At 35.6% G+C, this 57,671-nt stretch carries 39 protein-coding genes and 1 pseudogene (2 of these 40 cut by a window edge); 37 read left to right on the top strand and 3 right to left on the bottom strand.

The genetic code is table 11. The annotated features are described in order from the left end of the window. The 5 genes from AC59HZ_RS11895 to AC59HZ_RS11875 all read left to right on the top strand — a co-directional run. Nucleotides 1-1,285 carry the 3' portion of a response regulator gene (locus AC59HZ_RS11895; RefSeq protein WP_496546000.1) on the top strand. Its footprint begins 374 nt before the window's first position, so 1,285 of the gene's 1,659 nt are visible here — the last part of the coding sequence; its start codon lies beyond the left edge, outside the window; it ends in the stop codon at nt 1,283-1,285. Nucleotides 1,286-1,289: 4 nt separating this feature from the next. Further along, nucleotides 1,290-2,648, top strand: coding sequence for an alpha-1,3-galactosidase-related protein (locus tag AC59HZ_RS11890; protein ID WP_496545999.1), 1,359 nt, complete (start codon nt 1,290-1,292; stop codon nt 2,646-2,648). A 154-nt stretch (nt 2,649-2,802) separates the two neighbouring features. Beyond that, a complete protein-coding gene (locus tag AC59HZ_RS11885) occupies nt 2,803-3,579 on the top strand; it encodes a TIM barrel protein (RefSeq protein WP_496545998.1) in 777 nt (258 codons plus the stop codon). Between the two features lie 106 nt (nt 3,580-3,685). Continuing rightward, nucleotides 3,686-4,066 carry a Gfo/Idh/MocA family protein gene (locus AC59HZ_RS11880; RefSeq protein WP_496545997.1) on the top strand — a complete coding sequence of 127 codons (381 nt, stop codon included), beginning with the start codon at nt 3,686-3,688 and terminating at the stop codon, nt 4,064-4,066. A gap of 2,100 nt (nt 4,067-6,166) precedes the next feature. Then, nucleotides 6,167-11,017 (top strand): S8 family serine peptidase, encoded by a 4,851-nt coding sequence (locus AC59HZ_RS11875; protein WP_496545996.1) that lies wholly within the window; start codon nt 6,167-6,169, stop codon nt 11,015-11,017. Nucleotides 11,018-11,405: 388 nt separating this feature from the next. Here AC59HZ_RS11875 and AC59HZ_RS11870 read toward each other — a convergent pair whose 3' ends face one another. Further along, the gene (locus AC59HZ_RS11870) at nt 11,406-12,302 is read right to left on the bottom strand and encodes a LysR family transcriptional regulator (RefSeq protein WP_496545995.1); all 897 of its coding nucleotides are present in this window, start codon (nt 12,300-12,302) and stop codon (nt 11,406-11,408) included. 684 nt (nt 12,303-12,986) lie between these two features. Here AC59HZ_RS11870 and AC59HZ_RS11865 point away from each other — a divergent pair. The 14 genes and pseudogenes from AC59HZ_RS11865 to AC59HZ_RS11800 all read left to right on the top strand — a co-directional run bounded on the left by AC59HZ_RS11865 (nt 12,987) and on the right by AC59HZ_RS11800 (nt 33,868). Continuing rightward, nucleotides 12,987-13,559: a TetR/AcrR family transcriptional regulator gene (locus AC59HZ_RS11865; protein ID WP_496545994.1), complete on the top strand. Its 573-nt coding sequence runs from the start codon at nt 12,987-12,989 to the stop codon at nt 13,557-13,559. 71 nt (nt 13,560-13,630) lie between these two features. After that, a complete protein-coding gene (locus AC59HZ_RS11860) occupies nt 13,631-16,060 on the top strand; it encodes a YhgE/Pip family protein (RefSeq protein WP_496545993.1) in 2,430 nt (809 codons plus the stop codon). A 331-nt stretch (nt 16,061-16,391) separates the two neighbouring features. Continuing rightward, nucleotides 16,392-21,572 (top strand): endo-alpha-N-acetylgalactosaminidase family protein, encoded by a 5,181-nt coding sequence (locus tag AC59HZ_RS11855; RefSeq protein WP_496545992.1) that lies wholly within the window; start codon nt 16,392-16,394, stop codon nt 21,570-21,572. Nucleotides 21,573-21,612: 40 nt separating this feature from the next. Further along, on the top strand, nt 21,613-21,765 hold the full coding sequence (locus AC59HZ_RS11850) for a hypothetical protein (protein WP_496545991.1): 153 nt from the start codon (nt 21,613-21,615) through the stop codon (nt 21,763-21,765). 28 nt (nt 21,766-21,793) lie between these two features. Continuing rightward, a complete protein-coding gene (locus AC59HZ_RS11845; RefSeq protein WP_496545990.1) occupies nt 21,794-23,569 on the top strand; it encodes a cache domain-containing sensor histidine kinase in 1,776 nt (591 codons plus the stop codon). A 2-nt stretch (nt 23,570-23,571) separates the two neighbouring features. Further along, nucleotides 23,572-25,188 carry a response regulator gene (locus AC59HZ_RS11840; RefSeq protein ID WP_496545989.1) on the top strand — a complete coding sequence of 539 codons (1,617 nt, stop codon included), beginning with the start codon at nt 23,572-23,574 and terminating at the stop codon, nt 25,186-25,188. A gap of 14 nt (nt 25,189-25,202) precedes the next feature. Next, nucleotides 25,203-25,802, top strand: coding sequence for a YesL family protein (locus tag AC59HZ_RS11835; RefSeq protein ID WP_496545988.1), 600 nt, complete (start codon nt 25,203-25,205; stop codon nt 25,800-25,802). A 250-nt stretch (nt 25,803-26,052) separates the two neighbouring features. Then, entirely contained in the window at nt 26,053-27,336 is a 1,284-nt protein-coding gene (locus AC59HZ_RS11830; protein ID WP_496545987.1) for an ABC transporter substrate-binding protein, read from the top strand. A gap of 79 nt (nt 27,337-27,415) precedes the next feature. Further along, a complete protein-coding gene (locus AC59HZ_RS11825) occupies nt 27,416-28,294 on the top strand; it encodes a carbohydrate ABC transporter permease (RefSeq protein WP_496545986.1) in 879 nt (292 codons plus the stop codon). A 4-nt stretch (nt 28,295-28,298) separates the two neighbouring features. After that, nucleotides 28,299-29,177 carry a carbohydrate ABC transporter permease gene (locus AC59HZ_RS11820; protein WP_496545985.1) on the top strand — a complete coding sequence of 293 codons (879 nt, stop codon included), beginning with the start codon at nt 28,299-28,301 and terminating at the stop codon, nt 29,175-29,177. A gap of 48 nt (nt 29,178-29,225) precedes the next feature. Then, complete coding sequence (gene gnpA, locus AC59HZ_RS11815; protein WP_496545984.1) at nt 29,226-31,400, top strand: 1,3-beta-galactosyl-N-acetylhexosamine phosphorylase; 2,175 nt, start codon at nt 29,226-29,228, stop codon at nt 31,398-31,400. Between the two features lie 14 nt (nt 31,401-31,414). Beyond that, a complete protein-coding gene (locus AC59HZ_RS11810; RefSeq protein WP_496545983.1) occupies nt 31,415-33,460 on the top strand; it encodes a beta-galactosidase in 2,046 nt (681 codons plus the stop codon). Nucleotides 33,461-33,475: 15 nt separating this feature from the next. Continuing rightward, nucleotides 33,476-33,673: pseudogene (locus tag AC59HZ_RS11805) on the top strand (fructose-bisphosphatase class II); the annotation flags it as partial. Nucleotides 33,674-33,724: 51 nt separating this feature from the next. Continuing rightward, on the top strand, nt 33,725-33,868 hold the full coding sequence (locus AC59HZ_RS11800; RefSeq protein ID WP_496545982.1) for a sporulation histidine kinase inhibitor Sda: 144 nt from the start codon (nt 33,725-33,727) through the stop codon (nt 33,866-33,868). A gap of 215 nt (nt 33,869-34,083) precedes the next feature. On the opposite strand, the gene AC59HZ_RS11795 is transcribed toward AC59HZ_RS11800, so the two are convergent. Then, nucleotides 34,084-34,779, bottom strand: coding sequence for a response regulator transcription factor (locus tag AC59HZ_RS11795; protein ID WP_496545981.1), 696 nt, complete (start codon nt 34,777-34,779; stop codon nt 34,084-34,086). 198 nt (nt 34,780-34,977) lie between these two features. Here AC59HZ_RS11795 and AC59HZ_RS11790 point away from each other — a divergent pair, with 198 nt between their 5' ends. From AC59HZ_RS11790 to pdxR, 8 genes are all read left to right on the top strand, one after another. After that, nucleotides 34,978-36,621, top strand: coding sequence for a flavin-containing monooxygenase (locus tag AC59HZ_RS11790; protein WP_496545980.1), 1,644 nt, complete (start codon nt 34,978-34,980; stop codon nt 36,619-36,621). Further along, a complete protein-coding gene (locus AC59HZ_RS11785) occupies nt 36,622-37,356 on the top strand; it encodes an SDR family NAD(P)-dependent oxidoreductase (RefSeq protein WP_496545979.1) in 735 nt (244 codons plus the stop codon). A 105-nt stretch (nt 37,357-37,461) separates the two neighbouring features. Further along, the gene (locus AC59HZ_RS11780; protein ID WP_496545978.1) at nt 37,462-38,424 is read left to right on the top strand and encodes an alpha/beta hydrolase; all 963 of its coding nucleotides are present in this window, start codon (nt 37,462-37,464) and stop codon (nt 38,422-38,424) included. A 296-nt stretch (nt 38,425-38,720) separates the two neighbouring features. Then, nucleotides 38,721-39,536 (top strand): hypothetical protein, encoded by an 816-nt coding sequence (locus AC59HZ_RS11775; protein ID WP_496545977.1) that lies wholly within the window; start codon nt 38,721-38,723, stop codon nt 39,534-39,536. A gap of 12 nt (nt 39,537-39,548) precedes the next feature. After that, nucleotides 39,549-39,869 carry a replicative helicase loader/inhibitor gene (locus AC59HZ_RS11770; protein WP_496545976.1) on the top strand — a complete coding sequence of 107 codons (321 nt, stop codon included), beginning with the start codon at nt 39,549-39,551 and terminating at the stop codon, nt 39,867-39,869. Then, nucleotides 39,808-41,172: a replicative DNA helicase gene (gene dnaB, locus AC59HZ_RS11765; RefSeq protein ID WP_496545975.1), complete on the top strand. Its 1,365-nt coding sequence runs from the start codon at nt 39,808-39,810 to the stop codon at nt 41,170-41,172. The genes AC59HZ_RS11770 and dnaB overlap by 62 nt, the downstream gene beginning before the upstream one ends. A gap of 259 nt (nt 41,173-41,431) precedes the next feature. After that, nucleotides 41,432-41,911, top strand: coding sequence for a hypothetical protein (locus AC59HZ_RS11760; RefSeq protein WP_496545974.1), 480 nt, complete (start codon nt 41,432-41,434; stop codon nt 41,909-41,911). Between the two features lie 645 nt (nt 41,912-42,556). After that, a complete protein-coding gene (gene pdxR / locus AC59HZ_RS11755) occupies nt 42,557-43,987 on the top strand; it encodes a MocR-like pyridoxine biosynthesis transcription factor PdxR (protein WP_496545973.1) in 1,431 nt (476 codons plus the stop codon). Between the two features lie 151 nt (nt 43,988-44,138). On the opposite strand, the gene AC59HZ_RS11750 is transcribed toward pdxR, so the two are convergent. Next, nucleotides 44,139-45,332, bottom strand: a complete 1,194-nt coding sequence (locus AC59HZ_RS11750) for a benzoate/H(+) symporter BenE family transporter (RefSeq protein WP_496546051.1) — start codon at nt 45,330-45,332, stop codon at nt 44,139-44,141. A 391-nt stretch (nt 45,333-45,723) separates the two neighbouring features. On the opposite strand from AC59HZ_RS11750, the gene AC59HZ_RS11745 reads away from it, so the two are divergent. From AC59HZ_RS11745 to AC59HZ_RS11700, 10 genes are all read left to right on the top strand, one after another. Continuing rightward, nucleotides 45,724-46,563 (top strand): aminotransferase class I/II-fold pyridoxal phosphate-dependent enzyme, encoded by an 840-nt coding sequence (locus AC59HZ_RS11745; protein WP_496545972.1) that lies wholly within the window; start codon nt 45,724-45,726, stop codon nt 46,561-46,563. A gap of 547 nt (nt 46,564-47,110) precedes the next feature. Continuing rightward, nucleotides 47,111-47,260: a teichoic acid D-Ala incorporation-associated protein DltX gene (gene dltX, locus AC59HZ_RS11740; RefSeq protein WP_496545971.1), complete on the top strand. Its 150-nt coding sequence runs from the start codon at nt 47,111-47,113 to the stop codon at nt 47,258-47,260. Nucleotides 47,261-47,495: 235 nt separating this feature from the next. Next, the gene (dltC, locus tag AC59HZ_RS11735) at nt 47,496-47,732 is read left to right on the top strand and encodes a D-alanine--poly(phosphoribitol) ligase subunit 2 (RefSeq protein WP_496545970.1); all 237 of its coding nucleotides are present in this window, start codon (nt 47,496-47,498) and stop codon (nt 47,730-47,732) included. Continuing rightward, nucleotides 47,729-48,961: a D-alanyl-lipoteichoic acid biosynthesis protein DltD gene (dltD, locus tag AC59HZ_RS11730; RefSeq protein ID WP_496545969.1), complete on the top strand. Its 1,233-nt coding sequence runs from the start codon at nt 47,729-47,731 to the stop codon at nt 48,959-48,961. Before dltC ends, dltD begins: the two co-directional genes overlap by 4 nt. A gap of 474 nt (nt 48,962-49,435) precedes the next feature. Next, on the top strand, nt 49,436-49,981 hold the full coding sequence (locus tag AC59HZ_RS11725; protein WP_496545968.1) for a DUF1003 domain-containing protein: 546 nt from the start codon (nt 49,436-49,438) through the stop codon (nt 49,979-49,981). A gap of 856 nt (nt 49,982-50,837) precedes the next feature. Beyond that, on the top strand, nt 50,838-51,419 hold the full coding sequence (locus AC59HZ_RS11720) for a helix-turn-helix domain-containing protein (protein WP_496545967.1): 582 nt from the start codon (nt 50,838-50,840) through the stop codon (nt 51,417-51,419). 39 nt (nt 51,420-51,458) lie between these two features. Then, on the top strand, nt 51,459-52,580 hold the full coding sequence (gene eutH / locus AC59HZ_RS11715) for an ethanolamine utilization protein EutH (protein WP_496545966.1): 1,122 nt from the start codon (nt 51,459-51,461) through the stop codon (nt 52,578-52,580). Further along, a complete protein-coding gene (locus AC59HZ_RS11710) occupies nt 52,564-54,339 on the top strand; it encodes an aminopeptidase P family protein (protein ID WP_496546050.1) in 1,776 nt (591 codons plus the stop codon). Before eutH ends, AC59HZ_RS11710 begins: the two co-directional genes overlap by 17 nt. A 574-nt stretch (nt 54,340-54,913) precedes the next feature. Beyond that, nucleotides 54,914-56,359, top strand: a complete 1,446-nt coding sequence (locus AC59HZ_RS11705) for a DEAD/DEAH box helicase (protein ID WP_496545965.1) — start codon at nt 54,914-54,916, stop codon at nt 56,357-56,359. A gap of 642 nt (nt 56,360-57,001) precedes the next feature. Further along, on the top strand, nt 57,002-57,671 hold the beginning of the coding sequence (locus AC59HZ_RS11700; RefSeq protein ID WP_496545964.1) for a M14 family metallopeptidase. The gene runs 2,786 nt beyond the window's last position; 670 of the gene's 3,456 nt are visible here — the first part of the coding sequence; its start codon is at nt 57,002-57,004; the stop codon falls past the right edge of the window.

Genomic DNA, 57,671 nt, shown 5'->3' with positions numbered 1-57,671 from the left:
TGAATTTTCTTCCAAGATGTTAGTTGAAAAGGCTAAGCTTCAAATGCAAAGGGCTATTCCATCCCTTCAGAAAGAATGTATACACTCAATATTACATGGCAAGGTCGACGGCAAAATTGTCTCTGAACAATATTTTGCTGAAATTCAACTTCCACTGAAAGCTGAATATCCCGTGTTTCTTTTGGTAGCACGTATTGATAGTTGGCGGAATGCCTCCATGAAACATGAACGGGAGTTGCTAGTCTATGAGCTTCAAAATATTATGGCAGAATCTTTGGGAGATAGGGCTGCCTTTTATACATTGAAATATAAGCAATCACAATTAATTTGGTTTATTCAGCCTTATGAAAATACTGATGAAAATTGGGAACATACATTTTACTTTATTAAAGGTACTTTGGAAACTGTGCAGAACACATGCGCTGAAATTCTGCATCTTTCTGTATCGTTTGTATTGGGCAAGGAGCCATCAGAATGGTTGAAAATTGCGGACAAGTTTGATCAGTTGCTTTCCTTATTAGCTCAAGAGGTTGGTTTGCAAAGTCAAGCACTTTTAGTGGAAGGAGACCAGCAAGCTTCGGATGTGATAACCGAAAATCAATATAAGTCTATTGGATTCTCTTTTGAAAGGAAGTTTAAGCTTTTAAATTTTCATCTGGAAAATGGGGAGGAAGAACAATATTTTTTTATTCTTTCCGAATTATTTGGGTACTTTGATCATGAAGAAATCAATTACTTTCTAAAGATAGAAATCTATCACGCCATATCATCCATTTTGATGTCATATATGAATAGATATGATTTCATGCAAAGCATCGCCGACCATGTTTCAATTGAAAAGCTATATAGTACAAATGAAATCCTTTCCTGGGTTGATCTCACGGATTATTTTCATAGACTTTCGCGTCAAATATTCATCTGTCAAAACATGAAAAGGGACGAAAATACAAATGTCATCATTCATAAAATCAATGAATATATTCATGCCAATCTTGCCAATGATATCTCGCTGTCGGTGCTCGCTGAACAAGTCTATTTAAATCCTTCATATTTATCACGTTTATATAAAAGTATAGAAGGAATTGGCATCTCTGAATATATAGCTAATTTCCGGAATCATACATCTAAGAAATTATTAACAGAAACAAATATGATGGTTCAGGAAATTGCCAAATCAGTTGGATATACATCCGGGCTGACATTTAACCGGTTTTTTAAAAGATATAATGGATTGACCCCACAGGAATACCGAAATAGTAGATTGGTATTAAATAAGGAGGATTAGAATAATGATTGTAAGTGTAGAACAGTTTGGCGTGAAACCTGAACCAGGGCATGATAATACATTTGCCCTAAGGAAAGCACTTGATTATTGCAAAGGGCTGGACGTGGCAACACTAGTTTTTCCTGAAGGCTGCTATCATTTCTGGCCTGATCAGGCAGTGGAAAAAACATTATTTATTTCTAACCATGATCAGGAGGGGATTCGAAGAATAGTTTTTCAATTATCAGAAATGAGTGAATTTACCATAGATGGACAGGGATCCGAATTTATTTTTCATGGTCCAATGATTCCCTTTTTTATCGATCATTGTAAGAACACTAGAATTCAGAACGTGATTATTGATTGGGATGAACCGATGTTTGGCCAAGGAGTGGTCACGAGTGTAGGTGATGACTCATTTGATGTCAAAATACATGGGGAAACTCCCTTCAAGGTAGAGGACAATAACTTATGGTTTGCCTTTGGTGGAAAACAGGAACGGGTGTGGGGAATAAACGAATTTGATCCCCGGACAAAGGCACCCGCCTATCAAAGCGGGGACAAGTTAAGCTGGGGTTTTTATAACCATATACATGTAAAGAGTACGGAATCGGGCAGTGTTATGTTTTATGGGGAAAAGATACAAAAACCTAAAGTCGGGAATGTCGTCATCATGCGATTTGGAAGAAGGGAAAATCCCGCGTTCTTTCTGAAGGATGGAGAAAATATTCATCTGAACTCCGTAGACGTTTATCATGCGCCTGGTATGGGATTGATTGCCCAAAAATGTACGAATATTTCTCTTGATCATTTCAATGTGCAGCTAAAGCCGGGCGGCGAGCGTTTCGTAACGGCCACAGCGGATGCTACTCACTTTGTATATTGCCGTGGCAAAATATCAATGAATCATTGCTTATTTGAGAATCAATTAGATGACCCATGCAATGTACATGGCATTTATGCAAGAATCGCAGAAAAGAAGAATAAGCATCAGCTTCTGGTTGAACTTGTACATGGAATGGCCAAAGGCATTGAAATAGCATCACCCGGGGATATACTAGGATTTGTTAGCCGAGAATCATTATTGACTTATGCAACTGTAAAGGCAGCAGAGGTAGAGATGATTAATAAGGATTATCTCCTATTTACGTTCGAACAGCCGCTTCCTGAGATGGTGCAGATTAATGATGTGATCGAAAATTTATCATGGAGTTCGGATTTGATAGTTACTAATAGTGTGGTACGGGCAAATCGTGCACGCGGATTCTTAATCACGACAGCTGGAAATGTGTTATTGGAACATAACCAAATCAGCGCCCCTGGTTCAGGTATAAAAATATCCGGAGATGCCAACTATTGGTTTGAGTCAGGAGCAGTTTTGTAGAAGATGAAGTCTTCATTAACGCAGTTCTTACAGGAGATTCTTCAAAGATTTTATCTGATTATCGAGATGCGCTGATTACTCATAATGTAACGTTAGCAGCAAATAAGTCTGCGGAAATTGGAAAACCAATTTATTTGAAGGAGTTGTCACATACATGAAATACTCTCTTTGCATAGGAGCTTACAAAGGAAAAGATGTTATTTATCATCTTGAAAAAATAAAAGAACATGGATTTAACGGTCTAGAGTATTATGGCTGGTGGGATTTAAATATTAAAGAGGTTGCTAAGGAACAAGAACGAATTGGGGTAGGAATTATTGCTACTTGCACAAAATTCTTTAATTTAGTAGATGAAACGAGACGCGCAGAATATATAGATGGCCTGAAGCAAACAATCCAGGCTTGTAATATACTAGGAACAAAGTCGATTATTACTCAAACAGGAAATGTAATCGATGGTATTCCTCGTAAAACACAACAACAAGCGATGGTTGAAACCTTAAAGCAGTGCGCACCTCTTTGTGAAAAAGCTGAAATTATCTTAGAAGTTGAACCACTAAATGGTTTAGTTGACCATAAAGGACACTTTCTTCAATATTCGGATGAGGCAGTTTCCGTCATAGATCAAGTAAATAGTCCAAATGTAAAGCTGGTATTTGACGTTTATCATCAACAAATCTCAGAAGGCAATGTCATCCGAAATGCAAAAAACTATATTGATAGAATTAGTCATTATCATATCGCTGATAATCCTGGTAGAAATCAGCCAGGTACAGGTGAGTTGAACTATATCAACATCTTAAACGCCATAATAGAAACAGGTTTTGATGGATATGTAGGTCTAGAATGTGGGTATACAATTGATACAGACGAAGCATTAGTGGAGTTTAAACAAACTATTTTAAGAAATGTGGAGACATTGACAGTATAGATGTTTCGATTGACAGCTAAAACCTATACACATAAATTGTTTTTTACAACCAAGTCCTTACCATATGCGAAAAAAAATTCTAATTTGAATAAGGAGTTATTCACCTATGATAAATGTCGCCTTGTTAAGTAAATGGCATGTACATGCGGATGATTATGCTCATCAAGCGAAGCAAAATGAAAACATAACGATTAAAGTAGTTTGGGATGAAATTGCTGAACGCGGAAATGAGTGGGCCCAAAAGCTTAGAGTCCCTTTTGAAAAAGATTTAGTAAAGGTGTTAGAAGATCCCGAAATAGATGCTGTAATTATAGATGCACCTACAAATCTTCATAAGGAAATTATTATACTTGCTGCAAAACATAAAAAACATATTTTCACAGAAAAAGTGTTAGCGTTTACACTATCTGACAAGGGTTTGAACCAGTGTCACTTGGTGGCAATACAATCATTTTCCATCAATTACATTAGTGTAAATCATATATAGAAAAAAATTTGAGGTCATTATGACCTAGGTGACCTCAAAAAAAATAAATAAAACACATGTGTCCTATTATTAAATATGTATCCTTACTCGCAGTCTGACTGTGCAAATTAAATGCGCCTGACCACATAATATTTTTCCTTGAAACTTCCCCCAAAACCTCCCCCAACAAATTGGGGGATAATACATTATTCTACAAAGCAGACAAAAATAAAAAACCCTAGAAGTTGAGTAATATCAACGTTTCTAGGGTTTTCATACCTGCAGTTTACAACTCGTATTAATTAACAAGAGTAATACTCAATGGTTTTAAAAACGGTTTGCTCGTTATTCATGTCAATACTATTAAGCATAGGTAGGATCGTTTCTTACCTAATTATTTTGGCAGCTGATTATCTTGTTGCTTTTTAGATTATTATCAGGTCATAAAGGTCCTTGATGACCTACATGACCTAAAAGAGGTTGATAATATAGCGCCTATTTTTATAAATCAAAAATAAATATGGTTTGGTGCATTGGTGCCATGCCTGGTGCCCAAATTTTTAAAATTACAAATCACAAGAAAACACAGGGAAGCAAGAAAGCTTGATTTATCAATACTTGAAGGTACTTCAAGACACTAGAAAAACAGGTGCCAGCAAACTTCAAAACTGCTTGAGACCTGCGTGCCAGGTCTGGTGGGTTCGATTCCCACGCAGTCCCGCCAACTATCCAATAATGACGCAGTTTTCACGGTGATTGGTACCGTGATGTTGTCGCTGATTGATATCATTCACTTACACAGTTTTCGGCCAGTTTCACGAAAGACTATGAAAGACTGTCAATTAAGACTATGTTAATAGTCACTCGAAACTGTATAGGTTATTTCGTTCGTCCTCTTACGCTAATTTTAAGACGATGTCGATCCGTTTAGCTTGCAGCGTATACTCGGCCATTCGCATATGAATATGGTCCGTCGTTACGTGTAAATGACAAACTTAGATGTACAAAATCAACATAGTACTCATTCTCCGTTGAATTAAGTATTTAAATAACGATGACATTAGCGTCAGCCTAACGAGGGCTGGCGTTTTTTTATATTTAAATAGAACGTATATTCGTTTATTGTTAAGGTATTTAGAACGAAGGAGTGAAAAGTATGTCTATACTTGATTGAGGCTTTAAGAAGTGGCAGGTGGCATATTTCATGAAAGAACAAGTAAAGATGCATCGAGACTTAAGGCGAGAGATCACAAATCAGCCAAGTGCTTCTTGAAAAAAGCCTTGGCTTTTTAGTATGTTTTCCATCGATTGTTTAGTTTTAGTATAAGATGCGATTTCTCTAGAGAATAAATACGCTTTACTCTTTTTTATTATATCTGTAGACCATAACCAGATTTTTTGGACTGGTGCATATTTGTATAGTGCTGAATATCAATAAAATAATGTTATGGTAACCATAACATTTTGTAATTTTACAAAAAATTCATAAAAATTTAATATTTTAATATAAGTTGCAGCAGCCAAGAACACGAATTAAAGGAACTTATATTAATTTTTGATTGGGGTGCAAGAACTTCAAAGCACTTGCAATGAACCTCTAAATCTTAGACATACTGATTCTATTACTATAAAAAAGAGTCATGATCAGTATGGGAAATGCTTTGAGTTATTTGTAGGGGGGACATTTTTTTTATTGGCAAAAAATAAAGAGAAGGGGAGAGGCGATTGAAGAAACGTCAAAAATTGAAAAAGTTCACAGCGATAGGGTTGGCATCATTATTAACCATTTTAGGTTCAGCGACTTTTGCAGGTGCTGCAAGTGTATAAACTGTAAAAGTAGAATCGGTAAAACCTGATGAACTGATTAGATGAGACCGCTCAGATCAAGAGACTGCGGTAGTACCGACAGAACTAAAAGAACACGACAAAGTTCGTGTTATCGTTGAGGAGCAGGAGATTTAGCAATCTCCTATTCTATTGAAAAAGGTGTAAAATATAAAGATTTACCAAAAGCAAAAAAAGTAGAGTTGCAGACAGAAATTGGAAAAAACGGATTCAATTATCTCAAAGGAGGGAAAAGGATTAGTTAGGTAAATTCAATCTAAATATGGAGGTATAAACATGATAAAAATCTACAAAAAATGGCTTGCATTGTCGATAGCTTTCATACTTACCATAAGTTCATTTGCTGCACCAGCTGGAAATTATGTTAAGGCTTATGCAAAGGACAATATTGAGACAAGCTATAACCGGGAAGCTAAAGAATTAGAGAATAAAATAAGTCCAGAACTTAAAAAAGAATTTGCCAACAAGTCTCAAACTACCTTTCTTGTTAAATTTAAGGATCAGGTAGATACAGTAAAGGTTGCTAATGAAGCTAAGGCTAAGAATAAGCAACTATCAAATGTAAAAAAAGAGTTAGTAGCTCGTTCATCAATCGTTTCTGAATTAAGAATTAAAGCAGATTCATCACAGAGAAATTTGAAGAAGTATTTAGAAATAGAAAAAAGAAACGGAAATGTAAAGGATATTAAATCATTTTACATAGTAAATGGTATGGCAATTACAGCAACAGAGGAAGTAATGAATAACATAGCGGCTATGCCTGAGGTTGAAAGTATCAAACCTAATGGCATTACAAAGTTAATTGAGCCCGAAAAAACTACTGAAGTTAAAGTTCAAGAGACTAATAATGTAGAATGGGGCCTTGAAAAAATTGGAGCTCCTGATGTTTGGGGTTTGGGAATAGATGGAACAGGAATAGTTGTTGGTAGCATAGATACAGGAGTCCAGTGGGATCACCCTGCATTAAAGACAAAATATAGAGGATATGACCCAGCTAATCCAGCTAATCCAAATAATGAATACAATTGGTTTGATGCAACTGCAAATAACGGTTCAGCACCATACGATGATCTTGGTCATGGAACTCATACAGTTGGTACTATGGTTGGTTCAGAACCAAATGGTACAAATAAAATAGGTGTTGCGCCAGGAGCAAAGTGGATAGCTGTTAAGGCATTTACAGCAGATGGTGGAACAGATGAAGATTTAATAGAAGCAGGTGAATGGATGCTTGCTCCTAAAGATAAAAATGGAGTACCACATCCAGAAATGGCTCCTGATGTAATTAATAACTCATGGGGAGGAAATCCTGGAATAGATGATTGGTATAAAACTATTGTAACAAATTGGCGAGCAGCAAATATATTCCCGGAATTTTCAGCAGGAAATACAACCCCTTACAATCCTGGTGGGCCTGGATCAGTTGCTAATCCTGCAAACTATCAAGAATCCTTTGCAACAGGGGCAACTGACATAAACAACAACTTAGCCAATTTCTCATTAAGGGGACCATCACCATATGGTGGAATACTTAAGCCTGACATTTCAGCACCTGGAGTTAATATAAGATCATCAGTTCCAGGCGGTAAATATGAGGGGGGATGGAATGGAACCTCGATGGCAGGTCCACATACATCAGGACTTGTAGCATTATTACTTCAAGCCAATTCATCTTTAACAGTTAGTGAGATTGAAAGAATAATAAAGGAAACAGCAACTCCTTGTACTAACTCTCAATATCCTGAAACCCCTAACAATGGATATGGATATGGTGTAATTAATGCATTTAAGGCTGTAACATCAGTTATGACAGGACTTTCTGATATTAAAGGCCAAGTATCAGAAGATGCCGAGGATACAGTTCCGCCAACTTTTAATCATATACCTGTTAAAGAGGCATTCGAAGTGGATCAAAAATTAACAATAGATGTACAAGATAATATAAGCGTTGATTCAGTTGAGCTTCAATATAAAAATAATCCAGCAGATGAGTGGACAACAGTTCCAGCTGAAAGGAAGAGTGGGGACTACAAGTCAGGAAGCTATGAAGCTGTAATTCCAGCTGATAAAGTAGTATCAGGATCAAATATAACTTACAGATGGAGAATAGTAGACTATGGAAAAAATGAGGTTATAAGTGATATCTATACAATAATTGTTAAAGATGCACTTACAATAGGATACTTTAATGATTTTGAAACAGATATAACAGGATGGCAAATGGTCGGGACTGATCAATGGCAGTGGGGAAAACCAACGACAGGACCTATGGCAGCAGCCTCGGGAGAAAAGGTTTTAGCTACTAATCTTGAAGGAACGTATTCAGAAAATCAAGTAATGGGATTGGTATCGCCTAATATTGTCCTGCCGCAAGGACCTGCTTATTTACAGTTTAAAAATTGGTATGATCTAGAAGAAAAGATTGGCAAGGGAAAAGTTTTGGTTTCAACTGACGGCTATGATTTTTATAGTGTAGCTGAATATACAGGCACTAAGACAGGCGGATATTCAAATGAAGAAATAGATTTAAGCGAATATGCAGGAAAGAAAATAAATATAGCATTTCTATTTTATTCTAATAACTCCAATAATCATCAGGGATGGTTTATAGATGATTTTAGATTAACAGATAAATCTGCAGCAATAGGTAATACATCAGTTTTAAGCAATGGCCCTAAAGAACATATTAGCTTAACAGATCTACCTGCAGCATTAGGTGACACATCAGTTTTAAGCAACAGCCCAAAACAACAAATAATAAATCCTAATGCAAATATAGAAACAATTCCATTATCAGCAACAGTGTCTATTGTTGAAAATGGTCGTTCAACAAAAACAAATCCGCATGACGGGTCATATAGTTTTAAGGTTAAAGAAGGAGAGTATACATTAAGAGCTGAAAAGTATGGATACTATCCAAAGGATGAGAAGGTTCAAGTAGCAGCTAACCAAGTTCTTGAAAATACAAACTTTACAATGGTTCCAATACCTAAGGGAACATTAACAGGTAAAATCACTAATGCCCAAACAGGAAAGCCTGTGAAAAACGCTAAAGTTTACGTAATTGAGGATGCAGCAGTAGCACCAGTTACAACTGATGCAGAGGGTAATTACTCATTAACTGCATATGAAGGAAAATATACAGTACAGGTTATAGCAGAGAACTACTTTGATGAGAGATTTACTGTAGATATTACGGGTAAGAAAAATGTTACACATGATCTTCAGCAAAAACCGTTTATAAATTTTTCAGGAGAGATAGGCTATGATGATGGAACACCAGAATATTCAGTGGCTCAATGGGAAGCAGGAGGTGGCTATGCAGTAAGAATGTCACTTCCGGAGGGACAGTCTAAAGGAATAGTAACTTCTGGATTATTTATGCTTGATGCAACATTTGGAAATACATTTAAGGTGGCAGTTTATGATGCAAGTGGAAAGGATGGCTCCCCTGGAAAAATGATAGCAGGGCCGTTTAATGCAACTACTTCTAAGGAGAAAAAAGGGAAATGGACAGTCGTTGATTTATCCGCGCAGCAAATCGTTGTAACAGGCGATTTTTATATGGTTTTAATACAGGATAAGATGGCTCCTATAAGCCCAGCAATTGAATTGGATAAAAATTCAATAGCAGCACAAAGATCATGGCAGCTTATAAATGGTCAATTCACTTTAGCGAGTAAAGATTATGGAAACATGATGATTAGAGCAACAGTTAAGCTTGAAGCACTAGCTCCAGTTATAACATCACCAGTAGACAACCCATATGTAAATAATGAAAAAGTAACAATAAAAGGTATGGCGGCTCCAGGAATGGACGTTCATATATTTAGCAAAGATGAAGATATAGCAAATGGAAAGACAAATGATGATGGAAGCTTCTCAATTGACGCTGTACTTCAAGAGGGAGTTAATATTCTAAAGGCAAAAACTATAACAGAACTCGGATCTACTCCTTATTCGAAGGAAATAAAGGTTATAGTAGACAAAGCAGCACCAGTTTTAGAAATTACAAGGCCACAAAATAACGCAAATATAAATGATCAGGTTATAACTGTAACAGGAACAGCTAAAGATGATTATTTAGAATATGTTGATGTTAACGGAACAAAGGCAGACATAGATTCAAATGGAAATTGGACAGCAAAGCTTATGTCCAAGGAAGGGAAAAATGTAATAAATGTTGTTGCTAGAGACAAGGCAGGAAATGAAACAGTTAAGAGCGTAACTGTAAATGTAAAATATTCAATAACAGGTATTACTAATTTGAAACCAGATCAAGATTTAAAATTAAATTCTGGTGATGCAGTTAAGGTTGAGTTTGATTCAGAATCAGAATTAATGAAAGCAGTATTTAGAATTATTTCACCTATAGGTAATGTAAATGAGCCTAAGGGTATACAAACAACAACTGGTTCTGCCATTGAAATGCCAATGATAGAGGAACTAGATGCAGCTGGAAAAGGTACAGGTCATTATGTTGGACAATGGATTGTTCCAAAGGAAAAGGACATTGTATTAAACGGCGGACAGATAGAGGTTATAGTTGAGGATAATAATGGAAATGAAATGACCATGTTGTCTGAAGGAAGATTGTATGTTAATTCAAAAGTAGTAATACCAGGACCACCAAAGAAATCAGGCTGGGTTAAGGAAAATGGTAAATGGGTTTATTACGACACTACGATCTTCCAGAAGAAGGTTGGCTGGTATAAGGTCGGTTCGACCTGGTATTTTGCTGATAGAACGGGTGCGATGCAAACCGGTTGGGTAAAGGACGGGACGAATTGGTATTTCATGAACAGCAGTGGTGCGATGGTGACTGGCTGGTTGAAGGTTGGCACGGTGTGGTACTTCTTTAATGGCAACGGCGTGATGGCCACTGGCTGGATGAAAGCTGGTTCGGTGTGGTACTTCTTCGCTGATAATGGAGCCATGAAGACGGCCTGGTTGAAGAGCGGAATGAATTGGTATTATTTTAAGAGCAGCGGTGTGATGCAGGTCGGATGGTTGAAAATCGGCAATGTCTGGTACTACTTCAACAATAACGGCGTCATGGCGACAGGCACCTTAACCATCGGCCGCATATCCTACCTCTTTGATAAGAACGGGGTTTGGATTAGGTGATGCCAAGAGGCATTGGGTATAGTGCAGAAATAGCATAATAAATGACCTCGGTGAGGTTAGAACAATGGAAAGTTGAGTAAAAAAATGACAAAAGGCATCCGAAGAGGTTAGTTCGGAATGCCTTTGTCAACAACCTGATATAAACCCATTCGGGTTTATTTGGTATGCGTACTTTTAGACATCTGTAAAAGGTTATGAAAAATTACTTGGAAAACCTTAACTTTTATATAAAAATGAATCTTAAGTTGATAGATGTGTGTAGTTACCCCATATAGAAAAAGCCATCTTTTATATTATCCCTCTTCAAATATTGTGTAATACCCACTTATGAAAAGTGAGCTTTTTACACTGTCTACTTAGGATGGATAAAATCATGAATATTAGCTTCTTAATTCCTTTTTAAATCGGATAAAAGGTTACTCGTAAATTGTTCTATAATATTAGATACCTCCGCATCTTTTCTGGTTAATCTCCAGAGGTAATTGGAAAGAGTAGTGTTTTCATTGATTGAAATCGTTATGACTTTATTTCTTATATGAGAAGGCATTGAGTGAACAATATAATTTGTTGCGATGGTTATTGCATTCCCATGAACAACCATTTGTAATAAAGCATCCAGATTATTAGTTATTAAAGCAATTCTATTCGTTAGATCATCTAAAAATAGTTTTTCAGCAATTATTTTTGCATAAGGGTCATTGTATAAAACAATCGTTTCATTTTTTATGTCGTCACTCGAAATAGTATTGTTAAACTGTAATGCAGAGCTTTTAGGTACCACCAGTACTGCTTCATCTCGCATTACTGGTTCCCAGTTTAAGGTCTCATCATGATTATTCGTACCAAATGATACAAATCCCATATCGGCATGTCCGTTCTTAACATGATCAAGAACCACAGCCGTATCTCCTTCCACCATTTGAACATTTATATAGGGATAAATCTTTCGGAATTCCAAAGTAGTGTTTATTACTTGTTGAACCATACCTGGGATTGTGGCAATGATTATATTGCCATGTTTTATATTTTTCGATATAGAAATATCATATTTCATTTTATCGACAGTTTTTAGAATGGAAACAGCATGTTGAATGACTTTTTTTCCTTCAGTTGTTGGAACGACACCTTTCCTTGAACGAGAAAAGAGTGATACCTCCAATTCGGTCTCTAACTGACTAATCGATATACTTATGGCAGGAACTGTCATGCCGTTCTTTTTTGCAGCATCTGTAAAAGAGCCTAGCTCACCTACATCAATGAGGTATTGAAGTTGTATTATATTCATTTTCCTTCACCTTAAATAATATTTAATCTTATTTTTTTTTGTTAAATTTATTTTAACAAAATTTTATATTAGTATACATACGTACCTTGATTAAAACTGAAAATAAAGATTTTAATAAAAATAATATTAAGCGATTAAGTATTTACTATTTAGGCAGATACTTAGTCGCTTTTTACGTTCTTGAAAGAAAAAAGCCATGACAAATACAAGTTTATCAATAGTTAAATAAAATTTAATAATAATTAAATTTTATTAAATTTATTTTATATAATATCTTTGTTACTATATATATATAACCTCATTAAATTCCAAATATATGGTTTAATAACTAATGGGGCTGCTTTAATAGTAAAAAGAATTATTGAGTGTCAAAAAGAATTAAACTTGCAAAGGAGAGGGAATTATGTCATCTAGAGTAGCTATTATCACCGGTGGAGCAAGTGGTATAGGATGACAAACAGCTTTAATGTTTGCTAAAAAAGGAGGTAACTAATATATTTTGCTCTTAAGTAGATTTCGTTTTTTAGGGTTTTATTCAAGATATGGCCACCAGCAACTCGCTTAAGGTTGGTTTGATAGAGTCTTTGTATCTAGTTTTTTTTATGGAAAGAAATAGAAAGGTATGATACGGGTGGGCTCAAAGGTAGGAAAGCTATGTTTGACCACTATAAAGAGGTGTTCAACGTGTTGATCGATCGAAGGCAAAAAATTATTGATGCTGCGACACATTCTTTTTCAATCTTTGGTTACAAGGCAACAACAATGGATCATGTAGCAAAACTGGCCAATGTAGGTAAAGGTACTATTTATAATTTTTTTGAAAGTAAAGAAGAATTGCTTGATGAGATTATAAAATCCTTGATTATAGAAATAAAGGAGGAGGCGGAAAAAGCATTTAATCCGGAATTATCTTTCATCAATAATCTTCATAATTCCCTTTATCGTATTCTTGAATTTCGACTAAAGCACCAATTGACAATTAAACTAATTCAAGAAGAAAAAGAAATCGGAACGAAAGCTGTTCTAGAAAGTATGGAAAAACTTGAACAGGAAGTTGTTCAATATATTACTCAAAAGATAAGAATGGCGATTAATGATGGAAAAGTCAATGATTGTGATCCAGAGTTAACGGCGTTTATCATACTAAAATTGTACATTTCACTTATTTTTGATTGGGAAAAACACCATAATCCGTTGCAAAAAGAAGAAATTTTAAGAGTTTTTGAGATGAATATTTTCCATGGATTATCTAATTAGGATATTCCTATTTTTAAGTATCAAAATGACTGAATGGCGTTTATGGTCATTTATTCAAAGGGGCGTATTTTGTGAAGAACTTTCTACTAAAAGCAGAATTAAGGGAGATATTTACAAATAAAAAAATATTAATCCCGATTATTGCTGTGTTGTTTGTACCTGTTATGTATGCCGGAGTGTTCTTATGGGCATTCTGGAATCCTTATGGTAAATTGGATAAATTGCCGGTAGCTGTTGTCAACTCCGATGCAGGGGCAAATTTTGACGGGGATCATTTGAAGATTGGTAATGATCTAGTGAAAGAACTTAAAGATGGTAAGAATTTCAAATTTCATTTTGTTGGAAAAAAAGAAGGTTATCAGGGGCTTAAAGATGAAAAATATTATATGCTGATTGAGATTCCAAAGGATTTTTCAAAAAATGCAACAACGCTTCTTGATCACAACCCGAAAAAATTGAAGTTGATTTATGTACCGAATGAGGGTTACAACTTCCTGTCTTCGCAAATTGGTAAAGCAGCTACGGGAGAAATTAAAACGGCGGTTTCCCAAAAAGTAACAGAGACATATGCTGAAACGATGTTCTCAAAAGTGAAGTTGCTTGCTAACGGAATTGAAAAAGCAAGTGATGGTGCTGGGAAGCTAAAGGATGGTACTGTTAAGCTAAACAATGGAGCAAAGGATTTAAAAAACGGACTGACCACACTTGCTGAAAAATCAATTGAGTTTGACAATGGCATGGAGAAAGCCGATTCCGGTGCGAAAAAACTCGCTGCAGGCTCTGATCAATTAAACAATGGGTTGGCAACTCTTGCTCAAAAATCAATTATATTTAATAATGGCATGCAAACAGCCAATTCCGGAGCCAGTCAGATTGCCAGCGGTTCGAAAAATTTAACCAACGGCCTTGGACAGTTACAGACCGGTCATAATCAGTTAGAGGCAGCATCGGGCCAATTAGCTGAGGGAAGTAAACAATTAGCGGATAATTTGAAAAAGTCTGATGAGGGAATTCAAACGATGAACAGCCAAATGCCTAAGTTGGTGAAAGGGACGGCTGACCTACAAACAGGTGCTGAAAATCTGTCAAAGGGCATAGATCAATGGCAGCAAGGATCGGATGCAGCAGTGACGGGTGCAGAACAAGTTAATCAAGGAATTGTGGCTTTGAAACAACAATTGGAAACGTTGATGCAGTCGCCTGCTTTCGCAGCATTCCCAGCCGACCAAAAAGCTGCTTTGGCTAAAGGATTACAGGATTTGGAAACAGGAAGTGCTAATTTAGCATCTGGTACAAAAAGTTTAAATGAATCTGCCGGACAGCTTTCAAGCGGTGCTTCGACCATTGCCGAAAAGTTAGGCGAAGTTAATCAAGGTCAAGTTGCTTTGAAGGAAGGAATTGCCAATCTTGCAAACGGTAGTCCTCAGCTTGTAGCTGGTGCTGATAAACTTGCTGCTGGAGAAGGAGACTATACTGCAGGAATGCAGTTATTTGGGCAGAAGCTTGCAGAAGCAAAAACCGGAGGGGATCAATTAACGGCTGGAAGCAGCAATTTAGCAAGTGGTATGACCCAGTTAGCCAACGGTTCTAGTGCAATTGTTTCTGGAGCTGGGCAATTGTCCAACGGGTCTCAGAATCTAGAAAAGGGCGCTTCAGGCTTATCAAACGGAACGAAACAGTTAGCATCAGGAGCTCAAGCCATGACATCAGGAGCAGGACAGTTAGCTGATGGTTCGAAACAATTAGCAAATGGAACGAATGATCTTTCAAACGGTTCAAAGCAACTAGCCGGAAAATTGGCAGATGGCTCAAAAGATGCATCAAAGGTGCATGCAGATAAGAAAACCTATAATATGATGGCCGATCCTGTCAAGCTATCTAATGAAAAAATTAACAAAGTTCCAAACTATGGAACAGGTTTTGCGCCATATTTCATTTCTTTAGGATTGTTTGTCGGTGCATTATTAATCTCGATTGTCTTTCCATTGCGTCAACCAGCCGTTTCACCTGCCAGTGGATTTAGCTGGTTTGCTGGGAAACTAATCATCATATCGATGATTGGAATCATCCAATCTTTGGTTGTGGATTTTATTGTGCTTAATGGATTAGGATTGCACGTTCAAAGTACGCCAAGATTTATCTTGTTTACAATCCTGACAAGTTTGACTTTTATTACACTCATTCAGTTTCTGGTTACTGCATTAGGGGATCCGGGGCGTTTTGTGGCAATCATACTGTTGATTTTGCAATTAACAACAAGTGCCGGGACATTCCCGCTTGAATTAACTCCAACATTCCTGCAGCATTTCAATGCATTTTTGCCAATGACCTATTCGGTTCGCGGATTTAAAGATGTTATTTCCAATGTGGATATTGGAATGATGTGGAAAAATGCAGAAGTCCTTGTTCTCTTTATAGCGATGTTCATGCTATGTTCTCTTACGTACTTTACTATGCGGTTTCGCCATGATTATAAAAGAGTGGAAAGTCAAGGAGTATGATTAGGGAAGACTGGAGAAGATAACCTTATTTAAAGCAAAAAAGATGTGGGTACCTAAAGCTTAAGCTTAGGGCCCTTTTTTGTGTAAAACTGGTAAATGCTCTTCCGAGGTAAACACCACTGGTAATATCCTCTTTTTCCGTTGTCGTTCCTTTTTCTTACTATCAAAAAACAAAGATAAGTCAAAATTCAGTTAAAATATATCATTAAGTATTAACTTAGTTTGAAATAATATTAAATTAGCTGGAAATTTGCAACATAACACATATTTTGAGTATTTAGGGAGGTGCAAGGGGTTGCCTGAAATTATTAATAAGAGAGGGGGAAAGTGTATGAAGAAAAGGAGAAATTTAAAAGTTTATAAAAAAACTATTAGTTTATTTTTATCATTACTCTTGGTTACACAAGTATTTGCTTTTAATCTTCCTTTTTTGTCTACAGCATATGCTGCCAATGCCGAGCAGCTCAATCAGTATGATTGGGAAAATCCATATGTACAAAATTTCGATGATGGAAGTATTGGAGGTTGGCAAGCTGTTGTTGGTACTGCTTCAACACTAGCGGTAGAAAATAATCAAATGAAAATGATAAGAGGAATGAATAATAATCTTATAGCTGTAGATCAAAACTCACCTCAGCTCGCAGATGGTGACTATGAATTCCAATTTACGTTAAAGAATGGTGATTCTAGAGTAGGTGCTATATTTAGATATACGTCACCAAGCTCATGGGCATTTGCAGGATACAACAACAATGATGGAACATGGCTCATTGAAAGTCCTAATGGTTGGAAGGATGGTATACCAGGTCCAAAGCTTTCTCCGGACAAGCAGTACACAATGAAAGTTAGATTTATTGGCAATAAAATTACTTTATGGCTTGATGGGAAGCAGGTCTTTGATGAAAGTGTATCTCTGACAGGTTTCCCTACAGGAGCAGGAAAAATAGGAGTTAGAACATGGTATGATAACAAGACGCTTCTATTTGATAATTTTAAATATTCCACTCCAGCTCCAGCAGAGCAGCCAGGAGTAAGGCTAATCACTGATACGGATGTTATTTCATCTAATGCTATGAATGTAACAATAGATAAGCAATTTCCTAATGTGGTAAAGTATGAAAAAAATTCTGCTGTAATGTATGGAACTAATTCAAGCATGGATGTAGTAAAGATTAATGGTAAGGAATATAAGCCGCAAGTACAATATACTAAGAATAATAACTCAGCGGAATATACACTTGTGTTTAACGAGATAAATGTAACTATGAAAGCTAAGCTTCAGGTTAAAGATAATATACTGAGTATGGATATTACAGATATAAAAGAAAATGGAGATACAAAGGTAAATTCTATAGAAATTCCAAACCACAACTTATTATCTGTAAGAAGTACCCAGAATGGAGCAGCTTTTGCTGGTTCACGTATGTATACTAATGCTTTAACTGGCAGCGGCGATGTTTTTGTACCAGTGACAGGAACTCCTGCTATTGATGCAACAGCTAAAAATTATATATACGGCATACTAAACAATAGTGAGCTTTCTGGAGCAATTTGGACAAATGCATTACCAGATTATTCATCTGATAATGATAATGAACGAGTTGTGAAGCAAACAGTAAAACAGGATGGATACTATCAGACTGGACTTTGGAGCAGCTCATGGCTTTATCGTGCAGAAGGTATGAATACCACGGAAGCACCACCAAGTGTTAAAGTAGTTATAACTGGAGATGCTAACGGAGATAACACTGTTGATTGGCAGGATGGAGCAGTTGCATTTAGAAGCATTATGAATAATCCTGTTGGTTCAGACCGTGTTCCTGATTTGGTTGTAATGCGTATTCCATTTAATTTTGCAAGTCAGGCAACCAATCCTTTTCTGAAGACACTGGATAACACTAAGAAGGTTAACCTAGCTACAGATGGTTTAGGCCAGTGGGTAGAGCTTAAGGGATATCAAGGAGAAGGGCATGATCAGGCTCATTTGGATTATGGTGGGCACATTGGTGTACGTCAAGGTGGAGCTGTGGACATGAATACTTTAGTGAATGAAGGTCATAAATACAATGGCTACTTTGGAGTTCATATATCTGCCACTGGCTCAAATCCTGAAGCTAATGCATTTTCAGCAGTTATAGATCCTAATAATCCTTTAAAGCCCGGCTGGGATTGGCTTGATGAGTCCTATGACTTTGATAAGGCTACTATGCGTGTAGAAGCAACTACTGATGCTAGATTAAATCGTTTAAAGGTATTAAAGGCGGAAGTTCCTAACTTGGATTTTATTTATGCGGATGCATTTTATGAACAAGGCTTCAATGCTAGAAGATATTCACAGGAAGTAAACTCACTGGGTTGGTCTGTTGCCACTGAGTTTCCAAATGTACTGGAATATGATTCTACTTGGAACCATTGGGCTGTAGACTACGACTACGGTGGAAAAGGCACGAAGGGTTACAACAGTCAGATTGCAAGATTCATAAGAAACCAACAAAAGGATACTTGGATTGCAAGAGATCCACTTTTAGGTGGCACAGAGATGTGTGATTTTGAGGGATGGCAAGGAAGAGTAGATTTCAACAGTGCTATTAAAACCACCTTTGAAATCAATTTACCTACAAAGTATATGCAAAATTTCCCAATAATTAAATCGACAAATGATACTATTAATTTTAAGAATAACGTAACAGTATCAAACGCAAAAGGGGAAAGAGTTATTACAAAGGACAGTAAGTCAATACTTGAGGGAGATATTCCATATGATAGATACGGTAAAGCTTCTAGTGGAAATCTTAAATATTTGCTTCCTTGGAGTCCAACGACTGAAGACAAGCTGTACCACTGGAACAAAGATGGAGGAAGTAGCACGTGGGAACTTCCTAATAGTTGGGCAGGACTAAAGACAGTTAAATTATATAAGTTAACAGATCAGGGAAGACAAGCTATCGGTGATTTAGCAGTAACAAATAATCAAATTACAATTACAGCAGAGGCTAATACACCCTATGTAGTGGACAAGGGAGAAGTAGCTCCAACTCCAGTAACCAACCTTAATTTTGGTGAAGGCGGGTTAGTCAAAGACCCAGGTTTTGAAAGTGGAACATTAAATAATTGGACAGTAACTGGAACCGGAGTTTCTGTAGTGAGAAACAGTAATGGAGATTATGAATTGAAGACAAAAGATAGTACTGCTGAAACTGTAAGTCAAAAACTTACTGGATTGACTGCAGGTACCTATTCAGCTTCTGTAAATGTACAAGTGGATGGCTCACGTATTGGTACAATAGGAGTTAAAGATTACGGAGGAGCCGAGGTTTCAAATTATGCTGATGTTTCCTTTGCGAAAAATTATATAGGTGCTGACTCAAAACATGACACCAATATGCAGAGAATGAGAGTTTTCTTTGAAGTACCAGTTGGACAAACTACAGCAACGCTATATCTTAAAACAAACAGTGGTTCAGGTGCTGTTACCTTTGATGATGTACGTGTTGTTAAGACACAAAGGGCACCAAATCCTACAAGTGCATATTTTACTGAGGACTTTGAACATATAGACCAAGGTTTGTATCCATTTGTAATGGGTAATGCAGATGGAGTGGGTGATCCTCGAACACATTTGTCAGAACTACATGCCCCTTATACACAGAAAGGTTGGAATAACAAAGCTGTAGATGACGTTATAGATGGTCATTGGTCCCTTAAGGCACATAAGGAAGGAACAGGACTGGTGATGCAGACTATACCTCAAAACTTAAGATTTATTCCTGGGAAATTTTACAAAGTAACCTTCAAATATGAGAATGAGACAGCAGGTAGTTATGCTTTTGTAATTGGTGATGGAAATGAGGTAATATCAACTAAAAAGTTTATAGCTGCTGATGTGCCTACTACCTTTAGTAAAGCATTTGAGGCAAGTGAGTCGGGTGAATCTTGGATTGGAATTAAAAAGAGTACAGGCGCAGCATCAGATTTCATTCTTGATAACTTAGTGGTAGAAGAAATTGATTCATTACCACCAGTTGAGGATGAGGATATTACACCTGTAGATCTCAGTAAGATACCACAGTCAGGTATGAAAGCTTCAGCTACAAGCGAAGAGACTGAGGGCGAAGACAACTCAGCATCAAAGGCCATAGATGGAGATGAAGGGTCGATATGGCATACAAAGTGGGATTTATCAAATCCACTTCCACAGTCATTAACAGTGGATCTTGGTGGAAAATTTGACATAAACAAGGTTGAGGTAACACCAAGGCAAAGTGGAGACAACGGAAAAATCACGAAATATGAACTATATGCAAGCAGTAATGGGAAGGACTATACAAAGATAGCTTCTGGAAGCTGGGATAGAACTTCAGATGTGAAGGTTATATCTTTCGATAAGATTGCTGCTACCCATATAAAGCTTACAGCACTTGAAGGTGTTAATGGATGGGCGAGCTTGGCAGAAATTAATGTATTCAGAGAGGCTCCTTCAATAGTAAATATAGACCCTGTAGAGGTAGTAACTGAAGTAGGTAAGGCACCTAAGCTTCCACAGAATGTAAATACAAAGCTTAGTGACGGAACACAAGTTAGTCTGCCTGTAAAATGGAATGCTATAACTAAGGAACAATATTCAACAGCAGGCACTTTCAACGTTGATGGATTTGTGAACGGTACCCAGACTAAAATTACCGCTACAATAACAGTAAAGCCTTTGCCAGTGAATATTATCAGTATTAATCCTATAAATGTTACAACAGTGGTTGGAACAGCACCAGTACTTCCATCAAAGATCACTGCAGAATATAGTGATAAATCAACTAAAGAGGTTACCGTAGTTTGGGATAATATTGATCCTTCAAAATACGCACAGGTAGGAAGTTTCACAGTAAATGGGACAGTAAATGGTACAGCCATAAAGGCAGTAGCTAATGTAACTGTAAATAAGGCTACCCCAAGTGTAACTACTTGGCCAACAGCAGTAGATATTACCTATGGCCAAAAATTGAAAGATTCAAAGCTTAGCGGCGGTGCTGCTTCAGTAGATGGTACATTTGCATTCATTGCCCCAACTACTGCACCAAATGCTGGTACTCAAAGCTTTGATGTAATCTTCACACCGACAGATTCAACTAATTACAATACTGTTTACGGTAAAATTAGTGTGACTGCAGTATACAAATACAGTGGAGTTCTTCAGCCAATTAATGCTGATGGCACTAGTGTGTTCAATGCAGGTAGTACAATACCAGTGAAGTTTACTTTGAAGGATTATTCAGGAAGTTATGTATCAACTGCTAATGCAACATTATCTTATGCTAAGCTCATAAATAATGGCTTTGGAACTGATGTTAAAGCTATTTCTACCAGTGCTGCAGCTAATGGAAATGCATTTAGGTATGATTCAACAACTAACCAGTATATATTCAATATGAGTACAAAGAGTTTCACCGCAGGTACTTATAGAATAACTATCACTCTTGATGATGGAAAATCATATTCTGTGCAAATTAATCTCAAATAAATAATAGTGTATAGGAAAGAGGATGACTTTCTCTCTTTCAATGCTAGATTCCGTGATTAAAAAGAGCCAGCGATTAGATTTGCTGGCTCTTTTCATGTCATATGTTGGGCTTGGACTAATCATCAGCACTATAGGTATAGGTTTATTCGTAGATGCTCTTTCATATTTATATTTATTATATATGCCAATTTAACTATTATTAAAATGAGAGGGGGAATTATATGATAAAGAGTAGAAGTATGTCGAAAAAGTTTATAAGTAGCTTTATTTTATTTATAGTTATACCCTTTATAATCACTTGTGTTGTTGTTAATAAGCTTTATGAAGGCGTTTTGGTTTCTCACTACAATGAAAAGACTCAGCAAATTATGGAACAGCTATCAATGGATATTGAGCTTGAGTTAAGGCGGATATCCCTCAATGTAGCAAAGGTTTCAAATGAAAATGAACTATTACCCCTTGTAAATAGTTGGTATGAGGAAAAGGATTCTGTTAAAAAGCTTGAAATTTCCACAAAGATAGAATCAAAGCTTGATTATTTATTTGCCTATCAAGGGGAGATAAATTCAATATCATTTTTTTCAAAGAATGGCCAGATATTTAAGTATAAGGACCCTCTATATAAAATTGATTCTGATGTAAGAGACAGTTCATTATATAAGAAATGTATAAAAAATAAAGACAAAGTATTTAGTATAAATAATTTAAATTGCTCTGATGGTGTAAATGCTAATAGAATTGATTTTTTAGTTGGAATTAGTCCCGAATACAGTTGGTACAATTCAGCTACTGAGTTTATATATTGTGAAATTAAAGCAGAGTCACTAAATTCTATCTATTCAAGATTTACAAATGATTCTGAAGGAAAAATGATTATCGCTGATCCTAAGGGAAATATTGTAATATCACCGGATAAAAGTTTGCTTGGAAAAAATGTTTCTCAAGTAGAATATCTTAAGGATATTAACAATAAGGACAATAATTTTAATAAGTCTAATTATAAAAAAGACAAAAAGTATATATCAAAATACACCTCAGAAAAGTCAGGATGGACTGTTATCAATGTAATTGATGATAAAGCATTAACAAAGGATACAACTAACATTATGAAAATACTATTTGCCATATTTGTAGTATTCAATTTGTTTTTTATTTTATATTGTAAAACTTTCTTTAAAGATATTTTAAAGCCAATAAAAGAACTTATAAAAAAAATGAAAGGTATTAAAGATGGAAGGCTTGATGAAATCACAAATATAAATACTAGTTTGGAAGAAATTAATGAGCTAGGAAGCAACTATAATAAGATGATTAATGATATTAAGAACCTTATGGTAGAAAGGGATTTGAAGGAAAGAGAACGTTCTAAGGAAGAAATAAAGGTCTTACAAGCTCAAATAAATCCCCACTTCATTTATAATACCTTAAATGTAATTAAATTAATGGCTATGATCTCAAAGGCAGAGAGCATACGAAAGGTAACAGATTCCTTTATGAAGCTTTTATCTGCAACCTTTAGAAGTGAATCTACCTTTATTACTGTAAGAGAAGAATTGGAATATCTTGATCATTATGCAGAAATAATGAAAGTTCGGTTTGGAGATGATTTCAATTTAGTAGTTAAGGTGGAGGAAGAAGTAAGAAATCTTTATATTATAAAATTGATATTACAGCCTATAGTTGAGAATGCAATCGTTCATGGAATTAATGAAATTGATGGAGAAAAAAATATCATTATAACTGGATATGTGTCAGAGGAAAATCTTATCTTTGAAGTTGAAGACAATGGTAGAGGCATCACAGAAGAAGAAGTTGAAAGAATTTTTACAAGTAAAGAAAAAAGCAACACAAGCTTTAATCATATTGGAATAAAAAATATTGAAAGCAGGATCAGACTGAATTGTGGACAAGGGTATGGAATAAAAATAGAAAGTGAAAAGAATAAATTCACAAAAGTAAAACTTATACTTCCTATTCTAATGAAAAAGGAGAGCTAATTATGTATAAAATGCTTTTAGTTGAAGATGAGCCTATTGTAAGACTTGCTTTAAAGTCCTTGATAGATTGGAATAATTATGGTTTCGATGAGGTTTTAGAAGCATCTAATGGAAATAAAGCTTTAGAGATAATAAAAGCTAGAGGGGATATTGATATAGTCATAACAGACATTAATATGCCTGTTATGAATGGCATTGAGCTTATTGAGGAAAGTAGACGGCTTGGCATTAATACTGAGTTTTTAGTGTTAAGCGCTTATGATGATTATACACTTGTAAGAAGTGCCTTTAAGCTCGGAATAAATGATTATATTTTAAAAACAGAAATGGAACCGGATAAAATTCTTAAAATGGTTATGGCTTCTTTAGAGGACAAAAAAAGAAAAAAAGGTAGTAAAAATCAAAGTGTTAATAGAAATGAACTAGTTAGGAAATTAATTGCTGGAGATTTTTCTGAGAGGGATTTGGAGAATAGTGTACTAAGATTAAAAGGAGAAAATTATATTTGCTGTTCTCTACTTATTGACAGTTTTTTGATGGTTAAGAAAAGGTATGAAGATAATGATCTTAAGGAACTAATGAGTTCTGTAACAAATGCTGTTATTCAACTGTTTGAAGTAGGAAATATGGGAGAAATTCTACCAATGTCTCCAGAAGAATATGGGATTATTTTAGCCTTCGACAATTCATATGTTAACGGTATAAAGGAAAAACTTTCAGATATTTTAAATAAAATAAGAAATGCTCTTTTAAATTTCTTAAATATTGAAGTAACTATTGGTATAAGTGAGGTTAGCAGCGATATCACAAAGATAAGCTCACTAATTGATGAAGCACAGAAAAATGCTAGATTTAGATTTATTTATGGAAAGGGAAAAAATATTTATCCTGAGAATGTAGAAGAGTTTAATAAGATAAAGAAAAATAAGAATAACAATATAACTCAACAAATAGTTAGAGAAATGAGTAAGGACAATGGGCTTTTAGAAGCGTTGGATAGGTTAGATGAAGAAAAGTGTTTAGAAGAGATGAAAAGGGTTTTTCAGTTGAATGAACTATCCGGAGCAAGTGAAATTGAAAGCTTTTATATTTATTATTTAGAGATAGTAATAATGGTAATTCACTACATAATTAAGGATGAAGATAATCTTGAAGCTATTATTGAGGAAGATTTGGATTTTTATAGAGAAGTAAGAAAATTTGATACTAAATTAGAAATTGAGGAATGGATCCTAATGCTTCTAACAAAAGTTATTAATTCTTTAAGAAAAATAAACCAGAGGGAGAATGCGGCAATTAAAAAGGCAAAAGATTTTATTCATAAGAATTATGGTGATAGAGTTACCCTAGATATGGTAAGTAAATCTATAGGCTTTAGTAAGGCATATTTCAGTAAAATATTCACAGAAGAAACAGGGTATAACTTTACCACATATTTAACGAATATAAGGATAGAAAAGGCCAAGGAGTTTTTAGCTAAAACTGATATGAAGATATATGAGATATGTGATAAAATCGGTTATCCTAACATTGAACATTTCAGCAGAACCTTTAAAAAACTTGTAGGCATTAGCCCTATGCAGTATAAAAATGACAGAATGAGAAGGTGTTCCAACTGAAAGGAGGAAAGATAATGAAAGGATTATTTAACTTTGATGGACCATTGTACAAGTTTTGTGTATTAGTTTATGAAACCTTTATGTTGAATTTATTATGGTTTATAGGAAGCTTGCCAATAGTGACAAGTGGAGTTTCCACTTCTGCACTATATTATGTTTATGGAAAAAAGGTAAGAGAAAATAGCTATAACATTTATAGTGACTTTATTAAGGGATACAAAGAAAATTTTAAGCAAGCTTTACCTATAGGAGCAGTTATATCAATAATTTTATCTTTCAGTATTTATAACATATTTAAATTAAATAAAATGGGCAGTACTTACCTATGGCTTCAGGGCTTTCAACTATTTATTATCTTGCAAATACTACTTATAAGTGTTTTTATATTCCCTTTAATAGCAAGGGTTAATATGAAGCTTATTGATATACTTAAGAATTCACTTATATTAGCTTATAAACACATAGTTATAAGTACTACCTCTGTGGCACTCCTTATAGCACTCATATTATTTACCATATATAAGCTTTCTTTTGGATTATTTTTCGTTAGCTTTTATGCTCTAGTTTCCACCTATTTTATTGAGAAGGTACTTAAAAGATATATTAAAATCTAAACCTAGTAATAAATTTTAGATCAATACATGCCCTGGTCAAAAAAGATTCAGGCAGAATGTAGCAAATAAACGGCTATTTGTGATGCGTACCGAAATGGTGCGCTTATTTTTTTATTCGGGCTTACCTTTAATTAATTATGCTCCTTAAATCAAAAGGATAATATTAATCAATAAAACATTAATATATATCATTCAATAAAAGTGTAAAAATATTTAAAATTTAACTATAAAGTGTGAAGGGGGAAAAAAAATGGTTAAAAAGAAATTATTTAAAAAAATAAGCTTAGCTTTAGTAACAGCAACATTACTAAGCACCGTTGCTGTAGGGTGCTCAAATACAAACAGCACATCAACAGCTAGCGATAAAAAGGTAACACTAAAAATGGCTCTTTGGGGAGACGACGAGTATAAGTATATGACAGAAACTAATAAGATAGCAGATGCTTATAAAAAGGTGCATCCAAATGTAACTATTGAAGTGGAAAAAATTGCAAAAACCGAATATGACAATACAATGAAGATAAGAAGCACAGCAAATCAGCTGCCAGATGTATTCCCAATCAGACAAGCAAATCTTTCACTCTATGGTGATACTATGGTACCTTTAAATGATTTAAAGGCAACTGAAAACAATTTATATGCTAAGGAAACTATGATTAAAGGAAATGTAATAGGGTTACCAGAAGCAGTATTTAATGAATTTGTTTATTACAACAAGAACATTTTCAAAGAATACAATTTAGAAATACCTAAGACTTGGGATGAGTTTATAAAGGTTTGTCAAACAATAAAAGATGGTAAGAAATATACACCACTTGCATTGGGCTTAAAGGATTCATGGGTAAATTATCCATTAAATGAATATATGCCAATGCTTGAAGCAGGAGATGGACAATACTACAACAAGATGGCTACTAAGGATGATCCTTTTACAAAAGGACAGCCATTCTACAAAGCATATACAAAGATTCAAAAATTGTATGATGCTAAGGTTTTTGGAGATGATCCACTTGGCTATGGTTGGGATCAACAAAGAGCCATGTTTGTAGCCGGAAAAGCAGCTATGTTTGCAGCTGGCTCCTGGTATAAGAGTGATTATAACCAAAATGGAGGTAAGGATGAGAATTTAGGAGTTTTCTTATTACCAACAAGGAATACTACCAGCGATCCATTCTACACTACTGCAATGACTGAATTCTTCTGGGGAGTTCCTAAAACTAGTAAAAATCAAAAGGAAGCAAAAGAATTCCTTGAATGGTTCTTTGGTGATTATTATACTCAGCTTGCTACTACTATTAATATAAAGCCTACAATGAAAGATGTAAGTTACAATGATCAATTCTTTGCTCAAGCCTTTGATGGTGTAGATGCTAAGTCAGTAACTGTTTTCTATGATGATAAATACAACAAGGTAAAGAATGCCATGAAATTTGACGTTAATGGTATAGGTCAACAGATGGTGACAGGAAAAACTAGTTTAGATTCTATAATGAATGATTTAAATACACAATGGAAAAAAGCAAGAGGTAATTAAAAAATAATTAATCTTAAGAAGAATAAGGTGCCTTTAGCTGCTTTATTCTTCTTTTAATTTGCAGGCTAGGAGGCGGGTTATGTTTAAAAATAATGTAAAGATGCAGAAGAACTTAGTACTAGTTACATTTTTATTTATTCCCACTATATTAATAAGTTTATTTATGATTTACCCATTAATAAATCTAGTAGCATTAAGCTTTACAAGCTGGGATGGACTGAGTCTTAGAAAAACCTTTGTGGGATTAACAAATTTCAAGAAAATATTATTTGATTCCCCGGAGGTATGGGTATCGCTAAAAAATAACGGTATATATTTTGTGGGGCATTTACTTTTTATACCTATTGAATTATTTTTAGCATTTTTATTAGACAACAGAGTGAGACACAGTAAGATGTTCAAAACTATTACATTTTTACCTTATATGATTAACACAGTTGCAGTTGCCTGTATGTTTATCTTTCTTTTTAGCTCACAAGATGGAGTGTTAAATAGTATGCTGCAGTTTTTTCATATGGATAAAATAGGATGGCTTAGCGACCCGAAAATTGTTAATTATTCTCTTACTGGAGTTTCTCTATGGAAATTTTCTGGTATCCATATAATACTTTTTTTAGCGGCATTTCAATCTCTTCCAACGGACATGATTGAAGCATCTATTATTGATGGAGCAAGCACCTTTAAACAGTTTTATCACATTGTATTACCAAATATAAAGCCTGTTGTTGAAATCGTATTATTTTTGAACGTGAGAGGAGCCTTGCAGATATTTGATATTCCTTATGTTATGACTAGCGGTGGTCCAAATCATGCTAGTGAAACTTTTACAGTACAAACAATAAATACAGCCTTTCAATATCAAAATTTTGGATTAGCCTGTGCAATGGCCATTGTATTGATGATAATAATAATAATTTTCTCCATTATTCAAAAAAAATTATTTAACTTAAAGGGGTGAGAATATGGAAGCTAACTTAGAAATAAAAAAGGAAACCACTATTAATATTACAAGGAGATCTGGCAGTGGAGGAGGAGTACTAAAAATACTATTATTTATATTTATATCAGCTATAGTAATTTTGCCAATACTAATTACAGTTTTTGCATCATTTAAAAGCTTACCTCAGATTGGTTCAGAATCAGCACTTAAACCACCTGCCAGTCTTAATTTTGAAAATTATAAAGAGGTTCTTAAAAGTGCAAATGTGTTTGTTGGATTTAAAAATTCCATGATATTGGTTGTAGCTGCAGTTGTTATAAATTCTATACTTAGCACTATGGTTGCATATTGTTTAACTAGATTTGATTTCAAGTTAAAAAAAGCATATTTTGCTATATTCCTAGTTGGATTAATCATACCAGGTATTGTTACTGAAATATCAAGATTTGGATTAATGACTAATATTGGTGTATACGACACTCTTTTAGCACCTATACTCATATATGCCGGTGCAGATTTAATGCAAATATACATTTATAATCAGTTTTTACAGCAGATACCGGTTTCAGTCGATGAAAGTGCCATGATGGATGGAGCATCTTATTTTACAATTTACTGGCGAATAATTTTTCCTATGGTGATTCCTGCAACAGCTACTTTAGGCATACTTAAAGCTGTTGATGTTTTAAATGACATGTATATACCATTTTTATATATGCCAGGAGTCGAGAATAGAACTTTAAGTACATTACTTTTTAATTGTATTACTGATCCTAGAACTTCTTCTATTCCAAAGCTAAGTGCAGCAGCGGTTATAGTTATGATTCCAACTCTAGTAATCTACTTTATATTCCAGAAATATATATTTAGTGGAATAGCAGCAGGTGCTGTGAAAGAATAGTGTGTTGAAGTGAAAATCCAGGGTTCCGAGTAAAAGGAGGAAAAGGCAGTGATAGAAGATTTAAGAAAAGGTAGATTTACTTTACCGGCAGAAACAGGAATTGATAATGAGGTTAAAAGAATTATAGAAAAATGGGGAGCAGATGCCATTAGAAATAGTGATGGTACTATACTATCAAAGGAATTAATGGATATGGCAGTTAAGGTATACACAACCTATTTAACTGTTAGAAATGATCAACAGTGGGCCTATTCCCATAGAGATCAACTGCAAATGCAGTATTTAATGTCTAAGCATAATACCGCTGCAAACGAGGTGTTAGAAATAGACCTTTTAGATGGATACTTTAATAGACAATTTGAAATAGATAAGGACCATGATATTAAAAGATATTGGGAGGTTATAGATAGAACTAGTGGCGAGTTGTTAGATGTGAACCACTGGGAGTTTGATTACAACACTCAAAAGGTTGTAATCAACAATGCTAAAAAGTGGCACAGATATACTGTGAGTTTTTTAGCATATCAAGTTTGGGATACAACTCAAATGTATAATCATCTAACAAATAATTGGACTACAGCACCGGAGATGCCTTATGATGCAATCCATGAAGAAACCAGGGAGCATATCTTTAGCTATTTAGATAATTGGCTTAAAGAGAATCCCAGCGTAGATGTTGTTAGATTTACTACATTTTTTTACCACTTCACAATAGCTTATAATGACAAAGCAAAGGAAAAGTTTGTTGATTGGTTTGGTTACAGTGCAAGTGTAAGTCCAAAGGCCATGGATGAATTTGAAAAGATTAAAGGCTACAGGCTGAGAGCAGAATCTTTCGTTGATGAAGGATATTATAATTCCCCCTTTAGAGTACCTTCTAAGGAATTTTTAGATTGGATTGATTTTGTTCAAGGCTTTGTATCTGGAAATGCTAAAAAATGTGTTGATTTATGTCATAGCTATGGAAAAGAAGCAATGATGTTTTTAGGTGATAACTGGATTGGAACAGAACCTTATGGAGATTATTTTGGAAACATTGGACTAGATTCAGTGGTAGGCTCTGTGGGAAGCGGAGCTACTTTAAGATTGATTTCCGATATTCCTCACGTCAAATATACAGAAGGAAGATTTCTACCATATTTCTTTCCAGATACCTTTTATGAAGGTGGAAACCCAACAAAGGAAGCAGTAGAAAATTGGGTACAAGCAAGGCGTGCAATACTTAGAAAGCCAGTTGAAAGAATGGGTTATGGTGGATACTTGAGTCTTGCACTAAAGTTTCCAGAGTTTGTAGAGAAGATAGAAGAAATCACTAATGAGTTTAGAGAAATCCATTACAAGATGGAAGGAACCAAAGCGTATACTGCCAAATTTAAAGTAGCTGTGTTAAATGCTTGGGGAAAGCTTAGAAGCTGGCAGACTAATATGGTGGCACATGCTTTATGGTATAAGAAAATATATTCATATGTAGGGGTAATAGAATGTTTAAGTGGAATGCCAGTTGATGTGGTTTTTATGAGCTTTGAAGATATAAAGAAAAAGGGCATACCGGAAGATATAGGTGTAATTATAAATGCTGGTGATGCTGGCACAGCATGGTCAGGAGATAAGTATTGGGTAGATGATGAAGTAACAGGTAAGCTAAGAGAATGGGTACATAATGGAGGCGGATTCATTGGTATAGGTGAACCAACTGCATATCAGCATCAAGGTAAGTACTTCCAGCTCTCAGATATACTAGGTGTGGATAGAGAAATGGGCTATACATTAAGTTACACTAGACATGATAAGGCTCAAGAGGAGACCCACTTTATATTACAAGATCAAAAGTCAGAGATAGATTTTGGCGAAGGAATGAAGTATGTATATAGGGTTAGCGATAACACACAGATTCTTTCAATGGATAATGGAGATATAAATCTTGCTGTGAACGAATTTGGCAAGGGTAGAGCAGTGTATATTTCAGGACTTCCTTATACACCAGAAAACGTAAGAATTTTATTAAGAGCTTTATATTGGGCAGCAGCTAAAGAGGAGGAAATGTTCACTTGGTATACTTCAAACAGCAATACTGAGTGTGCAGCATACCTGCAAACAGGCAATGTGGCAATTATAAATAATTCAGATAAAGTCCAGGAAACAGAAGTTTACAGAGATAAAAATAGTGCTGTTAAGCTTTCATTAAAACCTTATGAAATAAAATGGATTTGTATGGAGCTATAAGGAGCGATATTTCCATGATTAATGATAAAATTAACGGTTTTTTTTATGGTGCGGATTATAATCCGGATCAATGGGATGAAGAAGTTTGGAGAGAAGACATAAGACAAATGAAGGTTCATGGAGTAAATGTTGTAACTCTCCCTGTATTTTCATGGGCAAAATTGCAGCCAAGTGAAGAGGAATTTGATTTTTCATGGTTAGATAAAATAGTAAATCTTCTATCTGAAAATGGTATTTTCATAAACATGGCTACACCAACTGCAGCGCAGCCAGCTTGGATGAGTAAAAAATATCCGGATATTACAAGAACGGATATTTATGGCCGCAAACGTAAACATGGTGGAAGGGTGAATTTTTGTCCAAATAGTCCCAACTATAAGAGATTGTCAAGTACTATAGCTGGAAAAATGGCTGAACATTATAAAAATAACCCAGCAATTGTGTTATGGCATGTTAACAATGAATATGGTGCCTATTGTTACTGTGAAAATTGTAGACAAGCTTTTATACAATGGTTAAAAAATAAATATTTAACTTTAGAAAATTTAAATAGATGTTGGTATACAAGTTTTTGGGGTCATACAATATATGACTTTGATGAAATTGAGGTACCATCTGCTTTAACAGAGATTTTACCAGGTGCTTTAGCAGGAAGAGATGGAACTTATTTTCAGCCCATGGCTATAGATTACAAAAGGTTCATGTCAAATAGTTTGTTAGAATGCTTTAATGGAGAAGTGCAGGAAATAAGAAAATATCATAAAGAAACATCTATTACTACTAATATATGGAGTATTAGCCATGAGTTAGACTTATTTAGGTGGGGAGAACAATGTGATGTTGCTTCTTGGGATAGTTATCCGTCAAATAAAGATCATCCAAGTGTAATTGCTTTTAGACATGATGTGATAAGAGGATTAAAAAAAGGAAAACCCTTTTTATTAATGGAGCAAACACCTAGTCAGCAAAATTGGCAAGCCTATAATGCTCAAAAAAGACCAGGGGTAATGAGGCTGTTAAGCTATCAATGTATAGCCCACGGTGCAGATGGAATAATGTTTTTTCAATGGAGGCAATCTCTAGGAGCCTGTGAAAAATTTCATGCTGCTATGGTGCCTCATGTTGGACATGAAAATACGCGGATGGGAAAAGAACTAAGCCAATTAGGCAAGGAGTTACAATACCTTCAGGATAAAATAATTGATTCTAGAACTGAATCAAAGGTAGCAATAATTATGGATTGGGCTAATTGGTGGGGAGTAGAATATTCAAGTGGACCTAGTGTAGATTTAACATATATTGATAGAATAATGAAATACTATAAAGCCTTATATGATTTAAATATACCGTTAGACATAGTTGAACCTACCTCAGATTTATCAAAATATGAAATAGTAATAGCTCCTCTTTTATATATGGTTAGTGATGCCTCTATAGAAACTATTAATAAATTTGTAAGCAGGGGCGGTACATTCATAACAACATTCTTTAGTGGGATTGTTGATGAAAATGATATTGTAAGACTTGGTGGATATCCAGGTGCCTTTAAGGAACTGCTTGGTATATGGGTAGAAGAGGTTGATGCACTATATCCTGATATGAAGAATGGAATAAGGGCAGAAAAGCAGCTGGAGGAAAATGAGCAAACCTTTGAATGTAAATTAATATGCGAAGTAGTTCACAATGAAAATGCAATTGTACTAGGAACCTTCACAGAAGATTACTATAAAGGCTTTCCTGCAATAACAGAGAATTCTTATGGAAGTGGAAAGGCTATATATGTGGCATCGGAACCAGAGGACAATTTAATAAAAGTATTAATTGAAAAATATTGCGAAGAAAAGAATATTAAACCTATATTTAAAACTGATGCAGAGGTAGAGATAACTAGAAGAGTAAAGGAAAATAATGAATATATATTTATATTAAACCACAGCAATATTTTACAAAAGGTATCACTTGGAAAAAACTCATACACTGATTTATTCAATGGAGAGATTTTAGAAAATGAAATAGAAATTGAACCAAAAGATGTATTAATTTTAAAAAACTCGGGTTAGCTACCTGAGTTTTTACTGGACGACCTTGTAAAAGGGGATGATGCCATTTTTGCAGCAACAGGAGTTACTGATGGCGAACTTTTAAGAGGTGTACAATATCAAGGGAATATAGGTACAACACATTATGTTGTCATGCGTGCTAAATCAGGGACAGTTCGCTTTATAGAGGGGAAACACAGTTTTTTCAAAAAAACAGACTTAGTAATAAAATAATTCGGGAAAATAGGTTCTGTATTATGCAGTAATTAAATGGAGTGAAAAAAGATGCATAAACTTAGTACTGAAAAATTAGTAGAAGCATGCAAAAATGCTATTGAGCTCAATCTAAGTAAAGACTTTATTAATTTATTATTTAATGAACTCAATAAAAGATTTAGTGATAATTCAGTCATATATAATAATCAGTAATTAAATCTGAAAAGTTTTATCCTTAAGTTTCTTCTAGAAATATTGTAACTAGTTATTGGTTACTTTTTTAACTTATTTGAAAAGATAAAAAGGCCACATCAAATGTAGATGTGGCCAGGAGTTAAGGATGCCATGCTTGGTGCCCAAATTTTTAAAATTACAGATCACATGAATTGAAGGGGAATGCGGCGCTAATATTTTTGTTCAATTTAAGGCTATGAAATAATCCCTTTCCTAAATAATTCTCCAATTGCATGTGAACGATTATTTGCGCCGATCTTTTTAACCGCAGTCTTTACATATTGATTAATCGTTAATTCGCTAATTTTCATATTATCAGACATTTCTTTTGTGCTTTCTCCATATGCTATCCTTCTCATTACTTCTAATTCTCTTCGACTTAGGATTTGCATTCCCTCTTCTTTATTCCAATTAGCGATCACTTTTCCAACTAATTTCCCATAAAGGGTAAAAGATGATAGCAGCTGATCATCGATCAATGAACCTTCTTCAAAATCTGAGCTGCATATATAACCGAAGACAAACGAACCAAAGCAAATCGGAACAACTAACAGGGAATTAAAGTTGGAAGTAATGGTATATTTGCTGCCCATTTGTTTAAGATATTCAAGCCCTTTGCAAAATTTTGCTTTCTTTTCACTAATCGCTGAAAAAATAATGGGAATAGAACGAATATCATCACGTATTTCACCAATATGTACCCCCCCGGTAGAATCGAGGAAAATTACTCCTTCAGCGAGATAGCCTAGAGGAGAGTATCTTAGTAAATAAGAATTTTGGACAGGGAAAAGTTCCATGTAAATCTCTAATATTTTAAAAAGCTGCTCCTCGTGACTTGAAATAGACCCAAGCCCCTGAATAGATTCTTGAATGGTAGAGTAAAAAACCATAAAACATCCCCTTTTTTTAGGGATATTATACTCTAAAAATACGGAATATTCAATTATTTCAAAAAGGTATAGACTTTAAGATAAACAGCTTGAGATGTCCACCTTGAGATGAACCCAAAAGTGTTAGGAGGGAGATTTTTCAAACAAAACAGGTAAAATGTTATTTTCATTTTGATTGAAAGTTGGGGAGGTAGGTAAATGATGTCAACAAATCAAGTTAATTACTTGGATGCAGTCGTTCTAGGAGCTGGTTTTTCTGGATTATATATGCTTCATTATTTACGAGAGGCGGGCTTCTCTACACGTGTCTATGAAGCTGGGGACGGGGTAGGTGGTGTATGGTATTGGAACCGTTATCCTGGAGCACGTTGTGACATCGAAAGTATTTATTATAACTATACTTTCTCTAAAGAACTTTACCAAGAGTGGACTTGGACTTCTAGATATCCTGAACAGCCGGAAATCTTACGTTATCTTAATTTTGTAGCAGATAAATTTGATTTGCGTCGGGACATTCATTTTAATACACGCATTACTGCTGCACATTACGATGAAACAAGTAACAGGTGGAAGATTCAAATGAATGATGGTACAAGTGTAACTGCAAAGTATTTCATTTCAGGCGCAGGATGTCTTTCTGCTGCCAATCTGCCTAAATTTAATGGCTTAGAAAGTTTTGAGGGTGAGTGGTATCATACCGGCAAATGGCCTCAAGAAAAAGTGGATTTTAAAGGAAAGCGGGTTGGGGTAATTGGCACTGGGTCAAGTGGTGTACAGGCTATCCCCGTTATTGCAAAAGAAGCGGATCACTTGACTGTTTTTCAGAGAACCCCACAATATACAATGCCAGCCAGAAATCACCCTTATGCTCCAGAGTTTATTAATCAAACGAAAGCAAACTTTAACGAAATTAAAAAACAGATGCGCGAATCCCAAACGGGCAATGGAATCCAAATTCGTACTATCTCAGCTCTATCGGATCCACCGGAAAAACGTCATCAGGTATATGAAAAGGCTTGGGAAGAAGGGGGTTATGCTTTAACATCCGCTTATTACGATCTTTTAATTAATGAGGAGGCGAATCATACCGCTGCTGATTTTATCCGGTCGAAAATAAAAGAAATCGTCCATAACCCTGAAATCGCTGAAAAGCTGCTTCCAAACTATTATTTTGGCACAAAACGTCCAATCTTGGACACTGATTATTATGAAACATATAACAGAGAAAATGTCACGTTAGTTGACGTCAAGAAGACGCCAATTGTAGAGATTACTCCAAAAGGGCTTCGAACAAAGGAAAAAGAGCATGAACTAGACATCCTTGTTTTTGCTACCGGTTATGACGGGATGACAGGACCATTATTTAAAATTGATATACGAGGCAAAGACGGAGTGTTACTGAAGGAAAAATGGGAAGAAGGTTCTATGGTAAGAACTTATCTCGGTCTTGCAACTGCTGGTTTCCCTAACTTCTTTATGATTACGGGGCCTGAGAGTCCGTCCGTACTAGTAAATATGCCAACGGCGATTGAGCAGCATGTTGAATGGATTGGCGATTGTTTAGATTACCTGCGTGAACATGATATAGAATTTTTCGAACCAACGGTAGAGGCAGAAGAAGCATGGAGCAAGCATTGCCGAGAGGTTGCGGAAATGACTCTTTATGTGAAAACTGATTCCTGGTACACCGGTTCAAATATTGCAGGTAAACCACGGAGTTTCCTCATTTATCTTGGGGGATTTGACACATATAAGCACAAATGTAATGAAGTTGCTGCTATGGGGTACAATGGATTTACTTTGTCTACTAAAGATAGTTTCTCGCAGAAAGGGAGTGTATAAATGTCTTTAAAAAATGGTGTAGCGTTAATTACTGGAGCTGGAAGTGGCATAGGCAGGTCTGTAAGTTTTAAATTGGCAGAAAAGGGAATGTGCGTCGTTGTTGTTGACTTAGATGAAAAAGGAGGAGAAGAAACACTTTGTCTTATAAAAGAAAGTGGAGGTGAAGGGATTTTTATTCAAGCAGATGTATCGAAAAACTCTGATGTAGAAAAATATGTTTCCACTGTTAAAAACTTGTATGGAAGAATAGATGTGTTTTTTAATAATGCTGGTGTTCTTAGTAAACCAACTCTATTAGCCGATTATAGCGAGGAAATGTTTGATCGAGTGATAGCAGTGAATTTAAAAGGTGCTTTTCTAGGACTTAAACATGTATTAAAGGTCATGGAGGAGCAACAATCTGGGGTGATCATTAATACAGCTTCGACAGCAGGCGTTCAAAGTACAACTTATTTAGGGGGATACTCTGCGTCCAAGCATGGGGTAATAGGTCTAACGAAAACGGCCGCAGTAGAATATGGATCAAAAGGGATAAGGATAAATGCTATTTGTCCAGGCGGTGTCGAAACAAATATGACGAAACATATGGATATGAATAACCCTGAGCAGAATGGTCCACTTGGAAGACCTGCTACACCTGAGGAGATAGCTAATGTTGTTTACTTTTTGGTATCAGAAGAAGCTAGTTATATGAATGGTTCTATTGTTACAATCGATGGTGGATTAACAGCATAATTTTTTAAATGAGAAGTAAGTAGATTATTGAATTGTAAACGTATACATTGCATTTCTCTGAATAAGTTCAAATAGAAGAAATAATGATTTAGGGGGTATTGATATATGAAAAATAGAATTGATCCTGAATTAAGAGAGGTACTTGAATTATTTCCGCCACTTGATTTAGACAATCTTGAGGCGACAAGACAGGGTATGAAGGTAATCTCGCAATCTATTGATATCCCCGTTGATGAGTCTGTTTCAATTTCTAACAGAATGGTACCTGGTCCACAGGATCATCCTGCCGTTAGGGTACGAATATATGAACCGAAGGAAAAAAATGGTGTTTCACCTGGCCTATTATGGATTCATGGGGGCGGTTATGTCCTTGGCATTCCTGAAGGGGATGATATTTTGTGCCAACGGTTTGTGACAGAAGCGAATTGTGTAGTAGTTTCCGTAGATTATCGTCTCGCTCCAGAACATCCGTACCCAGCAGGATTAGAAGATTGTTATGCTGTGCTGAAATGGTTTTCTGAACATGCATCTGAATTAGGGGTTGATTCCTCTAGGATTGGAGCAGCGGGAGCAAGTGCTGGGGGCGGATTAACCGCAGCACTTACTTTACTTGCAAGAGATCGAAAAGGTCCCGAATTATGTTTCCAAATGCCATTATATCCAATGATAGATGATCGTAATAATTCACCGTCTAGTATAGAAATAACAGGTAATATGGTGTGGAATCATGATTTGAATCAAAAAGGTTGGACTATGTACTTAAATGGTGAAAATGGTACAGATCATGTATCCAAATATGCAGCCCCAGCGCGAGCAACTGATTTATCAGGTCTGCCTTACACCTATACATGTGTAGGACAATTAGATCCATTTCGTGATGAAACACTGGATTACGTAACCCGCCTTTGTCGGGCTGGCGTTGATGTTGAATTCCATCTGTATCCGGGGTGTTTTCACGGATTTGAAGGTGTCGTGCCAACCGCTGCAGTTAGTCAAAGGGCACTGACCGAATATATTGGTGCGGTTAAAAATGTTCTTAATCGTCATTCACTTGTAAAAAAAGGTTAATTGTTCTCGAGGATGCTTCAAGTTGGGGATTTTTGTAAATGAAGGCTTTGTTCAATCTACACAATTTACAACATTATTCCCAAAAATAAAGGTCTAAATAGATAAATATTTATTTTAATCCGCTAATCAATGTCTTAGCGGATTTTTTTTATATGCAAAGCAGTACTTTTTGCCATTACACTTCCACCAGTTCACCAGAATGTCATAAAAAAACAAAAATTATTTCCACTTACCTAACCATTTCCCTTCCTTATATCTATATAAAGGATGAATGAATAAATAAGAGGTGACAGGATATGTGCGGTTGGGTGAAGTTATATCGGGATGTGCTGGAGACAGAATTGTGGAAAGAGGTTGTTCCGTTTCGACTATTTTTGCTGTTGTTGATACAGGCATCTCGGGAAGATGGAAAAATGGTCTGCGGGATTCCTTTGAAAAAAGGGCAATACATCAGAGCGTATTCGAAACTAGTGGAAGACCTTGGTTACCGGGAAGGCAGAGGAGAGAAGCTGTATTCAAAAAGTACAATTAAGCGGGCTGCTGATAAACTAGTCAAAAAAGGATTGATCACTACAGAAGAATTAAGCATCGGAACTCTATTTACTGTCCTGCGGTATGAGGACATTCAAAATGGCGGGAATATTGATTTTTTTTGCCCTCCCATTCACGGAACGATGATGCAACAATCAGGAAACTTGCACGAAACGAATGTGCAACTAAATCAAGAAATAGAGAAGAAAGAGAAAGAAAAAAATGAAGATGATCAGGAGAGTTCCCTCCAGTCGGAAGGGGAATATGAATCGAGAAAAAATGCGATCACTGAACGGTTCATTACACTGCGAAACCGGGGCAGGGTTTTGTCTGTAAAGGACATAAATGCATTGGAGAGAGTGGCGAAGCATAATATTCCGTTAGATAAGCTTCTAGACTGGATGGAAGAGACGTATTTCAATTACATAAAAAATACCCCAAATGGAACGATTAACAGCATGGTATATTATGAAACTGCGATTTTAACACGAATACATAAAAGTAAAGTGAAAAAACATAGTAAATCTGAAACGCTGCAGGAAAGAATAAGGCGCCTAGAAGAACAGGGGCGTCTTGGGTAAGGGGTGCTAGTGATGGATCATATTGAGGCAAATCAAATTCTAGAAAAAATTGAATCTATCTATACCCAGTTTAGAATCAGTGATGAAACGATCATTCTATGGATAAAAACCCTAAGTGGAATGGACTACAACCGGGTTCTGCAAAATCTGATGTCATACATAGCAAAAAGCCCTTTTCCACCCACCATTTCAGACATTGCTGCTTTTTGTGAAAAAAGAAATCCATTTCCCGATAAGATGAAACAATGGGAACAGGAAGGGAGAGAGCGAATTGAACGGGACAAACAATATGCAGTTAGGAAACCTTTGCCAGAGTGGCTATTATGCCGATGAACAAACTGAACTACTTGAGGCAGAAAATATGGTTTTGGGAGCGGTCTTTTTAGAGCCGTCCATCATCCACGAACTTATTCTGGAACCACAACATTTTTTCCAGAGAGGTAATCAGTTCATTTTTAAAGCGATGTTGGAACTTCGGCAGCAAGAACGGATGATTGATATGATCACCATGATGGATCAACTAGGTACGGGAAAACTCCAAGCCATTGGCGGTATTAGTTACCTTTCCCGGCTGTCCGTTACATGTCCGTCGGCTGCTAATGTTGAGGAGTACCAAAGGATTGTGCTGGAACATTATAAAAATCGAGAGCTGAAGCGGGTTGCAGCTAACTTTTTAAATAATGGAAGTATGGAGGACGCAGAACGCTTCTACCAAACCTATATCCACATGCAAGAGCTCGGCCGGGTGCATAAGGATACGAAACAGGATGTCATTATGGAGATTTACGATGAAATGTATGAAGACCATGGTGACCTTCAGGGAATCGATACAGGGTTTGTTTCGCTCAATCAAATGACAAGTGGATGGAATAAAGAGGATTTAATTATCCTGGCTGCCCGACCTTCAGTGGGGAAAACGGCTTTTGCTTTGAACCTGGCTATGAACTGCTGTAAAAAAGGCGGTGTTGTTGACTTGTTTTCTCTTGAAATGCCTAACAAGCAGCTCGTTAAAAGGATGTTAAGCAACCTAACAGGAATAGACGGCGCCAAATGGAGGAATTCTTACCGGCTTTTTACGGAGGAGGACCGAGCAAAAGCAACGACAGCGCTTGAGATTTATTACAAATGGAATTTCCAAATCGATGACCATTCCACACAAACTGTCTCCGACATCCGTGCAAGGATACAAAAGACAAGGCGGGAATTTCCAGACAGCGATTATCTTGTAGTAATCGACTACCTTCAGCTAATTTCCGTAACGGGGAAACATGACCGTCATGATCTGGCGATTGCCAGTATCACACAAGAATTGAAACGGATTGCCAAACAATATCAAGTTCCGATAATTCTGCTATCCCAATTGTCAAGGGGAGTGGAACAAAGAATTGATAAACGCCCCCGGATGTCTGACCTCCGAGACTCTGGCAGCATCGAACAGGACGCAGATGTGATCATGCTCCTTTACAGGGATGAGTACTACAATAGAGAAAATGAAGAAAACAAGATTATTGAAATTGAGATTGCTAAGCAGCGAAATGGCCCGGTTGGAACGGTTAAGATGGTGTTTGAGAGAGAAGTTGGTGTGTTTGTGGATGTTTTGGATACCAAAAAGAAAAGTCTTAATAATGAGCTTTGATAGATTTAATTTCCTTAAATGGCCCAGTACAAACAAAAGACAGCTCACAAGGGTAGCTAACAAGCCTGCTTCTTTGGTTGTTTTATTTTAAAAACATTAAAATTAGAAAATACAAATGTTATTTTTTTGTAACTTTAGAGAACACCTTTTGATGGTAAGATAAGGATATAAGAGCCTTCAGGATTTTCCACATGTTTTTTTGCGATTTATGGTTTCAATCAGGAATTTGCATAAATCAAACAAAAAAGGAGAATGGAAGATGAAAAGGAGAAATGTAGTGATTGGTGCTGCCGTTACGGCGAGTGTGGTAACGACGATTGGGGAATTGATTTATTCGCTTCGGGAAAGTAAGCAGCAACGGAAGTTGGTGCAGGCAGATCAGAATGAAACGGCAATAGCCAATGAAGAAGCATCGTCAGTTAACCAACAAGAAACAAATAGCAATAAAGTAGCAGTGAAGAATACCAGTGGGGAGATCATGAATGCTGTTAAGAAGTCCCGAGAGCAAGTCATGAGTGCTATTAAGAAAGCCCGAGCGGAAGTAAGGAATGCTGGAAATAAATCCCGAGAGGAAGTCATGATTGCGGGTAAGGAAGTTGCAGCAGTCCAGGAAGAAAAGCCGAAAAAGATAGGCTGGCTTATGCAGTGGTTAAACAGTGAAAGTAAAATCATCTCCAACATGGAATTCCACCAAAAGGAGAGCCAAAAACAGAATCAGCCGGAGGAAAGACAAAGCTAGCCAAGTTGAGGCGTTAAAGTAACAAAAAGAAGGGGAGAAAATTCCACTTCTTTTTTTTAATGCTGAAATTATAGAGGGATAAATTTCTTTCTCTTATTTTTGAAAATAGCATTTCTGTGAAATATGTTTTAGGCGATTGTTAATCTTTTCTTATGAAGAGAGGTTTATGAAGTTTATGGGATAATAAAGTGGTTGGTTAAATTTATATTGAATTGGATGGTTAATAATTTTGACAAATAAACTAATATTAATTTGTGGCGAGTTGACTTTAATCAATATATAGCTGCAATCCTCATAAAATAAATATTATTTTGTAACCTAAGAGGTGTTACATGAAGATATTAGCTTTTTTGGTAATTATCGTAATTGTAATATCGATAATTGCTACATTGCTAGTAGTTGGAAAAGGTGACGAAAACTACAGTAGTTCAACAAAAAGAAACACTACAAATTTGACTTTGATTTATGCAATTTCTATTCCATTAATTCTAATTGCTCTTGGAATATTTATTGTGTTTTTTACCTAATGAATAAGCCTATTGTCGTAATGACGATAGGTTTTTTTATAATAAAGGATTTTTCCTGATAGTAATAAAAAAGAAAATAATAAGACCACGAAAAATCATTTAAAAAGGAATGTTGAATATGGAGTGGAAACCAGATCGAAACGCCAAAAAAGCTATATATAAGCAGCTTGCCGAATTTATCGAAAATGGAATTGCAGATGGTACTTTTCCTCCTGATAAACCACTACTTTCCGAAAGAAAATTAGCTAAGGAATTTAGCGTAAACAGAAGTACAGTAGTTGCTGCATATGATGAGTTGGAATCAAATGGACTGATTCAAAGGAAAAGGGGAAGCGGGACGACAATAAGTAAAGATATATGGGGAATTACCAAGAAGCGTATACCGAGCTGGAACAGATATATCGAGGCAGGCTCGTTTTTACCAAATCAACCTGTAATACAAATGATACGAAAAGAAGCAGTAGAACATAAGTTGATCAATCTAGCAAGCGGAGAATTGTCGGAAGATATTTTTCCTTTGAAATTCTTACGGGAGATTACCTCAACTAGATCTTTTATTGGAAGCTTAGGGTATGATCATCCACACGGGAACGAGGTATTAAGGGATACCATTACAAAGCATGTCAGGCAGTGTCGTAAAATTGAAACAAATCCTTCTTCTATCTTAATTACATCAGGGGCACAACAAGCGTTGCACTTGGTTGTTCAATGTCTGTTAAAACCAGGAGATGCAGTTGCTTTAGAGGATCCCTCTTACAATTACAATCTTCCAATATTTAAAACAGCAGGAATTAAACCATATTATTTACCAATAGGTAAGGATGGTATTAATCCGGATGATTTGCTGACATTATATAAAAAACACCGAATCAGAATGATATTTTTGAATCCGGCTTATCAAAACCCCACAGGGACGTTACTTAGTGAAATTAAGAGGAAAGCTATTTTAGAAATATCTTCTGAATACGGGATTCCCGTAGTCGAGGATGATCCATATAGTTTAACTTCTTTTACAGGAGAAGAAGTCTCAACATTAAAATCGATGGATATCCACGGAAATGTATTATATATAAGCTCTTTATCAAAAATCGTTGCTTCTGGGTTAAGGATTGGCTGGATTATTGGACCAAGACCGGTGATTGAAAGGTTATCCGATGCGAAACAACAAATTGACTTTGGGCATGCAAGTTTTACTCAATGGATTGCAAATGACTTTCTAGAATCGGAAAATTTTAATTTGCATATCAAAAGATTGGTAAAAGAATTAGAGAAACGAAGGAATCAAATTGTCACTAGCCTAAAGTATTATTTAGGCGATTTAGTGGGATTTTCCATCCCTCAAGGAGGAATTCATTTATGGTGCAGGGTGAAAAAAGACTATAATGAAATGCATTTGCTGGAAGAATCAATCAAAAGAGGAGTCATTTTTGTCCCAGGTTCAACAATGGGATCAAAAAAGGGGTTTGTCCGTTTTACTTTTGCAAGGGAAGATGAAGAATCAATACATGAAGGAATCAAAAGGTTTGCAGATGCACTAAAATTCCTTTAATTACAACTACATTGTGGAAGCATAAAACTAATTATAAGCTTATTAATGCTAGCAGGTTAGATAAAGGTAGAATTAATTAGATAATTTCTACCTTTTTTATTATTATCTCATTTATTTTTTAGAAGTCTTTCATTTAATACATAATTCAAACTTATGCTGTTTTGTTTACCCTTTTTTTGCTTTTCTCTTCTGTATTATTTTCGATATATCGAGCAATGAATGAACCTATAAGTAAGGACCAAACCGGAGCACTAATACTTAGAAATGTAGTACCGGATAAAGTAATAATAAAGGCAAATACAGTGCTTATTTTTATTGAATGCTTCGAGAAAGCCTGATGCAAACTATTTCCGAACACATTTAGTAAAGAAAATCCAACAATTATTGAAATAAACTCCTTCGGCAGAGCTTGAATAAGTGGAACCAGTTTCCAGGCAAATACACCGTAAACTAAAAGAAGAACACCAGCTAATACAGCCCCCATGTATCTTTTTTCCTTTGGTCCCGCTTCTTCATCTGAACAGATTGCAGTTGCCATACCTGCGATATTTGCGGACTGACCTCCAAAAAAGCTAGTTATTAATGAAAATAGCCCACTAAAGGAAATAATTTTATTTACCGGAGTCCGATAATCATTTTGTTCCAATGCACCAATCGCAACTGCTATATCATTACTTAGAATAAGAAGAGTAAGAGGGATAGATATCGAAAGTATACTTAATGTATTAAAGTCAGGTAACTGAATTTTAGGCATAAACACTGCTGAAGTTCCTTCAATGCTATTCAATGGATAGAACAGGTTCAAAACAATAAACCCAATAATAATTGCTGGAATTACAGGTGGGAACTTAAGTTTCCACCTAAAAAAAATAAAAAAGGTGATTAAAGAAAATAATCCAACTATAAATAGGTTGGTTATGGAAACAATAAAATTCACCATATAGTTGGTTATCATCCCTGCCAGCATTGCAGAAATTATTTCTTTAGGCACTAACTTAACAAATTTTAAGAAAAAACCAAAAAATCCGATGATGACCATTAGTATTGCTGAAATTAAATATGCTCCAATCAATTCAAAAAAGGTAAACTGAGAGGTCATCGTTGCCAAAAATGCTACACCAGTAAGTGTATGACCACCAACGATCGGTATCTTACTACACATAGGAAGAATAATTCCGAATAACCCACCAAATACGTAGACTGCAAATATCCATAAAATCGACTGGCTTGAGCTGAAGTTTCCATTTGCAGATGCTTTCAATATAAGAGCGGTTGGACCTGTTATGACGAATATTCCCGCAGTCAAACCTGCCGAAATATTTTTATGATTGAAATCATTTAAGATAATTTATTCCCCCTATTCCAGATGTATTCCTTCTTTTCCCCTCTATTGGCTTATACAATATTTACCTATTGCACGAGAAGACCCGTTAGATACAACTCTCATTCTATTAAAGGTTTATCAGTTTTTAAAACATCCAATCATAGGTTTTTATTACCATCCATTTACATTTAAATAGTAAGGACTGTATTCTATCTTTTTCTATGGAGTGGATGGTTAAAAAAGAGTATAAGTGGATGATTAAAAAATGTTTTAATCCTTTATTATTGTATTGTGTATTTGATGTGAACAAAAACTTGTATATATTACAGTTTTTTGTGAACCTGTTCACAAAATTTTATCCTTATTCTTGTAATTAAATAATTACAGACTTTAACTTTAAAGGAGTGATAAAATGAACGAACTTGTCAAGAAGCTAAATGAAGATTTAATTAAATATAATTCCAATGTGTTTGATTTATTATCTAATTTGGGCAAGAAGCTATACTATCCAAAAGGAATCTTAAGCCAAAGTGCTGAAGCAAGTAAAAAAGCTAATCGTTTTAATGCAACAATAGGAATTGCAACTGAAAAGAATGTCCCTATGCATTTTGAACATATACAGGAAACATTACAAGGTTATTCCCCTGAGGATATTTACACTTACGCACCGCCTTCTGGAAAAATGGATTTACGCTTGGAATGGAAACGGAAGCTTCTGTGTGAAAATCCATCCATGGATGATAAAAGTATTGGGCTTCCTATTACAACCAATGCCTTAACCCACGGCTTGAGTCTTGCTGCTGATCTATTTGTTAATGAGAATGACGGTATTATCCTACCAGATAAATATTGGGGAAACTATCAAACTATTTTTCATGTTCGACGAGGCGGCCATCTTAATACTTTTAAGCTTTTTGATGAATTAGGAAAATTTAATGTTTTGGCATTCAGGGAACGTTTAATGGAACAACAGGATAAAGGTAAGGCAATCGTACTGCTAAACTTTCCGAATAACCCTACAGGATACACCCCTGCTGGAAGGATCATTGCAGAATTTGTAATGGTTTATCCGCCTGGAATCCCAATTTTTATACCGGGTGAAATTATAACGGAAGATAATATAGTATTTACAAGAAAAAATATCGAAGCCGGTCTGCCTGTTCAAGGTGCAGAGGATGAACAATTAAGAACACTTCGAGTTATCAAAGAACATTTAGCATATAATTATGAAATCAATAAGACGGTGAAATAGATGAACTTTACAAAATTAATAGAGCATACATTACTTGGTTTCTCCATTTTTGAAAGGTAAGTAGTATAAAGGGAATTGGATGGGCAAATTTTATGGTATTTGGATGGTCTATTTTAAGGATCTTTCTTTTGTTATATTGGTTAAATCTCTAATAGAGGTGCTTTAAATTTGGCTTTAGCAAAACTCTTATGTGTATTTATATATTCCAGTGCATTCATTATGGTTTAAAAGTGCTTTTGTCGAGTCTAAAAATATTCATAATGTTGTACTTTATGTCCTTACTTACTGTTATAAATGAAAAACCGGTGCTGTTAGTGAAAGCACCGGTTTTTCATTGTTTTTTTGGGAAAATAAGGATAAAATTCAGACTCTTTTCATTGAATTTTAATGAAAAAAAAATTTAAGCAACATATGTTAATAACATCAATTAATAGATAACCCCTTAACCCTTTATTGCCCCATATTTGGTTTTGATTCGCCATTAAACTTTGAAGTAGTAAAAAATTTGATTGATAAGATGGACTAATTTTATTGTGAGGTGTTCTTTATGGGCCAAAAAATAAAGGCTTTTGTTTACCAAGAAAAAGTTAGGTGGGTCTGCAGATTTTTGTATTACTTGGTTATTCTTCTCTTGCTGTTTTTTATGTATGGATTCAATGATGCAAGTGCAGGATCGTATATTTACAATGATTTCTAATTAAGGGGGGATTTCCTATGAAGTTATTACAAACCATTCAAGACCTTGCTGTTTCACAACCGGAAACAATGGCCTTTATCTCTGATACTAAACAAATCACGTATAGTGAAGTTTGGCGCGGCTCAGAGTAATTAACGGCATTCATTATGGCTCAAAATTTGATCACCTTCCACGTGGTTTGTTTTGGATTTTATATTTTTTCAGGACATTTTATTAATTAAGGAGCGTAATGACAATGGAATTTAAGAATCAAGTAATAGAATTGGTAGCGGAAGTTTGTCAGGATGAGGTTGTGAAGGAAAATCTGGATCTTGATATATTTGAATCGGCTTTATTAGATTCATTCGGAACGGTACAGTTACTTGTTCTAATCGAAGAACGTTTCGGGATTACGGTCCCGATTACAGAATTTGACCGCGATAGTTGGAACACTCCGAACAATATCGCCCTCCAATTGGATGCTAGAAGATGAAAAAGCCCGTTTTTCTTCCGATTTTTCTGGCATTTTTTGTGCTATTTATTCTGGTAATCATACCAGATCAATGGATCATAAGCCTGATTTCGAAAAATCGAATCAATCAAGCGGCGACAGAATTGGATCCACTTATGTTTCAAGGGAAGTATATCCAGCAAAAAATGCTGGAGGATGATCATTATCTGCCCATCTATGGTTCATCAGAACTGGCAAGGCTGGACCGTTTTCATCCATCGGATTATTTCCAGGAAGTGCATGAAGGGTTTACACCGTTTCTTGTGGGGCGGGGCGGGAGCGAGTCGCTGATTCATTTTTTAAATTTTTCCGAGCATATCGATCAGCTAAAAGGTAAAAAGATTGTTTTTGTATTGTCACCACAATGGTTTAATAAAAATGGTGCAGATGAATCACATTTTGAACCTAATTATTCTTCTTTACAAGCGTATGATTTTGCCTTTAATCAAAAGATTGACCCTCAGGTGAAGAAAAAAGCAATAAGGCGTTTATTAACCTATTCATCTGTTAAAAGTGATCTGATTCTGTCTACTCTTTACAAATCGGAGATCACGAATGATCCATGGGCCCATTGGGAAGCAATCGTGCTCCGCCCATTGGCTGCTATTTATCGTGATTTGCTTGAGAAAAAGGATTTATATCACTCCTTGACAGGAGGTTCTCCCCGTAAACGAGATATCGCCCAAATCGTTAGAAATAAAACGTGGAGCCAATTGGTGCAGGAGGCAGACCAATATGGTGCCAAGCGGGCGACGAACAATCACTTTTATATCGTAAACTCGAAATATAATCAAATAAAAGGTCTCCTGCCAGCTTTAAAGAATAAAAACATTCATGAATCGTATGGAAAGTCAAAAGAATACGGAGATTTCCAACTTGTGCTTGATGTATTAAAACAATCTGGTGCAAAACCGTTATTCATTTCTGTACCAGTCAACGGTTATTATTATGATTATACAGGATTTCCTAAAAGGGGGCGTCTTGTCTATTATGCCAGAATTAAAAAACAAATTGAAGCTGAAGGATTCCAGGTCGCGGACTTCTCCAATCATGAATATGACCCTTATTTTATGAAGGATAGTATTCACATTGGCTGGAAAGGCTGGGTTTACACGGACCGGACCATTGAACAATTCTATCTGGGGCAGGAAACAAAAGTCGCCCATGTTAACACGGATGAACCCTTTGAAGGAAGGTTCAAAAAGAAATAGATTAGTAATAATCAAAGCTTTTAGAAGTCCTAATATGTTGAATCAAATTATTACATCGAAATACGACTGGGAGTCACAACCGAATTAACTCTCTTTATCCGCGGGTTAAATTTTTAGCTGCATCTAACAGAGCCAAAGCTCGGTTTGGGGGATTCATTTTTTTTGCATTCCTTTATTAAGTGTGCAAGACGATGCCTTTCAGCTGAGCTGAAGGGCATTTTTATTTGGTAGAGCTTGGACATTTGCAGTGACAAGTCTCTGGAAAGACGAATAAAATATAGAGTTAACAAATTGATTCTTGAGAGGGGGTTAAGCCATTCTATGAATGGTCGAAGTTCCTTTGAACCGGAGCCAGAAATAGCTAGTCTATTGGCAGTCGGATTAATAATAAAAACCATATTAGAGAGTGGCTTCAGCTTCTCTCCTACGGGATAAAGTTGGATCTGACTGCCTTGTAAAAAGGAGGTAGTTAAAATGTCAAAAAGGTTTTTATCTAAAAAACCACCGAAAAGTGAAGAAGCAGCCCAAATTCAGGGCTTTGATATTGAGTTAAATCAGGAAAATACTCGCCGAATTGATCGGCTAGTCGATAGTTATGAAAAGAGTATTCTAACCAACTTAGATGAAGCATACCAAAGAAAAACAAGCTGGTCTGATCGTTTGGCAGATCGAATTGCAGCCTTCGGCGGAAGCTGGAAATTTATCATTTATTTTGCAAGCTTCTTGTTTGTTTGGATAGTATGGAACACCTTGCCATTTACTCGATTCCATTTTGATAAATCGCCATTTATTTTACTGAATCTTTGCCTATCTTTTATTGCAGCCTTCCAAGCTCCTGTGATTATGATGAGCCAAAACCGGCAGGCAGCACGGGATAAGCACGAGTCAATTATTGACTTCGCCATTAACTATAAAGCAGAGCAGGAAATTGCCGATTTGCAAAAACACCTTCACCGATTGGAAGGCGAACTGATGGAAATTAAGAAGCTTCTACAAGCTTCAAAACAATCGAATGAATGAAAAAGATAAATGACCCTTAGGGATGGATTATTCTCAGGGTCATTTTAGTTTTCTCGAATTATTGACCAAGTGTTGAGGATTAGATGTGTTATGATTACAACTATTATAGGAGATGGGGAACGATTTGTAGTTCTTTTTTATTTTCAAGAAGAATGGTAAGAATCCCTGTCTAACCCGCCACTCACTTAAAACGATTGTTCCAAGTGTGAAGCAATTGTAGAAAAGTTGGGTTAAATCGGAAAAATAAGGAAGGTTCTTGCTTTAGTATATTTACCGGCTATTTCTAAATGGTAAAATTGAAACAAGTATTGATTACAAAGATATCTTTACATAGAATCCCGCGTCGTTCTGTATTCATCTATGTTAGGTAATAAAATGTTTAATGACTTTTAATAATAAAATACATCTTTGAAGACGGGAATGGGAATATTTTGAATCAATCAAGCGTGATGATTTTTTAAAGATTGTACTTAAACTATTTTGGTGCTTATCTCGAATGATTTAGGCATTGTTTTTCAACAGTGTATGGCAAACTGGGATACCGAAAACGGCTAATTGAATGGAGAAGCATAAAAGTTTTCTACTCTCCTTCGAGTAATTGGCGCTTTAGTTGAGTAAGGCACAATAAGATATCTCTTTTTCATATTTTTATTATTTAACAATCTAGGCGCAAAGATCTAATAGATCAAGCGTCTTTTTTTGTGCCAGATTGTGCAATTCTACGGACTGTTCTTGAGAGAATATATGATAACGTTAATTAAATCAATTTCATATTTATGAAATTATTTCATAATATATTGCGTATTATACTGATATATATTATATTATTCACGAATGTGAAATTTGGGGTGAAGTGATGAATATAGGAATGGAAATAAAGAAATTGAGGACTGAAAAAGGAATTACTTTGAAAGAGTTAAGTGAAAAAAGCGAACTATCTGTTGGATTTCTGTCTCAATTAGAAAGGGGGCTTACAACTATAGCGGTTGATTCACTTGAAAAACTAGCTGATATTTTGGAAGTACATTTAACCCATTTTTTTGATTATCCACATAAAAGGAAAGATATGGTTCTTAGAAGTTATGAACAGGAAATAATGGATTCCGTAGAAGGTGGTTTTATTAAGTATAGTTTAAGTACAAATTTGGAAAATAAACAACTTGTTCCAAGGCTTATAGAAATTCTTCCTCAAAAGAAAGATGAAGAAATATTATCCTATAAGCATGAGGGAGAAGAGTTCGTTTATGTTTTAGAGGGAATATTAACCGTTTACATAAATGGCGAGAGGCATGAAGTGTATCCTGGTGACAGTGTTCATATGGACTCAAATATTGCCCACAATTGGGCTAATTACACTAACAAAAAGGTCAAGCTCATAGCTGTTAATACTCCTAATTATATCTACAATAGGGAGATTTATACGACAGATGCTGATTAGTAGAGAAATTAAATAAAGTAAATAGAAAGAGATTAAACAATGGACAAATTTGTGTTATATCTAATCGGTTCTTTTTTTGTAATCGGAGCTATTGATTATATTACGGGAAATCATTTGAAACTGGGTGAGAAATTTGAGGAAGGCATAAAGACCATGGGGGCTTTAGGGCTTGGCATGATAGGAATACTTTCTTTAGCCCCTATAATTACAAATTTTCTATCCGCTGAGATTATTCCAATCTGTAGAGTTTTTCATCTGGATCCTTCTATCGTTCCTGCAGCATTTTTAGCTGTAGATATGGGGGGCTATCAAATGGCTGATAAGCTAGCTTTGACAAAGGAAATGGGTGCATTCTCAGGAATTATCATCGCATCTACTTTGGGAGCCACAATTAGTTTTTCAATACCTGTCGCGTTAGGGATGCTTTCTAAAGAGGATGAAAAGTATTTTTCTAAGGGTGTGTTGGTTGGAATTATTACTATACCAATAGGATGTCTTGCAGCAGGCTTATGGCAAAAAATAAATATCAATATATTAGTATGGAATCTGGTACCTATATTTGTTTTTGCCATTATTTTAGGGGCAGGATTATTAAAAGCTCCTCATGTTTTTATAAAAGTTTTTAATGTATTTGGAAAGCTAATAATGAGTTTGAGTATTGTTGGATTACTTTTACAAGGTATAGATGTGATATTTGGTATAAGGCTTGTCTCAGGATTAGCACCACTATCTGAATCTACTGTTATAGTGGGCAAGATCGCATTTGTTTTAGGTGGAGCATATCCGATGCTAGCACTTATTAATCGAATTTTTCAAAATAGTTTTAAAGAAATAGGGGAGAAATTTGGAATTAATTCAGTTTCAGTAGCAGGTATTCTAGGAAATTTGGCTAGTAATCTGTTGATATTTGGAACATTTAAGGAAATGAATCCTAAAGGAAAAGTGGTATGTACTGCCTTTGGAGTAAGTGGCGCATTTGTATTTGGTGGTCAATTTGGATTTGTGTCAGGAGTAGCTCCAGAAATGTTAGGAGCGTTTATCATATCAAAGCTTACAGCCGGAATCATTAGTATAGTACTAGCCGTATGGCTGTATGATCGTGAAAGTAAACAATTTAGTCATAAGGAAAATGGAGGTAATTGTAATGAATATCAGGGATAGGGTCGAAAAGTTAAGGCAGCTAATGAAAGAAAATCAAATGGATGCTTATATAATTCCCAGTTTTGATGCACATCAGAGTGAATATGTAGCAGACCATTGGAAAGGTAGACAATGGATATCAGGATTTACAGGATCTGCAGGTACTGTAGTTATTACATTAGAGGATGCTGGGTTATGGACAGATGGCAGATACTATATTCAAGCTGAAAAGCAGCTTGAGGGCTCAGGAATCAGATTATTTAGAATGGTGGATCCAGGGGTACCATTTTATACAGAATGGCTCGCAGATGTTCTTAAAGAAGGAAGCATTGTGGGCTTTGATGGAAATGTTTTTTCAATTAATATGGTTAAAAAGATGGAAAAAGATCTAAAAGCAAAGAGAATCGCATTAAAAATGAATCAAGATTTAATTGGTGATCTGTGGAAAGATAGACCGGAGATTCCTAAAGGACCCATTTTTACTCATGACGTAAAATATGCAGGCAAATCAAGAGTAGAAAAATTAAATGAAGTAAGAGAAGAAATGAAAAATAATGGAGCAAATTATTATATTTTAACTTCCCTTGATGACATTGCATGGCTTTTGAATATAAGAGGGGCCGATGTGCCTAACAATCCAGTTGTAATCGCTAATGTCATCGTAGCAGAACATAAATGTTATTTATTTATTGATCCTTGCAAGGTTCCTTCTTTGGTTAAATTAGAACTGGAGGCTGACGGAATCGAGTTACATGCGGATCATGAAATACAAACATTCTTGGAAAATCTTTCAATCGAAGATGCCATTATTTTAGATACGGATAAAACAAATATCAGATTATATAATGCCATTAACAGTAATACAAAGAAAATTGAAAGTCCAAACATCACGACTAATTTAAAAGCTATTAAAAATGAAGTTGAGATAAAAAATTTAAAATGGTGTGAAATAAAAGATGGTTTAGCCATGGTGAAATTTATTAAATGGCTAAAAAACGTTGTAGACAAAGAAGAAATTACAGAGATTGCTGCAGAAGAAAGATTAGAAGATTTTAGAAGAGAGCAGGAAGGATTTGTTGGACCTAGCTTTGATACGATAGCAGGTTATAAAGAACATGCTGCGATGATGCATTATAAAGCCAATAAAGAAACGCAATATACTCTTAAGAATGAAGGTCTCTTTTTAATTGATTCAGGCGGACAGTATTATGATGGAACAACAGATATTACACGAACGATTGTTTTAGGAAAACTTACCGATGAACAAAAAAGAGATTTTACATTGGTGTTAAAAGGATTTATTGCATTAAGCTCAGTAAAATATTTATATGGAACAACAGGCTCTAACTTAGATGTTTTAGCAAGACAACCAATTTGGCAGTATGGTTTGGATTATAAATGCGGAACAGGACATGGGGTAGGTTTTTTCTTGAATGTTCATGAAGGACCACAAAGCATAAGGAATAATAATCATGTTGTATTAGAAAAAGGCATGATTATTACGAATGAACCAGGTATATACCTTGAAGGTAAATATGGAATTAGAATTGAAAATATGTTGGTAGTAGTTGAAGACGAGAAAACAGAGTTTGGACAATTTATGAAGTTTGAAGGAATCACGTATTGCCCTATTGATTTAGCCGGTATCAATAAAGATATGTTAACAGAGAGTGAAAAGCAATGGTTAAACAATTATCATCAAGAGGTGTACACAAAGCTAGCTCCTTATTTAAATGAAGAAGAGAGAGTATGGCTAAGGGAAGAAACTAGTGAAATATAAATAGGTATTGCCGAATAAGTTGATGGAATTCCACATACCCGAATAGTTTTTTCACCTTTCTTATCCTCCGGCTAAACAAAGTAGATAATAATATCATAGCTTAGTTGAATTAATTATGGTAAAAAAGTGGTTCATCGCACTTTCCAATGGGTTTATAGGTTTTTGACTTTATACGAAAAGATGCCACGAAGAAAATTGTTAACGGGTGATGAGCTTATTCGAAAAACAACAATCTTTGCGAAAATAGCCCTTACAAAAGATAACATAAAAATTATGCCCAAAATAAGGGAATTCCTATCATTGCGGAACGATTTCGTTCTTCTTCTGTTCTAGGAAAAAAAGCAGGAGAACCCTCCCCCTGGGCTTATTGGTTGAAAATGTTAGTAGACGGAGGAAATGGTTTAGGCATTAGGGCTGTTGCTGCAGCATTATTACAAGGTTGCAGAAAGAATTTCTATTCCAATTGCGCGGAAGTTTCAAGTATAATGAACCATATTCAGATTATGCATATGATATTTCTTTGAGAGAAATCCTATAGATAAGCGGGATAAATACAAAAAAACGAGGTTTATACATGAGTGAAACAAGATTTGAGGGTTTTAATTTAAGCGATGAAATAAGAAGATCTTTAGAAGTATTAAAATACGAAGCTCCGACAGAGGTTCAGAGTAAAGTCATTCCATTAGCATTGGCAAATCAAGATCTTGTCGTAAAATCTCAAACAGGCAGCGGCAAGACTGCGTCCTTTGGAATTCCTATTTGCGAAATGATGGAATGGGAAGAAAAATTGCCGCAGGCCTTAATCCTTACACCAACCAGAGAGCTGGCTGTTCAAGTTCGTGAAGACATTACGAATATTGGAAGGTTTAAACGGATCAAAGCAATGGCCGTTTACGGAAAAGAACCTTTTACGAAACAAAAAGAAGAATTGAAACAAAAAACTCATGTAGTTGTTGGTACCCCAGGACGTGTTATGGATCATATTGAAAGAGAAACCCTGGTTTTAGATAAAATAAAGTATCTAATTATAGATGAAGCTGATGAAATGCTTAATATGGGTTTTATCGATGAAGTAGAAGCAATTATAAATCAACTCCCTTTAAATAGAGTAACAATGGTATTTTCGGCAACATTACCTAAAGATGTTGAAAATCTCTGCCATAAGTATATGGAAGATCCCATTAATGTTGAAATTGAGGCTGGCGGGATCACGACGGATACTATAGATCATCGTCTAATCGAAGTGAAGGAAGATGAAAAAATTTCACTTCTGAAAGACGTTACCGTCGTTGAAAATCCAGACAGTTGCCTTATTTTTTGTCGCACAAAAGAACATGTCGATACTGTCTATACCGAATTGGAAGAATCCAATTATTCTTGTGAAAGACTCCATGGCGGATTAGAACAACAAGATCGGTTTGCTGTAATGGATGGTTTCAAAATGGGGAATTTCCGTTATTTAGTTGCCACCGACGTAGCAGCAAGAGGAATTGATATAGATAATGTGACACTTGTTATCAACTATGATGTTCCTATGGAAAAAGAGAGTTATGTCCACCGGACAGGCCGAACTGGCCGCGCAGGAAATGAAGGAAAAGCGATTACGTTTGCGACACCTTATGAAGGAAAATTTGTTAAAAATATTGAACGGTATATTGGCTTTGAAATTCCAAAAATGGATGCACCAAAGCCACATGAAGTTGCTGGTAAAAAGGCTGCTTTCGAAGAAAAAATCAGCGGCCGACGAGTCGTAAGAAATAATAAAACCGCAAGAATTAACCAAGATATCATGAAACTATATTTTAGCGGTGGAAAAAAGAAAAAGCTTCGAGCGGTAGATTTTGTTGGAACGATTGCGAAAATTCCTGGAGTAACTGCAGATGATATTGGGATTATTACGATCCAAGATCAAATGTCCTATGTTGATATTCTGAATGGAAAAGGCTCGCTCGTTTTACAAGCTATGGAGAATGCAACCATAAAAGGAAAGAAGTTAAAAGTTAGTAAAGCCCATAAATAATTAAACAAAGCAAGGACGATATGCCACACATAATCGTCCTTTTAGTTTTTTTTGAATGTGCCCAAAATTCCATGTTGTACGTTTGAACAACAGGACATGGAACAGGGGTTAAAAACCTTACATTCACAAAACCGGTATACCCCGAAGATGTCTTAAAAACAATGGAGAACTAGTATTATAAACAGAAGTTCCTGCTCTTGTATTTAAATAGCAACTTTAAACGTCTGGGGGTAATCAAATTAAGGTTACCCTCACTTTCGTTTTTTCTCCTGGTTTTTTATTTTGCGACAAAACCAATTGAAATGTGTAAAGACGCCTTCGTGGATATTATCGTGAAGGTACCGGATTCTAAACAAATCGGTTTTGTCGATGTACCGGTCATAGGACAATATGTAAATAAGAGATATATGTAAAAGAACTCATGGTAGATTCGTCCGTGAGTTTTTTTGATGGGTGAACTCAAATTTATCAACGATGATTTTCCATATTAGATAGTCTATTAGCTTCAAAGATTGTGTAATTCTATCCATTTCTTATTTTTATAACAAATCATGTTGATTTTTAATTTTATAAATATTATGATTTAAATAATAATTCGGAACAGAAATTCCGAAAAACGGAACAACGAAAGTTGGGAAGAACATGATAGATATTCGACAATTATGGAGTATAAACGGACTCTTTTCTTCTATTGATGAGCAAGTAGCTCCAACTGGAATTCAAGCGCGAATTACTGTTTCATCTCATCGAACAAGCTGGGAGACGGCTGCTATGGTGGAGATAGCGGGAAGAATTGGCTTGCATTTAGCTGAGCTGCCCCTTCCGATTTTCGACCATCTGTTCATCGTTGATCAATTAGATCCAGCACCTGCTGGAGGAACTTCAAACCTTCATGTGGTGATTGGTTATGAAAGCGGATACTTAGCTCAAGTTCTCGGAAAAAGGTCAGAGGCGCTTCTAACCGTTCGAAATGAACATCTAGAGGAGTCAGGAATTTTATATGTTAGTCACTACGAAGATCAAACATTGCTTGTCATTACTGGTACCTCACCGAAAATGACTTTGCATGCTGCAAGATCACTAGTAACAGATCATTTTATGGAAGCTTACAAAGAAGGAGAGTCTTTTCTATTTATTTCGAAAGAAACGAATGTTTTACCACAATCTTCTTTAAAGCAAAGCGTGAAACAACTTGAGACCTATTCGCTAAATACGCTTTTTACAACTGAAGGGCTTTATCAGCAGAAAAAAGGAGAAATACTTCCTACCCTTGATGTTTTATTAAAAATAAATAACTCCCATTTAGATTTAA

It is taken from the genome of Neobacillus sp. DZ-9 (assembly GCF_059587065.1).
This window is presented reverse-complemented; position numbering and strand designations above follow the sequence as displayed.

Excerpts from the sequence above, each read along its gene's own strand:
- AC59HZ_RS11890 (WP_496545999.1), top strand. The coding sequence starts at position 1,290 with ATGATTGTAAGTGTAGAACAGTTTGGCGTGAAACCTGAACCAGGGCAT.
- AC59HZ_RS11885 (WP_496545998.1), top strand. The coding sequence starts at position 2,803 with ATGAAATACTCTCTTTGCATAGGAGCTTACAAAGGAAAAGATGTTATT.
- AC59HZ_RS11880 (WP_496545997.1), top strand. The coding sequence starts at position 3,686 with ATGATAAATGTCGCCTTGTTAAGTAAATGGCATGTACATGCGGATGAT.
- AC59HZ_RS11875 (WP_496545996.1), top strand. The coding sequence starts at position 6,167 with ATGATAAAAATCTACAAAAAATGGCTTGCATTGTCGATAGCTTTCATA.
- AC59HZ_RS11870 (WP_496545995.1), bottom strand. The coding sequence starts at position 12,302 with ATGAATATAATACAACTTCAATACCTCATTGATGTAGGTGAGCTAGGC.
- AC59HZ_RS11855 (WP_496545992.1), top strand. The coding sequence starts at position 16,392 with ATGAAGAAAAGGAGAAATTTAAAAGTTTATAAAAAAACTATTAGTTTA.
- AC59HZ_RS11850 (WP_496545991.1), top strand. The coding sequence starts at position 21,613 with ATGCTAGATTCCGTGATTAAAAAGAGCCAGCGATTAGATTTGCTGGCT.
- AC59HZ_RS11845 (WP_496545990.1), top strand. The coding sequence starts at position 21,794 with ATGATAAAGAGTAGAAGTATGTCGAAAAAGTTTATAAGTAGCTTTATT.
- AC59HZ_RS11840 (WP_496545989.1), top strand. The coding sequence starts at position 23,572 with ATGTATAAAATGCTTTTAGTTGAAGATGAGCCTATTGTAAGACTTGCT.
- AC59HZ_RS11835 (WP_496545988.1), top strand. The coding sequence starts at position 25,203 with ATGAAAGGATTATTTAACTTTGATGGACCATTGTACAAGTTTTGTGTA.
- AC59HZ_RS11830 (WP_496545987.1), top strand. The coding sequence starts at position 26,053 with ATGGTTAAAAAGAAATTATTTAAAAAAATAAGCTTAGCTTTAGTAACA.
- AC59HZ_RS11825 (WP_496545986.1), top strand. The coding sequence starts at position 27,416 with ATGTTTAAAAATAATGTAAAGATGCAGAAGAACTTAGTACTAGTTACA.
- AC59HZ_RS11820 (WP_496545985.1), top strand. The coding sequence starts at position 28,299 with ATGGAAGCTAACTTAGAAATAAAAAAGGAAACCACTATTAATATTACA.
- AC59HZ_RS11810 (WP_496545983.1), top strand. The coding sequence starts at position 31,415 with ATGATTAATGATAAAATTAACGGTTTTTTTTATGGTGCGGATTATAAT.
- AC59HZ_RS11800 (WP_496545982.1), top strand. The coding sequence starts at position 33,725 with ATGCATAAACTTAGTACTGAAAAATTAGTAGAAGCATGCAAAAATGCT.
- AC59HZ_RS11795 (WP_496545981.1), bottom strand. The coding sequence starts at position 34,779 with ATGGTTTTTTACTCTACCATTCAAGAATCTATTCAGGGGCTTGGGTCT.
- AC59HZ_RS11790 (WP_496545980.1), top strand. The coding sequence starts at position 34,978 with ATGATGTCAACAAATCAAGTTAATTACTTGGATGCAGTCGTTCTAGGA.
- AC59HZ_RS11785 (WP_496545979.1), top strand. The coding sequence starts at position 36,622 with ATGTCTTTAAAAAATGGTGTAGCGTTAATTACTGGAGCTGGAAGTGGC.
- AC59HZ_RS11780 (WP_496545978.1), top strand. The coding sequence starts at position 37,462 with ATGAAAAATAGAATTGATCCTGAATTAAGAGAGGTACTTGAATTATTT.
- AC59HZ_RS11775 (WP_496545977.1), top strand. The coding sequence starts at position 38,721 with ATGTGCGGTTGGGTGAAGTTATATCGGGATGTGCTGGAGACAGAATTG.
- AC59HZ_RS11770 (WP_496545976.1), top strand. The coding sequence starts at position 39,549 with ATGGATCATATTGAGGCAAATCAAATTCTAGAAAAAATTGAATCTATC.
- AC59HZ_RS11760 (WP_496545974.1), top strand. The coding sequence starts at position 41,432 with ATGAAAAGGAGAAATGTAGTGATTGGTGCTGCCGTTACGGCGAGTGTG.
- pdxR (WP_496545973.1), top strand. The coding sequence starts at position 42,557 with ATGGAGTGGAAACCAGATCGAAACGCCAAAAAAGCTATATATAAGCAG.
- AC59HZ_RS11745 (WP_496545972.1), top strand. The coding sequence starts at position 45,724 with ATGAACGAACTTGTCAAGAAGCTAAATGAAGATTTAATTAAATATAAT.
- dltX (WP_496545971.1), top strand. The coding sequence starts at position 47,111 with ATGGGCCAAAAAATAAAGGCTTTTGTTTACCAAGAAAAAGTTAGGTGG.
- dltC (WP_496545970.1), top strand. The coding sequence starts at position 47,496 with ATGGAATTTAAGAATCAAGTAATAGAATTGGTAGCGGAAGTTTGTCAG.
- dltD (WP_496545969.1), top strand. The coding sequence starts at position 47,729 with ATGAAAAAGCCCGTTTTTCTTCCGATTTTTCTGGCATTTTTTGTGCTA.
- AC59HZ_RS11725 (WP_496545968.1), top strand. The coding sequence starts at position 49,436 with ATGTCAAAAAGGTTTTTATCTAAAAAACCACCGAAAAGTGAAGAAGCA.
- AC59HZ_RS11720 (WP_496545967.1), top strand. The coding sequence starts at position 50,838 with ATGAATATAGGAATGGAAATAAAGAAATTGAGGACTGAAAAAGGAATT.
- eutH (WP_496545966.1), top strand. The coding sequence starts at position 51,459 with ATGGACAAATTTGTGTTATATCTAATCGGTTCTTTTTTTGTAATCGGA.
- AC59HZ_RS11710 (WP_496546050.1), top strand. The coding sequence starts at position 52,564 with ATGAATATCAGGGATAGGGTCGAAAAGTTAAGGCAGCTAATGAAAGAA.
- AC59HZ_RS11705 (WP_496545965.1), top strand. The coding sequence starts at position 54,914 with ATGAGTGAAACAAGATTTGAGGGTTTTAATTTAAGCGATGAAATAAGA.